This is a genomic window from Legionella sp. km772, from assembly GCF_003989735.1.
Classification (GTDB): Bacteria; Pseudomonadota; Gammaproteobacteria; order Legionellales; family Legionellaceae; genus Legionella.
Map to the genome: position 1 here is coordinate 1 of NZ_RZGQ01000004.1, position 53009 is coordinate 53009.

Below are 53009 nucleotides of genomic sequence, written 5' to 3' on the forward strand. Positions count from 1 at the left end.
AAACTCATTTAAATCACTTTGCTATTAAGTACAAATTGATTCTTAGAGCGAACCAGATTGCTTGGCAGGAGCTTAAAAATATGGCAGCTTAAAATTGACCGTGCGTAACATGAGTTATTATTAGGAGTGAGAGTTACATGTAAGCTGCTAAGACTCGCAGGAGCTCCGGTTACATTTAAACTTACAGTATTTTGCGCTACTTGCACACATTGAAAGCTAAGTTTAGTGCTTGGAGCGGTAGTGGCTGCGGTTAATTGGGTTGGGTTAAAAGTAGGGTTACAGTTATAGCCATTATATGAAATTGCCCCTGTGGAGAATTTATAGCTGCTACCTACTTTTAATTGCGATACAGTGGTTGTGCTATTCCAGCTTAGCGATTGAGATATGGAGGAGCCAGATTGATTATCGCTTACTACAACAGTGGGTTGAGAGGTGTAACCTACAAGCTCATTAGGTAAGTTCTGCAAATTAATGGCAACTTTTCCGGTTTGTTGTACTACAGCATAACTTATGGTGGCATTGGATTGGTGCTTTGCGGTCACTGTAACTGTTGTGGGAGTCGCTGTACCTTGGTAGCTTCCACCAGAGTTATTGGTTATAGTATCTGCCGCTAAATTATAAGTTCCTGGAGCTAAACTATTAAGAGTAGTACTGCTATTCCAAGGTAATTGCACGTCATTAATTTTTTGACCATTCATTGTTACATGTACTAAAGCGTAATTTTGAGTGACATCCGAAGGTTTTGGGGTGGCATTTTTTAAAACGATGGAGCCAGTTGTATCAATGGGTGCATTCACATAAACACTGGTTGTTCCCTCTATATGGGTATCACTATTGACGCCATATTTAATCTGAATCGATTTTCCTATCGGTAATTTAGTACTCACGCCTTGGTTAGTTGGAAAATGCATGGTGAGAGTAGCTAGATAAGTACCATCACCTTGTTGTTGAGAGCTGATATTCAAATTATTATCTGGATAAGGTAAGGGTGAAAACTCCCCCCAAAAAGTGGTATTCAATGCAGCTTTATTTTTAAAACTTAAGCTCGTATTTTCAAAATCAACAGGTACTGTACAATTATTAGTTAATTTAAGGGTTATATTTTTCCAATATTGATCCCCACTAGCACTAAATTGAGGGGTGATGCAGGTAGTGGGTTGCACAGTAGAGGCTGATTGGGCAGTTATACTTGAAGTAAATAAAATAATAGAGCTCAGGGCCAGGAGAGACGATCTCATAATCACGGTTCCTTATTAGTTAACGTGGTTCCACAAACTAGTTATCTAGATAACAACTATTGATTAAAAAATGGTTACAATGCTAAAGTTTTCAAAAATAATGACGATTAATAAAGCAACTACCTGTTGAATAATTATATAATTAAAGCAAAAAATACCTATTTTAGCAAAAAAAATTATCAAATAGGACAAGGGTAGAGGAGACGATTAATAGCAAAAATGTTATTAATTAATTAAAAAACAAGATCATAGCGGCAATAAATTAAAACAATTAATAGTTAAAAATTTAATAATAAATGAGTGGAACGTTAGCAAAAAGAGAGGCAAAACATAATAAGGTGTTATACCAACGTTCTATGAGTTCGCCCAGTCGTGCGTTTATGCCTATTATTACCAGGACCGTAGGTTGGGCCGTTCGGCTCAACAATGGTATTGCAAGTCCCCAATCATAAACATGGATGATTAAGGCCTGTTGAGCCGAACGGCCTAATGGCACTACCTTAAGCAGTTGAAGCTAAGAAATACTATACAAGACATTGAAAAACAAAAGAAATCAGTTTCCTTTTTAGATATGATTGTTTTGCGAAGAACCATCACCCTAAGACAAGGAAACTGATAATGCAGTGTAAACAAAACAAAATCACAGTTCAAATAAAAACACTTAAAACACAGCTACAGACAAGTAAAGGAAGCCATTTTTTAACCACCATTCTAAATCTAGAATGTTGCCAAGCCCTAATACAATCCAGTGGAGCAATTCGAGAGCGGATTTATACTCCTTTTCAGGTACTACGTAGTTTTTTAAAACAAGTTCTTGCCCCGGACCATTCCTGTAGCAATGCAGTGATGAGCCTTGCTGCAGAACGACTTAATAATGGTAATAAGGCCATTAGCATCAATACAGGACCGTATGTGAAGGCAAGAAAAAGGTTGTCTGAAGAACTGCCTCATGAGTTAGTCAAAACGCTTGGAAATAAATCATTGAAACAGATGAGTAATGCATGGAAGCCCTTTAAGCGTGAAGTCAAACTGGTGGATGGCACGACAGTTCAAATGCCTGATCCAAAAGCTAACAACAAGACATTTCCAAAGCATGCCAATAAAAAGAAGGGCATTGGCTTTCCCTTGGCTCGAATCGTAGCTGTTTTATCGCTGACTACAGGTGCAGTAATGGATTATGCCATAGCAGCTTATAAAGGGAAAGGAACAGGAGAGATTACCTTATTAAAAACAATATTAGGATGTATATCCAAGCAAATGATCTCCTGATAGCCGATCGCTTATACTGTAATTTTTTCTTAGTCTATGACCTTATGCGCCAACAGGCTGATTTGGTTGTTCCGGGGCACAACCAACGCCGATATGACTTTCGCAAAGGCCATCGCCTAAGTAAAAAGGAACATATTGTTACATGGATAAAGCCAAGAAAACCTTTAGGAATGTCTCAGAAAATCAAAGAGCTTTTATCACTCTATTAAAGGCGATGGGAGGCAGAAATACATTTACACTCGATTAAAACCATTATGGGAATGGATAAACTCTCTTGTAAATCACCCGATATGGTAAGAAAAGAAATCGGAGTTTATTTTTTGGCTTATACCATCATTCGTTATGTGATGGCTGATGCAGCAAGACACCATCAAGTATCCCCCAGATATATTAGTTTTAAAGGAGCCCTTCAATTGAACAATGAATTTATGCCTTATTTAGCAGCTTGTTCCAGTCAAACGAAATGGCTAAGGCTTTATAATCAGCTGTTAGGTCTCATTGTCGCCAAAAAAATAGGTAATAGGCCGGGGAGGTGTGAGCCTAGAGCGATAAGGCTTCAACCAAAATCTTATCCCATTCTAAGAGCGTCTCGAAAAATGGAACAGCTTAAGTTACGAAGAAAACAAGCAAGAAAAAATAAGCGGCTCGAAAATGAATATCTTGCCGCTTAAGGTAGTGCCATTAGGCCCAACGGCCCAACCTACAAAATGGCGCAGTATACATCAGTAGGTGAACCTTTGTGAGGAATAAGTAGGTCCCAGAAAGTAAGCTGAACGGGTTGGATTTGAGTGTAGGTTGGACAAATTATCCTGTCGAAAAAGCGCAGCATACATCAGTATGTGAGCATTTTGAGGCAGAATAATTTGTCCAAGATGCACCAAAGACAACACGTTCAGAAAAAAAATCCCGGAACAAGCCCGGGACTCAGGTAGAGGAGACAGCTAATTAATCGCGGCCAGAAAATGCACTTAAAATATTTAAGAGGCTTACGAATAAATTATAAATCGACACATACAAACCAACTGTTGCACTAATGTAGTTAGTCTCACCGCCATGGATAATTTCACTTGTTTGGAATAGAATTAATCCCGATGAAATTAAAATAAAGGCAGCTGAAATTGCTAATTGAAGCGCAGGAATTTGGAAAAAGATCCCCGCTATCATCGCGAGTACAGCTAACATGGTGCCTACAAATAAGAAGCCGCCTAAGAAACTAAAGTCCTTTCTGCTAGTCAGGGCATAACCAGACAAGCCAAAGAAAATCATACCAGTACCGCCTAAAGCAGTGGCCACGATTTGATGTCCATTAGCAAAACCTGTTATGTAATAATTTAAAACAGGGCCTAAGGTATAGCCTAAAAAGCCAGTAAAAGCAAAAGTACTTACTAAGCCCCAAATACTATTTCTAGTAGCTTGGGTTAGAAACATTAAACCATAGACACCCACAATCATTAATAATGGGTTCATTGGTCTAGCACCCGTTGCAAAGGCTACATAAGCCATAAGGGTACTAAATAAAAAGGTTAAACCTAGTAGTAAATAAGTATTTCTTAATACTCTGTTTGTAGAAATCACAGAATCACTACGGCGAGTAATAATGTTCACTTCGTTTCGGTTCATTGTCTTAGAACTCCATATTGTTTAATATTATATTAGCATATATGTAGACAAGTTGCTCATATTTCAAGTATGTCTACTAATTATATTTTTTATAAGTGCGAACTTGTATTTATGCCTAGCTTAAGGATACCAGCAACTCTTATTATTAGGAAGAAAGGATGATATTGTCAATTTTGTTTTGGGCTTCGCAATCGCTCTGTAGTATGATTATTATCATCAACTTAAGGACTTGGATATGCAAAAAGTAGGACTAATACAAATGACTTCCTCTACAAAGGTTGAGGAAAATTTAGCGTTTGTTGAAAAAATGATGATGCAAGCTCATCAAGAATCACTGTCTCTAGTATCTTTACCCGAAAATTTTGCATGTATGGGAATTAATGATGATAAGTTTCGAGTGGCTGAAACTTACGGTCAAGGCCCTATTCAAGAAAAAATGAGCCAATTTGCCAAACGTTTCAATTTGTGGATCATTGCCGGCACTGTTCCTATAAAAACCTCGGGAAGAAAAGTACGCTCAACCAGTATTGTCTTTGACAATAAAGGGCAGCATGTAACACGGTATGACAAAATTCATTTATTTGATGTTCGCGTTTCTGATAGAGAAGCCCATAAAGAATCCAATGATATTGAGCCCGGAAAAGATGTGGTGGTTGTTGATACCCCTGTTGGAAAAATAGGGTTAACTGTATGCTATGATCTGCGCTTTGCTGAACTTTATCAAAAGTTATTATTTAAAGGTGCTGAGATATTTTCAGTACCTTCTGCGTTTACAGCAATTACAGGACACGCACACTGGGAGCTTTTACTCAGAGCTAGAGCTGTTGAGAATTTAAGTTTCGTTTTAGCTGCTAATCAATGCGGCCACCATGAAAATGGTCGCGATACTTATGGTCATAGTATGGTGGTTGAACCTTGGGGTAAGATTGTGGCGCAGAAAAAAACAGGAATAGGTTTGATAACTGCAGATATCGATTTACAAAGGCTTAAACAGTTAAGAGAACAATTCCCTTGCATTGAGCACCATGTTTTAAAATAAGCATTTTTTGCTGCTAAAATAACACTAATAATAATGAATTTTATTTATAAAGGTATTTAAATGAGCCAATCCCTTACCATTGCCAAACAAATGTTACTAGAACCCAACTCTTTAGATGAGCAGAGTATAGAAAAACTATTTAAAACAATGATGAACCATCACATTGATGATGCTGATTTATATTTTCAAAGCTGTAATTATGAATCCTGGTATTTAGAAGACTCAGAAGTAAAAAGCGGTAGTTATTCTTTGGATAAGGGGGTAGGGATACGTGCCGTAAGTGGTGATAAGACAGGCTTTGCTTATTGTGACGATATTGTTTTGCCCTCCATGCTACGGGCAGCAGATGCAGCTCGTTCTATAGCCTTAGTGGGTTCGAAAACGACAAAACCCATCCATGTTTCTACCTCGCCTACGCAACGTTATCAAGGTCTAAATCCTATTGAAACAATGAATAAGCAAGAAAAAATTGCTTTACTAGAAGCTATCGACAAAGAAGCTAGAAGACTTGATCCTCGTGTTATTCAAGTAAATGCTTCTTTAAGTGGTTGTTATGAAGTAGTAATGGTTGCGGCAATGAATGGACAGATGGTTGCTGATGTAAGACCCTTAGTCAGTGTAAATGTAAGTGTAATTGTTGAAGATAAAAATGGGAGAAGAGAATCCGCGCGCACCGGCGGTGGTGGACGGGTTGCTTATTCTTATTTTTTACAAAAAGAACATGCCTTATTGTATGCCAGGGAAGCGGTGCGTGAAGCCCTAATTAACTTAGAAGCACAACCAGCACCTGCAGGAACTATGCCTGTGGTTTTGGGCCCTGGTTGGCCAGGGGTTTTATTACATGAGGCAGTAGGCCACGGTTTAGAAGGGGACTTTAATCGTAAGGGCTTATCTGCCTTTTCGGGGCGAATGGGGCAACAAGTAGCAGCTCCAGGAGTAACCGTAGTTGACGATGGTACTTTGGCGGATCGCCGGGGTTCCTTGACTATTGATGATGAAGGTACTCCATCCCAATGTACCACCCTAATTGATAATGGCGTTCTAGTAAATTACATGCAAGATAAGCTCAATGCTAAATTAATGGGTATGAAATCTACCGGAAATTGCCGTCGTGAATCCTATGCTCATATCCCAATGCCCCGCATGACCAATACTTATATGTTGGCTGGAAACCATGATCCTGAAGAGATTATAAAATCAGTAAAAAACGGTTTATATGCGGTTAATTTTGGCGGCGGTCAAGTGGATATCACTTCAGGTCAATTTGTCTTTTCTGCCAGTGAGGCTTATTTAATTGAAAATGGTAAAGTCACTAAACCGGTTAAAGGAGCTACTTTAATTGGTAATGGTCCGGAGGTGATGAAGAAAATATCCATGATTGGCAATGACTTAGCTTTAGATAGGGGAATTGGCGTGTGTGGAAAAGATGGGCAATCTGTACCTGTGGGTGTGGGACAGCCTACTTTAAAAATTGATGCCTTGACCGTCGGTGGAACCAATTAAACGAATAAACTATCGCCTCCCTAGTTTCCAATTTTTCGAGGTGCCCATGGTATACCATCGGCACCTCGCATAAGCTAACTATCAATTTACCCCACTTGCTGAATCTTCACTACCATTCCCACATAGGGATTATCAAGGTAATAGATTTTCCCCTCCTCAATACGTTGTTTTTGAGAGACAGTAAATGCAGCGCTTGGATCACTCGGAGGTGAAAATTGTAACCTTGCATCGAATGAATAATAACTTCCTTGCTCTACTTGTATGGTGCCCTGCATGAGCCAACCTTTATTGTTGGTTCGCGGAAGAGCCACTTTTTCTTGTTTTTTTGCGCTTTGTCGCCAGCTGTATTGGGCAAGTACCCTAAATTGTGATTTGCGGTTTAACAAATAATATTCGTCGTGCAAGCTTGATTGGGACGGTGGCAGAAGGGTATAAAGCTTCGCTGTTTTTATGGTGCTAGAAGTTAAGGTTAGAGCTTTTTTATCTATAGGTAAGAAAGGTAGATGCAGATCCTGAAGTTCATTCGTATTTTGGGGGTGGGCAAATAAGATTAAGTCAATTTGGTAGGTGCCTTTAGCGAGGCTTAAACCACAATAAATAAGAGTAATAAGGGCTAAAATAACTCGATACATAATCATCGCTTCTTGTGTTTTTTAGTGCATTATACTTATCTCTTTTTAATAAGCCAAAATAATTAAAGAGGAAACTATAGCGGCATCAGCAGTGATGAAGGGATGAAATCGTTATTAAAATTTGCTAAGAAATAATAGGTGCTCATTAAACCGCATACATTTGGACCAGAGCAAGCTACCTCAAAGCCTTAATTTTTATAGGTCTGGTATAGTGTTTTCCAGGCCATAGGCTCTCTAGTTGCTTCATAGGCGGCTTTAATTTCTTGGGCAGTTTTTGCAATTGATAAATGGGTATTATCAATGGAAAAATCATAGATCATATTTTCATGAGTCATTATGGCACTCGTACGATTCCACCCCCCTGGGCGTCCATTACCAACTATATCATCGCTCCCTGCATTACTGCTTCGTTGTAATTCCCGGCGCACTCCTTCTTCATCGGAAACAAACATTCCAACATAAAAGACGTGATAGGGAATAAAAACATCTAAAGCGCTGCGGAACCATTTAGAAGACCAAAAAAGTTGATCAGAAACGACATTAATTCCAGCGTCTAAATAAGCACTAATAGAGCGATAAGAGGTAAAAATAACCTTATCTAGCAAAGGGCCTGTTGCAATGTCATAATATTCTAAACCTTCTTGAATGTATTTTCGAGCCGTAAAATAACTGGGCTCAATCGTAGACATATTATTTTGTTTAGGAGGGGTAGCTTGAGAATAGACATCCAGTCCTAATAAAATAAATTGCTCTTCAAATAAATCTTGCAGCGCCCGACAGGTACTGGTTTTTCCGCAACTGGACGAACCATTTAAAATAATTAATTTTCCGGTTTTCATTTGAATTACCTATATAGTTCTAGTTTTTTAAATACTGCTAGGGCTTCTTCTCGAATATCCGCAAAAATTGCTTCTACGGATTTAATTTCATGAACTAAACCTACACTTTGCCCGGCATAAAGCGCCATGGCCTCAAGCTCACCTTCCATTGTCGCAGTAGGTAGGACATAGCTGTAACGAGGAAATTCTTTACTTGATGTTTTCGCAATGATTTCATGTTCACCCGGCCTTTTCCCTGCAGGCGCCTTACCTGTCTTTTGCCAGTTTTCATAGGTAGAATTACGTAGAGTACGCATCCACGAGTTAGGCCAACCAATATTGAATAAATTATTATAAACGGTATCTGTTTCACGTGAGTTAAGAAGTTTTTCTTTATAATACTGGTGCACACCCGCTTCTGTACTAGCTAATAATCGAGTCCCAATAACAACGCCAGAAGCCCCTAAAGCCAGAGCGGCGGCTAAGCCACGGCCATCCGCAATACCGCCAGCGGCTATTACTGGGGTGGAACCTACTACATCAACTACGGCTGGTATAAGTGGTAAACTAGCTACTTCCCCCCACAAATGCCCACCAGCTTCCCAACCTTGAGCCACAATCACATCAACTCCAGCGTCAACGGATCTCTTTGCCTCTTCGGCAGAACCTACCGTATGAATTACTTTGGCTCCAGCTGCGTGAATTTGTTGGACGAAAGGAGAGGGGTCTCCCCAAAAGAACCAAATATTTTTTATTCCATAATCGAGACTAATCGCTAACCGCTCTTTTTGCTCCCATTCTAATACTAAATTGACTCCTAAGGCGTTGTTAGTTAAGGCTTGCGTGCCTTTAATCATGGCATGGATTTCCTCACTCGACCTGACACCCAAAGGTAGAGTACCTAAACCGCCTGCATTAGCTACCGCTGCAGCAAATGCCGGACTTGCCGCACCACCCATAGGACCTTGAAAGATAGGGAGTTTAATATTCAACAGATCGCAGATCGGCGTATGGAGCGGCATGATAAATTCCTTTTCATTTAAAATTACCTTTATTGTAGTTCATTAGTAAAAACATAAGAAATCAATTTCATTATTTTGCTGTTTTTTTAATCATATATTGATAAAATAATTCTAACTTTAGAACTTCTATAGAATTAATAAAATTTGGTATGTTTTGATTTATCTTGAAAGAATAAAGGCAACATTTAATTCCTAAATAATCCTTTGTAGGATTTTAAAAATACATAATAAAAAACTACCGCTATAATTAGAAAAAATAATATAAATGGAAATAAACAATGTTCAATCATTTCATCGATGCCTTCTTACTCGCAGTAAAAAATTACCCCCATAAAACGGCTATTTATTTTGGAGAGGAGCAATTTACCTATGAGTCGGTGCATAAATATTCTGATACCTTAGCTCATGCTATTTCTAAATTAGGCCTTCCGAAAGAAGCCATTATTCCTTTAGTTCTGGAAAGAACACCTAATATTATCATCACCATGTTAGGAATATTAAAGGCCGGGTGCGCATTTTTACCTATTAGCCCTTCTTCACCTTGCTCTCGCATTGAATACATCTTAGAGGAAACTAAGGCTAAACTTGCTTTTTGCGATAGTTCTATTCGATTTAAAATACCAGAAGGGCTTACTCTAATTAATCCTGCCGATCTCGAGATAAGTTCAAGAGACTATCTACGCCCCAATTTGACAGGAGAAAATCTGGCTTATGTGATGTATACCTCAGGTTCTACTGGAAATCCTAAAGGTGTGTTAATTGAACATCATTCAATGATGAACTTATTTTTTTCACTAATCGAAACACTGACTTTATCAGAAAAAGATTTATTTTTAGCCCTTACGGACTATACCTTCGATATTTCTTTAATTGAACTATTAATGCCACTGACTTTAGGCGCAGGCTTAGTTTTAACGGAGCACGGAGTTGTTGCTGACGGCAAGAAAATAAAACACTATATCAATCAATTTAATGTGACCCTCATGCAGGCAACCCCTTTGACCTGGGAAATTTTATTAAAAAATGGATGGGTCAACGATGGGGCTGCACAGATATTAGTAGGTGGTGAACAATTTAAATCGAGTCTTGCTGCAAAACTTAATTATGAAAAGGGTAATATTTGGAATGTTTACGGTCCAACAGAAACTTCTATGTGGTCAATGATTTATAACCTTCGGTCACCTCTATCCTTTGAATCTGTACCTTTGGGGGAGACTGTTGCAAACACCAGTATTAAGTTAGTAGACATGGAGGAGCCTGGCCAGACTGAACTTTATATAGGTGGCAAAGGTGTAGCACGAGGATACCTTAATGCGCCTGAACTGACTGCCAAAAAATTTGTAACCAATGAAGAGGGAGAGCGTTTTTACAAAACCGGAGATTTAGTCACTAAAACAGAAGATGGAGCACTTTGTTATCTGGGAAGAGCAGATGATCAATTAAAGTTTGGTGGTATTCGTATTGAGGCTGGCGAAATAGAGGCTACTATTGAGAATGAAGTTTTTGTAAAAAAAGCGGTGGTAAAAATTCATGAGCATAACGACTACTACAAAACCTTAGCTGCTTATGTAGAAATGGATGAAGAAGCTTTATTTGCCCACGGTAATCAAATAATTAGCGAAGACTCCTCGTCCTACATAGAAGCTATTTATGACGAAGTTTATACCCATGCTAAAGAGTTTGAATATGAAGAGCTCAATACCTGTGGTTGGCAAAATTCTTTTACTGGTCAAATTTTTAACTCAGAAGAGCTCTCTGAATCCTATACCACGATTCGAGATTACATTCAGAATGCCGATCTGACTCATGTTATGGAAGTTGGTTGTGGCACAGGCGGCTTACTTTTAAGTTATCTCCCCCAAGCTCAACAGGTAACCTTAGTAGAAGTTTCAAATAATGCCCTCGATTACGTGCGCACTATTATTCCGAACGAATTTAAAGATAAAGTGTCGTATAAATTAGAATCCATGATTAATATTCATGAATCATATCAGTTCAGTTGCGTTATTATAAACTCTGTCCTTCAGTACATGCCTAGTGTAAAATCAATTGTTGATTCATTAAAACAACTTATTAAAGCAATAAAGCCCGGCGGTACTCTACTTATCGGTGATGTTCGTTCGCTTGAGTTATTAGATGTTTTCTTGGCAATGAAATACTTTCATCATCATCCTGATGCAAATGAGATAAATCCTGCCCATTTGTACTATAAATCAAGAGAAACGGAGATTGTCCTTTCCCCGTTATTTTTCTATGCGCTAAGAGAGCAATTTAAACGCATAAGTTGGGTAGATATAAATGTGAAGCAGGGGAACTATTTTAATGAACTTAATTATTTTCGCTACGATGTTGTACTGCATATAGAAAAAGATATAGAGCACATGGAATGCTACCATGTTGGATTTAATGAATTTCAAGAAAAAGAGTTAATCACTAGAGCTCCTCAACCTGTTAAAATTAGCAATGTACCTTATGATTACCTTTCTCGACTTTGCACCCATTTATCCCTGCAGGAAAAAAGCGCATTGCAAAATATGTTAAAGAGTTCTTCGCTCTTGGTTGAAGAAAAAAATAACCGTAGCGCCTCTTTAATCAATCAAAGGTTTCCTGGATATCAAACCTTTATTCATTATCAACAAAACGCTCCCTTGCATTATCTGCAATTACTCTTAGTCCCTATCTCTTCTTCCAATAAACTTATTCGACCTATAGACAAAGAAAAAATTGATTCTTTTCATCCTCATTGTCGCGAACCGTTTAGCCCCTGGTTACAAAAATTTTGTTTTGACCATATCAAAATGAATGTTAAAAAACATGTGATGGCTTGGGTTAATCCCTCAATTTATCTATGGGTAGAAAAATGGCCCCAAACTATTAATGGTAAATTGGATAAAAAGAAACTGGTCCTCCCTAATTCCTCGGAGGTAGAACAAGATAACGGCTCTATATTATCGCAGTTGAAACAACTCTGGCTTAATATTACCGGCAATCATGCGCTAATCACTGAAGAATTTTGGACTCATGGTGTTTCGTCTTTGTCGATGTATTATTTTTTAGCTACTATTAATGAAACATTTCATTTACATATGACCTATCATGAATTTCATCAATACAATACTATGGAGAAAGTGGCTAACTATATAGAGTTATTACTTGCCTCATCATTTAATGAGGAAAGGGATAAGGATTTTTAATGATCAAAAAAAAATCTAAGAGGGATAGATCCCAAACGCTGGGTAATTCGTCTGCGCAAAATAATGATCAGCAATTTGTTTTTATTGTTGATTCTAATTACCAAATTAAAGAGATGGTGCTAAATAGCCAGCAAGAGATTTTTTCCTCGCTTTATTCCTACAAGAATAAATCAATTTTTGATGCCATGGAGTTTTTAAATCTAGATAAAGAGTACGTTTCAGCTCTGCTAGAGCAAGCAAAAAAGCACTTATTTCAACACACGCGCTTAGCTGACCTCTATTCAAATTACCAATATAGTCTATCGCTTACTTATGTAGACCCGAACTTCTGTCTTATCTTTAATTTAGCGGAAAATTCTAACGACAGTTTACACTCTTATTTTAACTCGATTATTAATTCGCTTCCTGGCGCCATTTATTGGAAAGATCGCGAGGGTCATTATCTGGGCTGTAATCAATTTGTTGCTCAAATGGCTGGTTTTGACAAACCCGAACAGATAATCGGCAAAACCGATTTTGATTTATGCTGGAGCGAATTTGCAACGGATTGGCGTATTCTCGATTTACAAGTAATGCGTGATGGAAAACCTATTAAAAAAGAAGAAATTGCTAAACTTGCTGATGGACGATTGATTACAGAGTTGACGATAAAACATCCTTTGTATAATCAACAAAATGAAATTGTTGGTATCATCGGAACCTCTATGGATATCAGTGAGCAAAAAAAATTGCAAAAAGACCTGATGGAAGCCCATCAACAGGCTGAGGCCGCCAATCAAGCTAAAACCGAATTTTTAGAAAACATGAGTCATGATATTCGTACTCCTGTAACTGGAGTAATTGGCTTATCAGAAATACTTGAAAAAGCTTTGGTTGACCCTATCCATAAGGAGGATGCACATTTATTGTATGAAAGCGGCAATCAGCTGTTAAATATGTTGAATGAAATTTTAGATGATGTGCAGGCCGGTAATTCTAATCAACTTGATATTCAAGAGGAAACTTTTGATCTTCGCCAATGTTTGGATAATTTAATTAAGTTAGAAGCGCCTACTGTGACGGCAAAAAATTTAAGCCTAAAGGCTCAAGTGGATCCTGCTGTTCCCACTTTAATAGTGAATGATCGCAAAAAAATCCATCACATTTTGTTAAATCTTTTAGGTAATGCTATTAAATTTACTAATCAGGGTGGCATTACGCTTCAGGTTCGAAATTTAAAAACCAAGGGATTAGAGACTACTTTAGAGTTTACAGTTAGTGATACCGGTATTGGCATACCTGAAGATCAACAAGCTAAGGTCTTTGAGCGTTTTTTTCGGGCTAATCCCTCTTCTAAAGGTGTATATAAAGGCTATGGACTTGGTCTTCACATAGTACAGTCTTATATTGCTCTCTTAGGTGGAACTATTCGTTTAAAAAGTAAAGAAGGGATTGGGACATCCATTTCTTTTGATCTGGTTTGTAAAATAGGCAAGCAAGAAGATCTTCCTAGGGTTGTGATAAAGGAAAGCTCTGCTAAAAATCTTAAATCCTCTCCTAAGGAGGAGAGCCTTCATTTTTTACTTGTTGAAGACAATGTAATTGCTCTAAAAGTACTGGAGTCCATGCTTGAAAACCAAGGTCATCGCTTTATCTCGGCCACGAGCGGCGAGGAGGCTTTAGAACTCGTTAAATTAAATTGTTTTGATTTAATCATTACTGATATTGGTTTGCCGGGTATGTCGGGTACAGAGTTAGCAAACCATATCCGTCATGAGGAGAGGAGTCGTAACTGCAGGCCAACCCCTATTGTTGGTTTAACCGGACATGCGCCAGAGTCAGCAAGACCCGAATGTCTTAATTCTGGAATGAATGAAGTGTTCAGAAAACCTATTAATTCAAATAGTTTACAAGTAATGATTGAACAATATGCCCTTATAAATAAACTAAAATTGCCAGCAAAAACTCAAATTGGCGAGTCAGGAGCGCAGGAAGATAGATTACCCGAGCTCGATAGTTTTGAGCTTTTTGATCCTCAAGATGGGCTTAAATACACCAATGATTTAATCTTATTGGCCTCCGTATTAAATACTTATTTATCCCCTGTTGTACAGGATGATGTCCAAAAAATGGTTGAGTTCTATGAGCTGGAAAAATGGGATAAAATAGATCAATTAGCGCATCGAATAAAAGCAGGCGTTGCCTGTCTTGGTACAATACGTTTACAAAAAGCTTGTGCATATATTGAGCATTATTACAAAACAAAACAAAAAGACTTGCTAGAAGCATCCTATCATCAATTCCTTAGTGTGAATAAGGCAACGATAGCCGCGGTAATTCATTGGCTGCAAGAGTCATTGAAGCATTAATGGTATAGCCAATAATGCTTCCCTCTTAGTCTTCAGCTAATAATTCCTAAGCTACGCTTGGTCTGCAAGTGCCACTAATCTTACCTATACATAAATTCCTGGGGTCAGTCGACAAAGCAATGATGATATCTCTAGTTATCCCTCGATAAAGCCTCTCTAAGTATGGAGGCTATGAGTTAGGCTTATAAATCAGCGCCATGTTATTCGACAACTACTCTTGGAAATTTATCTGCATAATTAATGGGTTTCTGGGCAAGTTCTATAGCACTTTTTAAGGCTGTTTTGATAAAGGGTTTTGCTATTTCTTGGTCCATTTGACTAGCAATAGGTGTACCCTTGTCGCATTGCTTGCGTATATTGCTATTTAAAGGAAGTTGGCCAAGTAAAACCGAATGATGATTTTGGCATAAACCCTGGGCGCCTCCTTCACCAAAAATGGTTTCTTCATGTCCACAATTACTGCATAAATGGGTAGACATATTTTCAATGACACCTAATACATCAATACCGGTCTTTTCAAACATGGTTAAAGCTTTCTGCGCATCAAGCGTCGCTACATTTTGGGGTGTGGTTACTACTATTGCTGCAGTCAGGGGAATTTTTTGCACTAAAGTTAGCTGAATATCTCCCGTACCAGGTGGTAAATCGATAAACAAATAATCCAGTTCATTCCAACCGGTGCCATCAAGCATTTGAATTAGGGATTTGGCAAGCATTGGGCCACGCCAGATTAGAGCATGCTCCATATTGGTTAAATAGGCAATCGACATAGTTTGGATACCATAGGCTTCAATAGGTAAATAGAAGTCATCAGCAATTTCTACAGGACCTTGGGTGCCCAACATCAAGGGTATACTTGGGCCATAAATATCTGCATCTAAGATTCCTACTCGGGCGCCTAATTTTGCCAGCGCTGCTGCCAGGTTGACTGTGACTGTTGATTTACCTACGCCACCTTTACCCGAGGCTACTGCTATAGTATTTTTCACCCCGCGCAAACCTTTTCCCACGAATTGAGTTTTATGAGCGCGAATAAATTGTTTAATAACAACACTACATTGATGAGTTGGAAATTGCTTTTTTAACGCGCTTTCGACAATATTTTTGTAACTTTCTTCTAATAAGAGAGAAGGAAATCCAGCCGTAATACTCAGTTGAAGGCGATTATTATCCATCTCTAGGGTATATTTTAAGCCCATGTCCTTACCAGTTAGTTCGAGGAAGGGATCAACAAGGGAATCTACTAGAGAAATAATAATCGCTTCAGCGCTCATGAATTTACCTTTAAGTAAAAAGTCTAATCATACCTCAGGCAGGGTTACTTTTTCTACTCCTTAATCTTTCGTTAGGAGGTGAATTCAGGTTCATAATGCCAATGTTGCCAGTGATTACTGGCTAAATAATACAGACCACATTGAATAGGAAGCAGGGAGTGCTGTGCTAAATATTGAGCATATTCCTGAAGTTGCTGTTGGTATTTAGCGTCGCTTATTTTGTCTTCTTTGCCAGTTTTAAAATCAATAATCCATAATGAGTGTTGATCTTCAAAGGTACGATCAATAATCCGTGTAACTAGACTGTTATCTTTTTCCAGCAACAATTCATATTCATTATGTTCATTATGATGTGGTGCAATGATCCATTGTCCAATGGGATCTTGAAATAAGCGTATCATTTGATCAGTAATGGAGGATAATGCAGCGGTTTTAGTTTCCTTATCTAGCCCTAATTGGGTTAGTTCTTGTTCTATTAAATCCCACGGCAAGTCCTTAACAGTTTGAGGATGATTGTCACAAATCCATTGTAAAAGACGATGAGTGACGACGCCTAGTAAGCGAGGAATAGCTAACTGTAAAGCCGGGATTGGGTTTAATGGTCTTGGATTACTTTGAGGAGGGCTAAGATAAAAGTCTATGGGCAATCGACTTAACTGAGGTAGGGTAGTTCCTAATTCTCCATCCAGTTGCTGGGGCTCATATATGGTGAACTCTTGTTGTTTTAATAGACCGCGGAAGGACTTTTTTGCTGTTTTTCCAGTGCCATCTAAAAGATAAAGACGTTTTTTCGCTCGAGTAACTGCTACATAAAAAAGACGTTGTGCTTCATAGTGGGCTTTCTCTTCATCTAGGGTATTTAAATAATCATATAAAAGGCATTGCTCTTGATGAGCTCCTTTGATGGGCGAAACAAGAAAAATATCCTCCTGGGTACTCGGTAATTTCAACCACCGTAGTAAAGGGGCATCGCTCCGGCTTGGTTGGGCGCCTAAGCTTGGGAGAAAAACCGTATCAAACTCTAATCCTTTAGATTTATGTATCGTCATTATTTGTAAACGAGAGACCGAGCTTTGTTGTGAATAGAGATTAACTAACTCATTATAAAACTCATTTATATTGCTTAGCCGGCCCTCTTCATCATAGCGATCTAACAATGACCAAAATTGTTCTAGATCATTGAGCTCGTCTTGATTAAGGATGATTTCTAGATGTAGTTTTTTAAGGGTATTACCCACCCATTCTGATAAATGAACCTGGCCTCGTAGTGATAAGGCTTCTTGCATTACTTGCATAAAAAATCGAGCACGCAAACGACCTTCATCACTTAATTCCGAGATCTTATCTATTTGCACTAGATTGCTATAAATAGAACCGGAGGTATTAAATTGTGCAATAGAGTGCAAATCATTTAAAAGTAAGCCACAATAAGGACTACGCAAACAAGCAAGCCAAGATAGGCGATTAGCGGGCATCAATAACGCCTGAGTAATAGACCAGACATCGCGCAAATGCGGCAAATGCGCTAAGCGAGCGATGTCAGTACCTTGATAGGGGATTTGATGTTCACGAAGCAAATTAATAATGGTTGATAATTGGCTTCTTGAGCGTACTAAAATAGCGAGACTTTGTTCTTTATCAGCGGCTAACTCTTCACGAATTCGTGCAATTAAATAATTTGCTTCTTGTTCACGATTGCTGCATTCAATAGCATGAATAGCACTTAAATGAGTATCTTCAACTACGTGCACTGAAGGATGGAAGGGTACTGCACCTGACTCAATATCTATTTCCTTGGGAAAGACATGGATAAACTGCTGATTAATCCAATTAACTATAGTGTTGGTAGAGCGAAAATTACATTGTAATTGTAAAAAGTTAAGCTGTACTGGACCAATGCCTTGGGTTTTAGCACGAAAAAATAAGCCGACTTCCGCCTGCCTAAAACGGTAAATAGACTGCATCGGATCGCCTACGATAAATAGAGTTTTGCCATCTCCAGGTTGCCAGCCTTGCAGTAAGCGGGTTATTAATTCAAATTGGCTTATAGAGGTATCTTGAAATTCATCAATTAAAAGATGATGAATAGCATTGTCTAAATATAAGGCTAAATCGGTGGGGTTGCTCTCATTACCCAGTGCTGTTAAAGCTTGTTGGGAAATGGTGGTGAAATCAAGTTCATTATGTTCAATGAATAAAAGATGTAAATGGCTAACAAGAATAGGTAATAAATGAAATAGTGCTTGTAATACTTCCCATTGCTCAAGATCATATTCTGGTTTAGGAAGCTGGCTTACTTGAAGTAAGGCTGCGTGAAATTCTGGATAATCTTGTAAGTTCAGTAATAATTCTTTGCTGTTTTCTTTCAGTTGTTTGTATTGAGCAGGTGGGCAAGATCCGCTTTTTAATCCTACATGGTGGTCGAAGCTTTTGCGGATATTTTGGTCACTACCCAAAATTAGTTGGCATAAGGCTTTGGCGAGCTCAGGGGTTATTTCATTAAAATTGTTCCAATTATTGAGGGGGTAACGAGGAGATTCAGGATTATTTTCAATCTGCACCAGCTCTTTAGAGAGCATTACTAATTGATAGGCTAATTCTAATGGTAGGCTTTTTTTCAAACGCGCTAATTCATGTTGTTCAATAAATTGTAAGGCTTGTTCAAATGTTGTTTTATCTTGGATACGCGCTTGAAAAAGAGGAGATAGCCATTGATCTCGCTGTATTAATAAATCTTTGAATAAACTAAGTAAGAGTTCTTGTTTATTGTCTACATGGAGTAGTAAAGTTTTGATTGATGAATGATAGTCGGGATGATCTATAGCAAATTGGATACATTGTCTACCAGCATTGAGATAGTGACGTTCTGGTTTATCCGTAATTTGTGCATAAGCGATTTGCTGCTCTAATAAGGGAATGGCGTGATTTATACTGTTGCATAAGGAATCAATGGTAATGATTTTTAAGCGATTAGCATGATCTAATAAATTCCATTCACAACGTGCATCTTGTTCCAGGGCTTGCTGGGCAAAATTTAAAGTAACTTGATGATGAGCTGATTTTGCTGTTTTTTTTGCAGACGCTTGTTGTAGTGCGAGTATAATCCGCTCTCGCATTTCACTGGCCGCTTTACGAGTAAAAGTGAGGGCAATAATCTGCTCTGGAGCACTGACTGTACTCAACAAACGCAAATAGCGCTGCGTCAAAATTTCGGTTTTTCCTGACCCTGCAGGAGCCTGTACAATAAAAGAACAGTTTGGATCGGTTGCCCGTGCCCTTTGTTCTCCATCAATGAGTGTCATAATTCTACCCACACCTTATTCTGCTAAACGATTGGTTTGATCTTTATCTCACAATGCAGGTCGAGCCTTATTAGACAGCTAGCTCGACCTACTGAATAAATCGGATAAGTATTTAATCGAAAGCTATCTCTTCTGCAGCAGGCCTTAGATTATAATTAGAACTCATGCAATGACCATAGGCTCCAGTATTGGCAATTAATAAAATATCCCCCTCTTTAGTAATTGGCAACAACCGGTCATAACCTAAAGTATCTCCCGACTCACAAATAGGACCAACGATATGAGAAAAGACGGCTTTTTCTTCATAAAGACGCGATAGATTAACAATTTCATGATAAGCGCCGTATAAGGATGGCCGGATTAGCGAATTCATCCCCGTTTCAATACCAATAAACTTCACTTTTCCTTTCTCTTTGCATTGAGTTACTTTGGCAAGAATAACGCCACTTTCAGAGACAAAAAAACGCCCGGGCTCGAGCCAAATTTGTAAATGGGGGTGTTGGGTTTTGACTGCTAATAATGAAGCGTCTAAGGCAGCAAAATCAAGCGGAAGTTGACCTGGTTTTTCAACAACACCTAACCCGCCGCCTAAATTAATTGAACGCACCTCAGGAAATTGTTTAGCTAATTCAGCAAGCATTAGAGCCGTTTCTTGCCATAATTCAATGGTTAGGATGCCGCTACCTGAATGGGCATGTAAGCCAATTACCTTTATATGATGCTTTTTGGTCAACTCTAAAACTTTATTAATATCATTTTGAGTAATACCAAATTTCGATTCATTACCACCAGTGGAGACGTGCTTATGATGACCAGCTCCCGTGCCGGGATCAAGACGAACAATGACTTCTTTATTGGCGAATAATTCAGGCCAGTGCTCTAAAGGGTAGAGGCTATCAATAGTAACATAACAGCCTATTTGTAAGGCATATTCATATTCCAATTTCGGCGCAAAATTAGGAGTAAATAAAATACGTTCTTTACTGATATTAGGAAAAAGTTCTAAAACCAGTTCTAATTCTTGAATCGACACGCACTCAAAATTAATGTTTTCTTTTTCTAAGGTTTGTAGAACTGACGAGTGAGGGTTCGCTTTAATAGCATAAAATATTTGATCCACAGATTTTAAAGCCAATAACTGTTGAGCACGATGGGTCTGAGTTGGATTATGATAAACATAACAGGGCGAATGCATCGAGCCTACAGTAAGCAGGCGATCGCGCTCCGTTTCCCACCAAGGCGTAGGCCGTACATGGGGTTTGCCAAATTCTTCATGCCAACTTTTTGAGTAATAAAATACTTGGGGATTATTTTCGATCAATAAATGATGCAGCTTCTGGCATAATTTATCCGCTTGGGATTCATCTACTACAAAGGTTAGATTTAAGTCATTTGATGCTAAGGACATCAGATAAACTTGTTTGGCATCGAACACTTCTAAAGCTGGGCCAAGATGAGGAAGGACCGTGCGAATGTGATGGCCTACTAAACTTACGGCGCTACAAGGCTCAATAAGCTTTGCTTTACCAAATTGATTTAAATCTGCGAGCAGTTCATTAATAGCCGGCCTATCGCGTAATTTTGCAGTGGTATCTAAAGAAAGGGTAACATTAAATTCCGAGGATGAAAGGAGATCTACGGAAAAACCGTGCCTTTTAAAAGCAGAAAAAACATCAGCTAAAAACCCTACTTGTTGCCACATATTTAACGTGTCGATCGAGATTAATAAAATACTGTGCTTTACCTGAATCGATTTAATCAGGGGGGCTGATTCATCAATATCTTTGGTGATTAGGGTGCCGGAGTGCTCTGGCATTTGCGTAAATTTAACTGCCATAGGAATATTCGCTTTCCGAACTGGGGGAATACAATTGGGATGCAAAACTTTAGCGCCCATGGATGCAATTTCCTGGGTTTCATCATAATTAAGTTGTTTTAATAAACGAGCATGAGGAAGTTGATGGGGGTTGGCGGTGTAGATGCCAGGAACATCGGTCCAAATCTCACACATTGATGCTTGTAATTTTCCTGCTAATAACGCAGCCGAGGTATCGGAGCCTCCCCGTCCTAATAATACCGTCTCCCCTTCGGCATTTGCGGCAAAGAAGCCTTGAGTGATTATTGCTTGTGCACCACTTGCGAGAAACTTTTCCACTAAGTGAGAATCATAGTCACTTTCACAACGCGCGGACAAATAATTAATTAAGTCCCCGCCTAAGGAGGGAGTACTTGTTAACAGTTCACGAGCATCATACCATTGCGTATTAATCCCTTGGTTTTTTAAAAAAGCCACGCCTAGACGGGTCATCATTAATTCGCCTAAACTCAAAATTTGAGCTTGAGTTTTTGCGGGCGCTTGCTTTAATAAGGCAACTCCAGTTAGCCACTGCTTTAATTGGTGTAATTCATTAGTGATAAGTTCCCGACTTACCTCTAAATCATTGGCTAAATTGAAATGACTGGTTTCAATATCATTATAGATGCTCTGGTGCTCATCTAACAGTGCAGCATCAATGGCTTTTTCGAGTTTATTAGAAATTTGAGTTAATGCAGAGCATACAATAACAGGCTGTTTCCCTGCTTTGATATGTTTTTGAGTGATTGCTGCAATATTGTTCCATGTGGCTCGGCTAGATACACTAGTGCCCCCAAATTTCGTAACGATTTGTTCCATAGGTATTCCGCTCAAAATTAATACAGGTTAGCATGGACTAAAGGCCTTGTACAAGAGTATTTAGAGTGAATTTTTAATTTAATTCTAGCGCAGTTGGAGCGATGGGATTAAATTGTTTCATACAATTTTTGATGTCATCTAGTAAAGCGGCACTGTCTGTTTTTGCTTTAAAAAAACGCCAATCGCGATTGATAGAAGTATTAAGACCAAAACTTAGGATAACGACGACTAAGTTCAGGATGTCTAAGAGGATTTGTTTATAACCTCGATGCTTAGCAAGAATAACGCTTGCTTCATCGATAGAGAGAAGCATGGATTTAATAATAGGCGTCCGTTTCATAATAATCTGTTCTGTATGTGCAGACAATGTTCGTTGGAGCTCGAAGGCGACTTTCGCACTTGCTGCATAATCAGGATTAGTTTTGCTGTTCATTGCGTGAGTAAATGCCTTAATTTTGAGCCGTTCTATTGCGGCTATTAATTTAGCTTTTGGGTTTTGGGTTTGGGCAGCTTTTTGCTCCATCTCCATTTGTTTAAAGAGAACATTTTTAAACCAGCGTTCACGTTCTTGACTGCTTAGTTTGGGATGATGTAGGGCACTATTAAAAGAAACAAATTCCTGGCTTTGTGAAAGAATATAATGAAGCTGACGAGAGGTGACCCAAGTTCTATGTTGAATTGCGCCATTGAAATTGGGTTTTGCCAATAAAATATCCGCGATTTCTGCGCTTAGGTCATCGCGTCCTAACAATTGATTAATCTGCTTCGCAGAGAGATTTTTCTGACTTAGTTTTTTTAACGCTTCTTTACTTAAGTGCGGTAGTTTAATTAACTCATCCAGTTCTAATTCACTTTTAGCCGTGTCAATCATTTTAAATAAAGGTAAGGCATCGAGCACTGAATGATCACAAAGGGGTAATATTTTTAAACCAAAGGAAGGACTAATAGGATTTAGGGTTTTCAATGGGGGTATTATTTCTTTAGAAAAATTATGTTGTTTAGCCAGACTCAAAATAAAGAATAATAATTCTTCAATTTCAGGTTGTAAGGGTGAATGACGGTGTTGCTCAATCAAAAATAGGGTTATTTGTTTTAATTTGTTAACACCGAGCAAGATAGAGTTTTGAACGATGAGGCTTTTTAACAAGGGAAGAGAGCATAGAGGCTTAGTTAATAAATCAGTTGTTAAGCTATCATCGGTATTGATATGGCTAAGTAGTGCCAGCCAAATTTGGGTATTGTTTGAAAAATCTCTTGCAAGGCATTGTAAGATCTCAATATTAATAAATTCATCTAAGGAATTTAATATAAATAGAATTTCCTCCTCATCCATTGTGGGACAAGAGTTTAAGATTGCAAGGAGGGAGTTGGAACTTTTTAATGGATGATTATAAAGACCCTTCCTCACTTCTTTATTTAACTTTGGATGCCCACAGATGGCTTCAAAAACTAAAGGAGTTAAATTCGGTTGGGCAAGAATTAGGAGCAAATGTTTACTGTTAATTTCCTTTTGCGCAAGAATTGAGCGGTATAATGATTCATTGAGATCTGTTCGTCTTAAAAAAAGGGATATTAATTCCTCGGTGTTACATTTTTTACTGAGTAATAATAAATCTTGTCTATCAAGGGGTTTTTCATGGAGCAGTAACAGAAGATTTTTTAATTCTTCGTTACCTGCAACATTAGTCATATCGCTTAAAGGAAAATTAACTTGTTTTAGATGGCGAGAATTAAAAATCTTAATCACTTTCAATCCTAATTTAGAACTAAGCCAGTTTTTTTGAATTAACTCTATCATTGACTCTACGGCGTCTATTTCGATTGAATGCTGAAAAAGCTCTAGCAAACAATCTTCCCACGCCTCTTTTTTTGTGCTTAAGCTAAGCTCTAAAAAGGCCTTTTGAGCCATAGTGGTTAATAAATTAGGGCTTATTGGTAACGATGCGTGTTCTAGAATTTTTAAAAAAAATTCAGGCGAAGCAAAGGAACTATCTAGTAAGGAGCACAGACTAAATTCCTTTATTTTAGGATGCGTAATAAGCTTCAATTGAATGACTTCACTCGTTGGGTAGAGTTGGCTTATTTTGTGTAAAGTAGTGGTATCAATTTCAAAATGACAATAGGGTAATAGATCAAGCATCTCCTCTTCATTCGGAGAGGTTTTACCCATAATAAAACTCAAGGTGCTACTTGAAAAATTAGGATTGATATAAACGGATTTTTTTACTGCAGCACTAGCTTGGGGGTGAATAAATGCAGCTTTAAGTACTCTATCACTAGTGCAGCTTTTAATAAGGGTTTGTACTTGTTCTTCCGAAAGGCTGGGTGTATTTAGCAGATTTAAGCTCAACTGCGTATTTAGATCGGGTCGCTTTATAAATAAATTGATTAATTCAACGGTGCTACATTTTTCATATAATCGTTCTAAATTTCCCCTCAGTAAGGGGCCGGTAAATTGATAATCGACAAGAAGTTTTAACTCATCAAGGCTTGCATAAGGAATGATGTATTCAAAAAGTAGCTTATGACTAATATCTCGTTTTAATATTTTAAGTATTTTAATAGCTAATTTAGGGTAAGGGATTAACTCAAAAGGATTGATTATAGAATAAATAGAAAAAAGGATAGGATTTTCATTTGGAGAATTGAGCTTCGTTTTGCTTTGAGTATAAATTGCCTCAAGACTTTGTAGAAAACAATTTTCCCACTCCTCTTTGTTAGAAGACGGGATGATTGCGCGCTTATATGCTTTTTTAACGATGGCTTGATGTATTTCCAATGCGATATTAGGGGCCTTAGCCTCAATTATTTTCTCGATAAAATGCGGGGTACAGAGAGAATGATTTAAAAGTTGTTCAATTATAGAAACATTCGCTGCAAGATGTTTAGTTGTTGCCACTAATAAAGGTTCTGTAGATAAGGGATTACTAACAATCGTGGATAAAATCTTTTCATCAATGGGGGCTTGGGGGTTGGCTAAAAGATTCAGAAGTTCATCGTCTATTAACAAGGGCTTGGCTTTTATAATCTCTAATAAAGTCGTCGCGCTTAGCTTGGGATGGGTAATAATGCTTTTTCTAATTGCTGAAGAGGTGCGAAACTGGTAGTAAATCTTTTCAAGAAGGAAGGAATCTTTTACTTTAGACAAGAGTTCTAAAATTTGCGGTTCATTAAGGTTTTTTTTGAGCAAGGAATCGATAGCCCTTGGTGTCAAAGGGTCTCTTTTTAAAATTAATTGTAGGTGATGTGCTTCTGTACATCGTCCTATTAATGAATCGTACATTTCCTCTGTAAATAAATCAGTCGGTAGTTGTAACAATTTATCGGTAAGTAAGGGATCTTTTTGGGGTAAATTGAGAATAGTAGACAATAGTTCTTTATTGAGATTTTTGCTTTCTATAAGTTTACAAAGGATTTCAATTGAAGAAGTAAATCTTGCAATTCTTTGGAAAGCCTTTATTAATCCCTCTTTATTTTGTATGGCTGGATGCGTATACAAATGCTCCATCATATCGATATAAGCATAGATTCTATTAGAATACTGCTTATAGAACTCAGCTAAGGGCTTGTTTAAATAATGTTCTAGCAATAATTGTTCATTTGGTGAAAGTAGCAGGGTGCCCAAATGTAAAGCAGATTTCCCCAAACTTTCTAATAAAGAGGAGAGCTTGGCCAGTTGCGCTAAATGTGTATTGATGTAAGGAAGACTTTTTAAAGGAAGACGAAACCTTTGTTGTAGATTGGTTAAGCTAGGAGGGGCTGTTTGCCAGTTGGCATGGATATCGGCAAAAGCAGCTGCTACTTTTTTATATTCCTCTGCTTGGCTAATACTGGCTTCAGGGAACAGAATGCTCCAATCGAGAAGACTGAGATCATCATAGGGATGCTCTGCAAGGTAAATGAAACCTTCCATATTCGCTTGACTTAAAAGGGCTTTAAACTCTTGGAATTTTTTTTCGCAACCTGGGCGATAGGGTAAAAGGTATTGTTCAAAAAAATCTAGCTTTTGCAAAGCGAGTTCGTTGAACCAGTCCGATTGCAACTCTGGATCTAAAAAGGAATTAAATTCTCCATTAAAAAAACGTGCTTGGTCACGAAGCATTTGATAATTGGTGCTATTCATCTCTCGAGGCTGAGTGCCGCAAAGTAGGGTGTCCTCGGTGGTTGCAACCCAACTGTCTGATGTTTTCTCAATCTGTTCTTTGAGCTGTTCAAAATCTTGAGGTGTAAGAATCATTGCATGAAGGAGGGATCCTTCTTTATGATACCAAATCAAGGATGCTGGTTTCATAAAGGCATCTAGATAGGTTTTTTGTTTGGTATAGGTCTGTGCGTAACTCTTGCTTACTCTAAGTTGCTGTGAAAATAAATCAAGTGGTGGTTTTGCAGGATCACATAAACTATTTACTAGTAGTGAGGTTTGATTTAAATCGTCTGGTTTTGAATATAGGGTGCTAAGGGAATAGCCTTTCCAGTTAACTGGTTTACTTTCCTCTAAACTGGGATCAAATAATTCATTAATGGTTGCTACTTGTACCTGGGTTGCTTTATGGACTTCCTTTTGGGTTTCTACTTCAATGGATAAGTCATTAATACTGCTGTCATATTCAGGTAGACAATGTATTAATGCCTTATTTATTAACTCATCTAATTGTAAGGAGCATTTTTTAATTTCTGCCTCAGATAAAAGTCCTTCTGTGGTCAATATACGAATACATGAATTTAAAAGTTGTTGTTTATATTGTTCCAGGATTTCTTTTGTTGCTTGTTTTTTGCTTAAAGCGCCATATAACTCAAACAGATCATTGGAGGGACTATGAACAAAAAAAGACTTAAACGCTTGTGCCATCGCCGCTTTAGTTTTGGCTAGGCCTGATGGGATGTTTTGAATGCGGTTAAGACAATGGCGGCGGATTAAATTAGCCATTTGTCCCTTCACTGCAAAGAAGTTATCCAGCAATAAGATATGTGAATCTGCTTTAGAGAATTTTTTTATAAGGACTGGGAGGGTTATCTCCCTTAATTGGCTGGGGACTATGAGCTCAATACTTTGTTTCTGTCTTAGACCACGCATACGCATGCTACCTTGAAGAAAGGCCTGCAAAGAAGTTTTTTCATCTACTAAAACAAGGCCATGAGCCTGCTCATCTTGGGCAAGGTCGGTACCTAAAGTACGGGCTTGATCATAATAGGTGAAACGCTCCGTGGGTGTGGAACCAAGAATGCGGTTAATTTCATTACTATCTGTAGTTTTAAGAAAGATGACCGAGTTAGGTTTATTAACATCAATAGCGCATAAAACTTGTTGTTCATTGAAATAAAGAACCTGTTTTAATGGCCTACTAAATTGTGATTGATGGTTGCGAATGTAAAAGGCGAGTTCCTGGGCAACGGTAAGATTTGGAATCCCTTGAAAAGCGGCTCTAATATCAATAATAGCCCGGCAATGTTGTAGCGATTGCGCATGAGTCAAAATGTTGTTTATAAAGAGGGGCAGGCTTTCATCATCTTGGGCTTTAATCGCCGTTTTCTTTTGGGTTAACAACTCAATAATGTAATCATCGGTTCCCAATGAAGAGGTTTTATCATAAGTAAGTCGTTGATGGTAAGTCGTGTGGTTGGATGGGGTTCCTGATACTGCTTGAACTGTGTGGTATAAATCTACATGATTAAAGGAGTCGCTATGAATAATACTGCCATCGCGTGGAATGAGTTTTAAGGTTTGTTGTTGCAATAGATCTAAAATTAAGGCCTTATTATTTTTTAGACGCTCATGAAGAGCAGTAATTTGCGCTTCATCATTTAACTTTATTTGGTTTAAGGTTAAACCTAAATCTGGCCATAATAATGCAAATCCTTGTGCTGTTGGGGTATCCTCGATACGAACTAATTGATTGTTTTTAAAAAGTTCTTGCAGGGCGATGGCCTGTAATTGAGCGAGATATTCTTTTAATAACTGTTTACTTACCCCCTGAATAAAAAGCATTTGGGCTGCGTAGTTCATAGCCTCAAGATTATTACCAAAACGACTGCGCTCATTAGGGACATTATTGGCCTCATAGGGGATAGGCAAGGTTTGCTCGATAGCGCTTAAATGAACTTTTTTAGAGGCACCATAATTTGTATTCAAACGACGAACAAGGGTGGCGGGTAAAAGGGTATTGATTTGTTGTTTAAAAAAAGCCAAAGCAGCTTTAGTTTCAGCGGGAGCTTTAGCGATTAGCGCACAAGGTTTAGCGGTATTGGTGAGATAATTAAAAAGTTCCTTAGCTGCGGTAGGGCTGTATTTTTTTTCTGCGAATTTAACAAAGCCATACAATGGGCTCGAAACTTCTGATAATAATTTTTGTGCTATTTCATGCTGGAACGGTGTCCAGTTATAATCTTCACTAAGCGAAGGTGCCGTTTTAATAAAGTGGGGATCAATGAATTGAAATAAGGCTATGGTATTTAGAGCGATATTGGGGTGAATGGGCTTTTGATCACCAAGAGCATAATTAAGTTTCTTTTTTACCCATAAACTTTGATGTACCTCATCAATAATGGCATCGCCATGCTGGTGGATAAGATTAACCAGCTTATCGCACCAATAAATTTGTTTTGTCCATTCCTCGTCATGGGGTTCTTCCTCAAGTAAGAGCTCTATATATTTTAATTCGAGTGACTGCATGGACTCGCCAGTAGTAATCATATAACTACGACTTGTCATTAGCTCTATAAATTTAGTGTATAATTCTTCTAAGCGTCTGGATGAACAATTACTCTCTCTATTAAATTCAAAACGATAAGGTGTTTTACCGAATAGACGTTGAGAGGTGCGATTGAGATCGACATAATTGGTGGCTAATAAAGCTTGCGGAACCTCGACAATGACTAAGTTGGTTCCTTGAACCTTTTGCTCGGCGACGATAGGAAGAATGACTTTTGATTTCCCACCGCCGGGAATTATTTTTTCTACAGTTTCTTTAAATTGTCCAGTTTTGGTCCGCTGCAATAAGGTTTTTAGGGCGGATACTTGACGAGCTCTTAGAATAATCCCTTCTTCATGTTGCAAGAGTACTAGCGCGGGTGATTCAAGACCGGGAACTGTTTCTTGGCTTAGTAAGTCCAAACCAGGAACTAAGTCTTGCGCATCGCCACTATGGATGGTTTTTTTTATGGCATCTTGAATTTTGCACAGTGATTGGTACTGGAGCCCCTTAACTAAGCTATCATGGATTAACGCATGTAGTTTTTGTGCCTTTTCTAGGCTTAAACCGGTCTTTGAACAGGTAAAATTTAGGTTGCCCTTAATATATAAACTATACAAATCAGCTTTGTTTAGCTGGAGACGTTTTTTTGCGGCTAACTCCATCTGCCATAAAGCTATTTTTTTAGGATCTTGCGGGCCTTCATTTGCTAGCTTTAAAACTTTTTTTTCTAAGTCTAAATAGGTTGAATGGACTTTAGGGGCAATAGAGTTTACTACCTCTTGAATTTGCGACCAAGCACCGGGGTCTTGCATTAATGTTTTGGCGAGCTTAATTTGTTGCTGTTCTAACAGAAGTTGGTTTTTACCGGCTTTAATTTCACCTAAGGCTAGCTCCTCTTCATCTGAATCAATTTTTTCAATCAACTGTGCGTGTATTGACTCATGTTTTTGTATTAATTCTTTATATTGCCCTACAAAAAATGCAAGTCTTGTGGTTTTTTCACTAGTTTGAAGAAGGGGCACATAGCTCGATATAAAAGCTTGCGGGGGCAGAATAGGATGTTTGGGAATGCGTTCTAAAATTTCTGGGGGAGTAGCTAAAATAGACTTATAGACATCACATACTTCGTAAACTGATAAAGGTGGAGGACTAAGTTTCTTAGCTTCCAAGGTTAATTGATGAAAGTTAGAAGGAGCTCTTGCACTGATTCGGACACTGTGAGTTGCAACGCGATATAAAATGTTGGCGAACAGTGCTTTGTTTGTTGATTGTTTTGCTATCGGAATATGGCGTTCTGCTATTAGAGTTCGGGTGCAAAAATTTAGGAGCGCATTTTTTTTATCGTTATTGCCACTGCTCATTATCTGCAGATAGACAGGAAAATAAGTAATTAGTTTGCCCTCACTAATCGATGATGAGAGTGCGGTTATCGCCTCATTTACCAATTCTTCTCGGGCAGGGTTACCAGGAAGATTATTGATCCAATCATTGAGCTTATTAATTTCAGTTTTGCTTAAATGAGCTTGCTTAATGTGGCAGTCCTCTGGCAAGCTAAGATCAATTTCATTGAGCTCTAAGGTGCTGGAGACCGCCATTACCGGATGCAAAGTAGCCAGCTGTGTCTCGATGTGTTTCAATCTTTCGGCGTCTGATTCTGAAAGTAGGCTACTGCTCTTAAGGCCTAATAAACTATGATGCTCTTGCTGCAAAGTCTCAAAATTAAGTAACATCCATTCATAACCTAAAGCACCTAGAGGCGCTTTTTTTGAGGGTTGCGCTTGTTGATAATGGTTTAATAAATGTTTTCGTTCGTTCGCTGATAAATTGTACGATTCAGCAAGATGACGTCGCATTGCTTGGAAACGCGTAAAACTATTATAAATCAATGATGGGAGGGAGTTTAAAAAGTTAATTTGCTCGTCATATTGTTTTTTTTCCCAAAAAAAATTAGCAGTATGGGGTTCGCTGTATGGCTCTGGAATTTTAAATTGATGCTCCTGTGACAATGAATCACATAATAAACTCAGTGCTTTTAATTTACAGGCAATATAAGGCGGTGTTTTACGCAGTGACTTTTTGGTTTCTTTCTCTTTACCAATCAATACCTGTGGTAGCTCATTACAAATCCAAGAAAGGTATTTTAGCTCATCAGAGGAACCCGTTAACCCTCCTAAACGTGTTCGGCAATCTTCCAAAACTGTCCACGCTTTTTCCGTTTGATGAGTTGCAAGGTAGATATAAGCTAAATAAAGAGCGTCTGCGGAACTGTCAGCAACAGGTTCATTATCCTTTAATTGGAAACTGACATAGTCTTGGCTGTTGTGATAATTCCATAGCGGTTTCTTTTGTAGATGGGTTAGATTTTTATCTATATAATTTTGGGCGATTGTATTATCAGTATCATGAATTACAGGATAGAGAGCACTTGGCTCAGCTCCAGTAGATGAGGCGTAAAATTGAGCTATCGGGATGACTAGTCTTTGATGGCTTTCTTTCTGTAACACCAGGCCTGCGACACAGGGGTGGATTGGCGAGGGGCAGTTAAGAACGACCTCCTTCGTCTCATTAAGCATTAAGGTATTATGGTTGCGATGAAAGCGAAGCTTAAACCGTGGTAAATCAACATAAGCCTTATCACTACTTTGATGATGTAATAAAAACTGCGGGCTTTCGAAACGGGTTAATAACTCGGCCCAGGGATTGCGAAGCGGTTTTAATAAAAATGGGGTAGAGTTACCCTGGCCGTCTAAAAGGCGAATGATATCGCCGTTAATTTTATAAACAGCCTTGTTATTTTGTACTAATAAACCCTCGTGGGCTAGATTTAGTTTACGCCAATAATCGCAACTTCCATCCAAAAGGATACGCGGTAGACCATTAATGATAGATTGAATAGATTTATTAGCATAGGCTGATAAATGGTGAGGGCTTAAGGCTTGGAGCTCATAAAGGAGTTCTGTATCATCACAAGTCCAATATTGTTGCACAGTTAAGTTATTATTTTGATGGTAGATTTTTGCTTTCTTCTTATCTTGGATTAGGAAAAAATAACTTTCATCAGCAGCGCTCAAACATTGCTGCGGAGTGGTTAGCTTCAGGTGCTGAAGTAAAGGATGATTTTTAAGCTGTAATGGAAGACCGCTATGGCTTAAATTATTTTCAAATAATTTACCTAACATTAAGTTAAAGGTGTAGAGGGTTTTACCGCTAAGATTAACTAAATTATAAATGGGGAAATCACCACTTAGGGTAAATTCGCTCACTAAACTATTATTAGCTGCCAGTAGTTTTTGGGCGGTAGCCATCAGATAATGACTATTCTTCTGATTTTGCTTATATAAAATGCTTTGGAAATTGGCAATTGCACAATCAAAAGCATTCTTATCCGCATCTGTCTCTTCTAAAAGATTCGATTGGGTGTGGCTTTGAACATAAAGATAGGCATTTAAAGCACCTTCAAAATCCTCTTTAGTAGGAGGCTGCATCAAGTGCATTTTTGCTGTTGTCGTAAGAAAAAGATAATAATTCAAACCATAAATGAGATCGGGATTAGATTGTGAGCTTAGTTGTTTCTGAATTTCTTGTTGGAGTGTTTGCAAACGGCTAATCCCTTCAGACTCTCCTGTTAAAGCGAGGTACTGACTAACAAGAAAATTTAATTTTATAAAAAATAAAGATTCTGCAAGGTGGGATTCATGGTGGGTAAAATAACGCCGGCCCGTATGCAGAAAAGTATCAAATTGATTAAAAAACCCCGCTTTTTTTACAGCAGCTATCAAAAGACCCGGTTGAAATAAATTGGCTTCTAAATAAATGCGATTAGAGCGATCTGCCAGTTTAGCTATATTGCGTTTAAAATAATCCAAAGTAAGTGGAATCTGTATCATGGGAACCGCGCGCAAATGAAAATAATCCCGAGCAATAATATCCTCCGAGGTCATGGCGCGTGATAAGAATTGGCTTTCAACGGGTTCAGGATAGAGTTGAATGTGGTTTGCCGTGCGCGCTTCAATAGCTTTTGTATAACTAGATTGTGTGGGAACATCGCTTAATAACGCTTTCTTGATAGCGGAGGAAGTTAATTCTATATGTGGTTTGCTAAGCTGTTGGTTGAGCTTTTCATAAGGAATGAATGTTGGGAATAAGGGGGTGGATACTCGGAAGGCATTAAACATTATTTCTGGGGTGATGTAAGGTTCTTCTTTGTAGGGCGTGGTGAAAAAAGGATTAACATAGGTTCTTAGCTTTCCTTCATAAGTAATATGGGCCTTAATTTTTGCAAGCAGCGGATTAAAACGCGCATCGAGAATTTTGGTTCCAGCAAGGTGTAAAGACAACATATATAATGATTCTAACTGATGATGTCTTAAGCAGTTGAATAGTTCGGCAATATTACTCCCAAAATCCTTAGTAAATTGTTGCTTTAATTCTTCATTAAGTAGAGGCTCAGTTTTAAGTAGTTCATTAAAATAGGCATAAAACTCATTATCAAAGCTTAATTTTTGCTTAGCGTATTTTTTTTGTAATTTTAAAAAACGTTCATCTAATTGGGGGTTATGGGTAGCCCAAAATGGATTTCGTTTTTGATTGCCAATAATGGATTGCAAGGTTTGATTAGTGAAGCTTTGAAATGAGGGAAGTTTTTTTTGCTTAGCAAGTGCATTTTGAATATCGGTTTGTAAAGAAAGGGCGCTAAGCACTAACACATTTAATTTGCTGATTTGTGTCTCTTTAAGCCAATTTTTTTGTACGGAGTGAAGTAATTTTTGTACTTGCTCAATTTGGTGGTAAAAGCGTTCAAGATCTTCAATAGAACTCACATCTGTATAAAACTCATCCTCGATATGAATGGGCAAGGCAAGGAGTAAACGCTCTAAATGAAGATACTGCAAAGCAAGGTTATCAATACGAGCGATCTGGGTAGTGTATTCTATTAATTGGGTTAAGAATTTTTCCTTGCTAAAATGTATCGGAAGGGACAAAGGCGGAGTATATCGATAAGCCCGATCGTTTATAATAAATGAAGCGAGCTTTTGTTCGTACAATGAATAGTAAACATAGCGTTCTTTAGTGCTTGTTTTAAGTTTACTTGGCAAGGGAAGGGCGTTAATTCTTTTTTTTAACTCTTCTAATTCCGTGAAAAAGCTCCTCGTTTGTTCATCACTAAATAGTTCAGAACTACTTAAGATCTTTAAATTATTTTCAATGGCTAAATAGATTTGTTCGGCAACGGCTGAATTAAAAGGCTCTGTCCCAGAGCAGCAACGCTCACAATAATCTTTTAAGGCATAGAGTTTAAATTTAAAAATAAAAGCTTGATATTCTACAAGGGAAGTGGAGTTAATTTTTAGCATTTGGTGAAGTACACGCTGTGAGCAGGTACCGGAAAATTGCCCTGCTGTATAAGCAAAAGGTGCGACTATGGAATTAGTTTCCTCCCCCCCCGCATAAATAATTGAAGGAAAAACTTCCTGGTAAAGTTTTTTGGCGGTCATGGAGGTTTGAATGTCATCAGTTTTTAAGCGTGCCTTTAATAAACGGCCAATAAATAATTTAATTTCCTCTGGTCGTTCTTTGCTGCTCGTTAAAGGAATAGTCCAGCGTTTTGTTGGATTATATAACTCCCTATCTGGAGTGGATTTTTTCGCATGGTAGCCAATACCGTCGCCAGAATTATAGACAATAAAATAATAACCCTCTGCATGACGAATGAACTCGTAAACCATCGAGTGTCCGCCTTCTTCGTCAAGCCAGCCTCCTGGCAGTAACAGTCTTTTTCCAGGACTAAGATGCTCCATATCTTTATGGATAGTAGTGGCTAGGCGATCAATATGTTCGTTTAGCTTATCGGGTGTAACTGATGCTTGCACAGAGTTTTCAATATTTACTAAATAAGTCATGTCTTCTAGAAGTTGCAGGTATTTAGGAGTTACAACAGCTTCAGCGTGACCGAGGCTTGCTAAATAATTTTTTAAATAATTTGCGGTCTTACTGAGTAGATGCGCTTCCAATTTATAGGTTCCTGATAAGAAAGCATCATTTTGAATATGGCCAAAGAGAGAGGCATTGATTGACATGAATAGGGCCTATTTCGAACATTCCTTGTTAAAAGCAACATTAAGTAGATTTAGCAAGTGATGTCAAGAAAAATGATGGGGGGTGATTTGTAAATATTACCCATGGTGCTCCTTATTGCCTCATGTTGATTTTTAATTTGTTATTTATTGAATTTATTAAAGAAATAATTTTATTTAGCATTTGAAAACCAATTAATTTCATTTATTATCGAAGAGTTAATGACTAATGAAAGTACTTTTAATAAGGAGTGTGGGAGTGAATAACATGCACAAACCCCTAAGAACTATAGTTAGTACTGCAGTTTTAGGTATTTTAGCTGCTAGTGCTGCTCATGCAGGAAGTTTTGCTTTATATACAGAGAGTAGTCCTGCTGCGATCGGTAATTATGCTGCCGGTATTGCTGCTGAGGCTGCAGATGCCTCTATTGGTTGGTATAACCCTGCAGGGTTACCTTTACTGCGTGAACAACAAGTTACTTTTGGTGGAGTTGGCGTATTTCCTAGCACGAAACTAAGCGGTACTAGTACTTTCACCACGGTTACTGAAACCGGATTACCAGCACTATTTCCACCCTCAATTACCTCTATATATCCTCAAGCTTATTCAGGTATACAAGGTGCTGAAAATGGTTTTGTACCTTCTGTACACTATGCCTTACCACTAGGTGAAAGTGCGACATTCGGTTTCAGCGTGGTCTCTCCATTTGGTTTATCTACCGATTGGGGCCTTGCTTCTCCAGTGCGTTATCAAGCCACTAAAAGTGAACTCATTACAGCCAATTTCTCGCCTGAACTTGGTGCGAAAATAACCAATAACTTTTCTTTAGGTGCCGGTTTAGACCTCCAATATGCACGAGTTAAATTTAATAGAGTATTAGGCATTCCTACCTTTTTAAGTAGCGTGGGTGCCAATCCTTTTGCTGATGACAGCCTAAGCTATAACAAAGGTAAATCGTTTGGCGTTGGCTTCCATGTGGGTGCGATGGGGATGTTCAACGATAACCACACGCGTATTGGTTTAAATTATCAATCCAAAATGCGCCATAAATTTAATGGATATAGCCAATTATCTGGTCCTTTAGCTACTCCTGCTACTAATTTATTCTTAGAGCCTGTATCGCCACCATCGATTATATTAAATAATAATCTAAGCTCTAATTCTATAGAGTTTCCTGATGTATTGACTTTAAGTGCTTATCACGATCTGAATGAAAAAATCGCGCTTTTAGGGTCAGTCGTTTACACTGGTTGGAGTTGTTTCGACAGCATTCAATTGAATAATGTCGCCGCTCCTAATGTTAATGTTTCTATACCAACACAAACAGCTACGGTGTCGCAAGTTTCTGTAAGCTCGACTTCCTTGCAAAACTACAGAGATACTTGGCGAGCAGCTATTGGTGCTAATTACAAATTCAATGATATATGGATGCTTCGTGTTGGTGGCGGTTATGATCAAACTCCAACTAATAACGTTTATAGAGATATCCGCTTACCTGATGCTGATCGCTGGGCTCTTTCCGTTGGGGCACATTATCAGGCAAGGGCAAATGTTGGCATAGATGTTGGATATACCCATTTATTCGCAGTTAATGATCCAGTTGTTAATCGTACTGATCCTCTAGCCGCTGGTTCCACTTATAATGTAGATGCCATTGGTTCTGTAAGCGCTGATTTAGTGGGCGCACAAGTAGTATGGAAGATGGATCAACCTGCTGTTATGCCCATGCCTACGAAATAAGCTTTGCGTTATAATTTAAAAAAGCCACTTTAAGTGGCTTTTTTTATCGTTTTTAAAGTTAAGTTCAAAAACCTGCAATTATTATTGACTACCTCATAAAAAAAGCCGCTAAGCGGCTTTTTTTATGAGGTAGTGTTCATTTAGTCTTTATTAATTGTTGTCTCACCAAAACCATTGACGATAATGGTATATCCATTTGCAGATAGTCTTTTAGGGGTAATATCACCGCTTGCCAAATCCATGGTTAAAGTCCCTATGACAATGGGGTTTGCTGTATTGGTAGCCATTTTTACAACAGCAGCACAGGTATTATTTTTAGTATGACCATAGCAAGCCATTTTCACTAGGTTCCAATAAACCTGACGAGTGGAGTTTGCACTTGTTGCGTAAGGGGAGGGAACACCTGCAACAAACGCATTAGATTCTTCTGTTGTATTATTATGAGTAGTTAAATAGGTAGGAGTTGCAAACGCAGCAATAGCGCTTAGGCTTAAAGTGATTGCTGATAAACTTTTTAACATAAACTTCATTAAGATTTCTCCAAAGAATTCAATTTAAAATCGTGGACTACTATAGGGCTTTATCAGCTTGGAGGCAAGTTTATTAATAAAGTGCCAGGACAACTGCAGCGAAATAATGCACAGTTAAGCCTTGCTATATTGTTTACGTTCCGCGCTTTGACAAGCTCGCATCAGAATATAGACTGGATTACCTGCATAAAGCACGAAATGCAGGCTGTGCGTCCACTAACTTTACAATTAGATGCGTCTGCCCTGATAAAATGCTTAATAGGTAAACCATACTCATTAATGCCCCTTAAAGATAAATCCAAACACTATCCAAAATAAAATAATTTTGCTCTGTGTGTGTTATAATGGAGCAAATAATTTTCGATTCTATTAAAAACAGTATGCCTCATTCAACATCGAATTACGCTCACTTACTTGATTCCTTTTATACAAAGAAAGAAAAGATACAAAACGATAGCATTGTCATACGTGATTTGGTGATAAATCCTGTATTTCCTTTGTTTTCCCAAGGTGAAGCCGGCTTAAACATTAATCCTTACACCTTCGATATGCATTCACGATTTAATGATCATATCGAGTTTTTATTTGATTTGGCTAATGATTATCACCGGCAAGCTTATTGTCTTGAACTTGAAGGTAAATTTTATTTACAAGATCGCTATAAGAATACTATTACAAGGCTCTCATCCAATGAGATTTCTTTGTATGGCCAAGATTACTTAACCATGAAGGATTTTAGATTGCTCCTGCAAAAAATCGATGGCCTAGCAAAAAAATCCTCAGATAATGTTCATTTATGTTTAAGTTCTTTTCCTGTATTAGACAGTAATGGCCGAATACTCAATTGTACGCTTTATATCAAAGGGGGAAGAGATTCTTGTATAGAAACGGTAGTGAAAACTACAGTATCAACTATTGATTTAACCTATTCTGGTTTAAGTAATTTTTCCCAGGTTTATAGCCCTGATTCCGAAGCATCCTCTTTTGTGGGAACTACCCAAGAGCTTATTTCCAATAATAGCGTTTTCGAGTTAGAAACTAGTGGAGGCGCGCGCTATGTTCAAGCAATAGATATTTGTCTTGATCATAAATTTAAACGTGCTAAAAATTTGTTTATGCAGCAATTAGATCCAGGTTTTCCTATTGATAGTACTCATTTATTAATACCTAAACAGGTAGATCATATTGTAAGTTCAAATTCTATAAGGCTAGTGGATGATGCTAAAATTACCACCTCTGTGTTACATGTTGATGCTAATCCTTTAGATTTTCATGATAAGGAAAATAGGGAACGTCCACTGGAGACTAAACTCATCTATAGTCCGGCTAAAATTTTAGAAAAATGGGCGAAAAAATATGCTTTATTAGAGTTAAAGTTGAAGAGTTTGGGTCTGCAGATTACTAATCCTCCTTTTGGTTCGGATTTCGATTTAATGGTTTATCAAGAGCGAAAATTAGCGACCTACACCCCGGAAATTGCAGAACGCGTAAAAGAATTTAATCAAAAGATTTTAGCCAAAAAATTAGCCGATATAATTGATTTTAATCGAGACACTCCTTCAGATGCCAGCAGGACTACATTGCCGCCTGGCCTACCTCCATTAGATAGCATCCCCGAGCTTAGTCCCTTGGTTAGCCTGCCAGAGCTTGACCCTTTGGATCTTCTAGTGGCCTCTGAACCAGCAGCATTTAATGCACAAGAGTTTGAAAAAATGCTGGCTTCTTTAGGTAGTCTAGAGCAAATCTTATCAACTTCGGGTTCATTTTCTGATGAGCCCTCTCTATCGCAGGCTGTAGATCCATCACCTTTTCCTTCGATAGAACCCTCAAATATTGAGCTTATTAATAGTACTTCAATCTTAAATAAAAGTTCTGTACCAGCTCAATTACCTACCTTTTTTCAACCCCATAGTAAGAGCAACGAAGTAGATTTAGCTAGCCTGCCTGAGCTCGACCCTTTGGAACTCCTAATGACCTCTGAACCAGCAGCATTTAATGCACAAGAGTTTGAAAAAATGCTGGCTTCTTTAGGTAGTCTAGAGCAAATCTTATCAACTTCGGGCTCATTCTCCGCTGAGCACTCTCTACCGGAGGCTGTAGATGAATCACCCTTTCCTTGGATAGAACCCTCAAGTGGTGAGCTTAGCAATAGTACTTCAGTCTTAAATAAAAGTTCTGCACCTGCTCAATTCCCTTCCTTTTTTCAACCCCATGGTAAGAGGAAGGGAATAGATATGAAGAAGGACGATTTAGTTGAGCCTTCTTCTAAACGTAGAATTACCATTCCAGGATAGGGCGAATTAAAACTAGATTCATTCTTGCTAAATCAAGGTCTGTATATTTATATAGGCTAAACCTTATTTACTGTGTTTTTAGCAGTCGGGCAATATCTTTAGCAAAATAAGAAATAATAAAATCTGCTCCTGCTCTTTTTATGGCAATTAGACTTTCTAAAATAGCTTGCTCTTCATTAATAAGTTGATGTTGGGCAGCGCATTTTATCATGGAGTATTCACCGCTTACTTGATAGGCGCAAAGTGGAACCTCAGGAAAATTTTGCTTCATTTTAGCAATAACATCAAGGTAAAAACCTGCAGGTTTTACCATAATCATATCAGCACCTTCCTCTAAATCTAAGGCTGTTTCCCGCACTGCTTCTTCACTATTAGCGGGATCCATTTGATAGGCTTTGCGATCACCAAATTGCGGGGCACCTTGGGCTGCCTCCCTAAAAGGACCATACAGACAAGAGCAATATTTGGCGCTGTAACTAAGAATAGGTATGTTTTCATGGCCTTTACTGTCTAAAGCTTGGCGAATGGCAGCTACCATACCATCAGTCATCCCGCTGGGTGCAACCCAATCAGCTCCAGCTTGCGCATGACTTACAGCCTGCTGTCCAAGTAGTTCTAAGGTTTTATCGATATCAATAGATTGGTCTTTAAGTGCTCCACAATGGCCATGATCAGTGTATTCGCAAAAACATAGATCAGTGATAATTAATAATTCTTTATTGATGGACCGAATTTTTTGAATCGCTTTTTGAATAATGCCATTAGGATTAAAAGATTCACTACCACAACTGTCTTTATATTTTGGTATGCCAAATAATAAAACTGCTGGAATGCCTAAGGATGTTAAAGTCTCGATTTCTTTAGGTAGGCAGTTCAGGCTTAATTGAAATTGACCGGGCATTGCTTTAATGGCTTGGGCTTGATCTAAGCTTTCGCTAATAAATAAAGGAGCAATAAATTGTTGCGGATGCAAACGGGTTTCTCTAACAAGGGCGCGGGTCATTGCTGTTCTTCGTAAACGACTTAACCTTAAAGGGATGTTGTAGGAATTCATTATTAGTTATACCTATTTTTTACTCGAAGTATAGAGCACATCAATCCCACTACTGGAGCTACTGCTGCTTACTTGAATGCTAAAAAATTTATTGAGCAAATATTTTAAAGTAACCACATTGGGATCGGCCTGGGAAAGACCAACATTATAACTCAAACTAATCCGTTTGGAGAGCGATTTGCTGACTACAAAGGCGGTTTTATCGCTCACTGTATTAGTTAATAGATTGTAATTACTATTAGTTTCTACATTAAAGTCAACACCAAGATTTTGTTTTAATTGCTCTAAGAGTTGAGTGCCTTGCGAATTATTCCCTAAATTCATCGATGAAATCGCCGCTAAGAGTAATTGTGCTCCGGATTTATTAGCCTGACTTGCCGGGCGCCCTAAAACCATCATGGATAATATATCAGCTTGAGAGAGGATAGCTGGAGTAGAAAATAATTTGATTTCTGGATTAATGAGACGTCCCGTCACCTCCACACCAACGCTAATGTTTCCTCGCAAATTAGCATTTTGTAAATTATTGCTGTTAAAATCTAATAATTGATTAGCGGTGGAATTCGTATCCACGGACGCTTTAATTGTTTTGGAGGCGCGTAAATTAATACCAGGATTATCAATGGCGCCACCGGTAAAAAATAATTCGCCCTGGTCAATCGCTAAATTTTGACCATAAGCTTTATATTCCCCTTCTACGACATTCAGTTCTCCCGTCGCACTCATTGGGCTTTGGGGCGTTTGTTTTATATGGACAGTTCCAGCCAGAGTTGCATGCAAACCTTTAGCATTAAGCTCAACCTGATCTCCAGTGCTTACTTGAATGTCTATTTGGCTTTGAATAGGGGAGGAGGAGGGAGCCTTTTCTTTGTGTTCAAAGACCACATCGCTTGATAAGCCAATACTATTAGAAAACGATTGAATTTTTATATTGGCATAGGGTATTAAAATAGTACCTAGTACTTGCAGGAGATCTTGGTTGTATTTTATTTGTAATTTTGGGGAAACATTTATTTGGTATTCATTACTATTCATAATAGGGACATTAGCTCCCTCTAAGCTAATTTCTCCACTGGGTTGAGGGAAGAGCAAGCCTTTACCTTTTAAGGCTAAGGGTTGGTTTCCTGACAGTAAAGTTCCCTTTCCTTCCCAATGATCTTTTTTGCCTATCACCGTACAGGCTATTGAATGTAAATTTATTCCTAAATTAGGTAATTCAACACTGGCTTTATTCAGTACTAATTTCGTTTCTATACTTGGCTTTTTAAAGCTTCCTTTAGCATTTAACGAAAGGGTCAAAATACCTTGGGGATTTTTAAGCTCAGGTATTAAAGTCGATAAAAAATCTAATGAATTCACCGCCAATAACAATTGCGCTGAGAAAGTTTGTTTTTTCATGAAACCTTCTGCTAAATTAAAGTTTGGTAAGTTAAATTTCATAGTGAATTTTTTATTCGAATATAAATTAATTGAGCCTGCACCCTGCACACCTTGTTTAGATAATCTGGCTGTAATAATTCCTTCTTGAAAAGCCAAAGATTTTATACTGCTGTCAGCGGGTAATTGATAATGGCCGGGAGCAATTTTTATATTAAGGGCCGCTTGATAGGGATTGTTTAATTCGCCAGTTAAATCAAACTTAGTGTAAAGCCCTTCATTTTTTGATGATTTATCATTCGTCTGGTTCAGCTTTAAATGAGCTTTCCAGTCCCAGGGAAGCGTGCCTTGGATTTGGCCATTGATTTGCCATTGATCTTCCGGTGTTCTATTAATTCTAGAGCTTAGCTCGACTTTTAGGTCGGGTAAGCGACCGCTAATGACTATCCGCCCTTCTTTGCTTAAGATTTCGTCCTTGCTAGTGCTAGGCCAATGGATCAAATCGCGCCATTTTATTATTTGTTGTAATTGGTTGAGATCTTTAAGGGTACCTTGTAAAGAAATAGAGCCAAAGCCACTAAAATCACCAGACCAATGGATCAAATTAACATCACCAGCAATATTTAAAATCCCTTGTAAGGTCTTTATTTGTTCTAAGGCCCGAAGTCTAATGGTGCTAGTGAATGAATAAGGATATTGAGCTTTGAGCTGTAAATCACTTAGGATATTTATACCCAAGTAATTAAAACTTAAAGAGTGCACGGTAATATTCTCTTTATTTATTAAAGCGGAACCTTCCACATTCTGCAAAATAGTGAGTTGATCTTGTTGGGTAATTTCGATGACCTCAGCATGGAATTTCCTAATAGTGAGATCTTGTTTCCATAAGGAATTAATTTTCCAAGAGATATCAGCATTTTTTACTTTAATATGAATCTGCTCATACTGATAATTTAATTCTTTAATTTGCACATGATCGAGTAAGCGGCCTTCTAAATTTTGCATTTCTATAGATTGATTAAAATAAGCACTAGTAAAACGAATTAGGCTCTTTAATCCTGTACTGGTGTAGGTGAAAAAAATAAATGCAGCGGTGGCTATAATAAACAAGACTAGCATAAAACTAGCTATTCGCTTTAGCAATTTTTTCATAAATCCGGTCCCATGCTAATTACTAGTCGTGGATTGGTGCCTTCTCGTTGAAATGATTGATTGATTTCTTGAGCGAGCCCTAATTTAATTGGTCCAATAGGTGATACCCACATAACAGATAGCCCTGCATCATACAAGGTTGATTTTAGCGAGGGATTATAAACAGTTCCCGCATCATAAAAAGCAATAGCATACCAATTTTTAAACACCTCCTTTTGTAGTTCAAAGCCCCCATAGCTCACAATTTTTCCTGGGCCAATTGAGTTAAAGCTAAAGGCCTTCATATTGTCTGTGCCTCCCAATAATAAGGCTAATGATAAGGGTAATTGTGTTACATCATTGATTGCTGTTGCACCTTGAATAGTATGCGCATAAAGGCGCAGTTTGATGGCTTTAATCATATAAGCAACTTTTGCATCGATAGAACCTTGGGCAAAAGAATTATTAGATAATAAGGCTTTGCTTGCCCCTAGAGCAGTGAGCGATATGCTATAGCCACTGGGTGAAAACAATGGGCTGGTCGTCTTACTAAACGTCCATTTTGCTTTCGGGTAAAGCATAAACTCATAGCTGTTAGGCTGTTCTGCGTAATTGAAACTTTCATATAAAGCATTTAATGATAAGGAACGCTTATACCAATCCAAGTTATGTTGCTGTCCTAGGGATAAGAGGTAAGCATTACTGTAACCGCTGGTGTAATTTAAATTAGAAAAATTACCGGTGATGTTATATTGATCAGTCACAGGATTTTTGCCAGGAATGAGGTACTGGGCTTGTAAAGCGTTTTGGGTAAATGAACCTTGAGCAATGGCGTTGAATTTATGCCCTTGTTTGTTCACCGGGATGATGTATAAACCTGCACGCCCTCGTACACCGGTATCGGTTCCATAGCCTGCCCCTAAACTATAAGAATATTTAGGAACCGGCTCTAGCTGAACTTCAATAGGCACCGTAGTTTTATTATCACTCAGCTGCGGTTTAACCAATACCGAGCTAAAATAGCCACTGCTAGCCAAATCATTATTTAGCTTTAATACCAGATCAGTAGAATAAGTTTGTTGCTCTTTAAAAGGCACAAAACGATGTAATAATTGGGGACTGATATTAGTGGGGTTAAATTGTACCTGGCCGAAATAAAATAAAGGCCCGGTATTAAAAATCAAGCTTATTTGAGCTGTATTATTATGTTTGATTAAAATTTCCGCTTTGTTAAACGTCCCATGTAAATAACCTAAACTTTCAGCTGTATTAGCGATGCTTAATTTAGCTTTATTATATTCTGGCATTAACAAGGGAGCCCCGGCATGAAGGGTAATATCGTTTACCGTTTTTTGCAGAGTAGGGTTATTAGCACCATCCCCAGTTAGTTTGATATTCACTGAAGAGATATAAGTTAGAGGGCCGGGATTAATATTTATTATGGCTTTCTGTTCCCCTACAATGCGCACATTAATTTGGGCTTGAAAATAGCCGAAAGGCTGTAAAGCACTTAATAAATGTAAACGTAGTTCTTCTGGCGTCATTTTAGCTAGAGGCTTTTCTTGTTGTGCCTCATCCAAGCGCTTTTCAATATTTGTTAAAGCCTTATCGCTGACCCCATTAATAACAAATGTTGCTTTGGAATCGGCGAGGGCTTGCAAGGAAGTACATAATAATAAGCAGCAAATAAATTGTTTCATTAGGTTCTATTAAATAAAAAATTAACAAACCGCATCTGCATTCTCCAGCTTTTTTAATTTATAAAGTAAATCTAAAGCTTCTTTGGCACTTAAAGAATCAGGATCAATAGTGGCTAATAAATTAAGTATTGGAGAGGGTTGCGGATTCAGTACGGGCGTTGGGGTTTTAAAATCCCGCTGATCGTTTTGATTTAAGTGGTTTAAATGTTGATGGGCCAGTCTTAATACTTCTTTGGGGATACCCGCGAGTTCAGCAACTTCTAAACCATAACTCCGGCTTGCTGGCCCCTGCTCGACCTTATATAAAAAAGCAATCTGACCGGTATCGACAGAGGCTTGTAAATGAACATTGCGTATGCAAGGCCATTGATTAGGTAATTCAGTAAGTTCAAAATAATGAGTTGAAAATAAGGTATAGGCTTTAATTTTTGTCGCTAAATAAGCACAACTACCATAGGCAAGTGCCATGCCATCGTAGGTGCTGGTTCCTCTACCAATTTCATCGATTAATACGAGACTTTTTTCTGTCGCTTGCCGTAAAATTTGTGCTGTTTCCGTCATTTCAACCATAAAAGTGGAGCGTCCGGACGCTAAGTCATCGCTTGCACCTATGCGGGTAAAAATTCTATCTATTGGTCCAATTATAGCTTTTTTAGCAGGAACAAAACTCCCGATATGAGCCATCAGTACGATCAAGGCGGTTTGACGCATGTAGGTCGATTTTCCGCCCATATTGGGACCTGTTATAATCAAAATATGCTGTTGAGGATCTAAATGAAGATCATTAGCAATAAATTGTTCTTTGACTAATTGTTCAATTACCGGATGACGGCCTGATTGAATTAATAGGCCAGAAGTAGGACTTAGCTCTGGACAATTCCAATTAAACGTTTGGGCACGTTCAGCAAGATTAGCGAGCACATCTAATTCCGCTAAAGCACGAGCGAGATGGCTTAAAATGAGAATGTGCTCTTGTAGGGCTATTAATAAATTATCATAAAGCCATTTTTCCCGGGCCAGAGCCTTTGTTTGGGCAGAAAGAACTTTTTCTTCAAATAGTTTTAACTCAGGTGTAATGTAGCGCTCCACATTTTTTAAGGTTTGTTTTCTGTGGTAATGGCTCGGTGCTTTGTCTGCTTGAGTTTTAGACAGTTCGATATAGAAACCTTGGACATTATTAAAACCAAATTTCAAGGATGATAAACCAGTTTTTTGTTTTTCTTCATTTTCAAAGCTGGCAAGTTTTTGTTGAGCATTAGTACTTAACATGGATAACTCATCGAGCTCTTCATCAAAGCCAGGAGCAATAACACCGCCATCGCGAATAAGCATGGGAGGATTGTCTATAATCGCTTTTTCAAGGAGTTGTTGGATCAAAGGTAAAGGTTTTAGATGCTTTTTAAGTTGATTAATTAATGTTGTGGTATTTTCCTCTAAGAGGTCATTGAGGCCAGGTAGTAAAGCTAAAGTGGTGCGCAAAGCGACTAAATCGCGTGGACGCGCTGATTTTAATGCGATCCGAGAAACAATACGCTCTACATCATAACTTTGCCGTAGTAATTCATGAATCGCTTGGAGCTGTTGGCAATTGATAAGCTCCTGTATCGTTTGTTGGCGTTCTTGAATTTTAGATCTTTGCGTCAAAGGCTGGCTTAACCAACGTTTTAATAGGCGGCTCCCCATAGCGCTTGCCGTATTATCTAAAATGGCGGTCAAGCAGTTTTCTTTGCCGCCTTGAAGGGTTTCAAAAAGTTCTAAATGTTTCTGGGTTGCGGCATCCAATTGTAAATAGTCTTGAGAATGTTCAAGAGTTAATTCATTTAAATGGGGTAGGGCTTGTTTTTGCGTGGTTTGCAAATAGGCAAGCAAAGCGCCTGCGGCGGTAAAGGCGACTGGATACTCTTGATGGCCAAATGCGGAGAGATCGGCAACTGCGAATTGTTCTTTAATTAATTTTTGCGCTTGAGCGTCATTAAAATCCCAACCAGGTCTTAGTTTTATAGGATAATCACTACAATACTGATGTAGAGGTGAATTTTCTTGTATTAAAAGTTCTGCCGGTCTTAAGCGGGTTAATTCAGTACTTAATTGGGTTAAATCGTGTACTTCGAGCAAGTGAAAACGTCCGCCACTTAAGTCTACCCAAGCAAGCCCAATGGCTTTTTTATCCTGATGAAGCGTTAAAAGTAAGTTATCCCTTTTGGCATCCAGTAAGGCTTCGTCGGTTATGGTTCCTGGAGTAATGATACGGGTTACCTGGCGTTCCACGGGACCTTTGCTGGTAGCGGGATCACCAATTTGTTCGCAAATAGCCACTGATTCGCCTTTCTTAAGAAGACGGGCTAAATAATTTTCAACCGCATGATAAGGTACACCTGCCATAGGAATAGGTTTATTAGCTGATTGGCCCCGATGGGTTAAGGTTAAATCTAGTAGAGTGGCGGCCCGTTTGGCATCTTCAAAAAATAACTCATAAAAATCACCCATACGATACAATAAAAGCATGTCTGGATAGTCTGCTTTTATACGTAAATACTGTTGCATCATCGGTGTGTGAGTAGTCATAAATCATTTTTCAAAAATTCACGGTGCAGGAATCTTATCAAAATCGCGATACTAAGTCAGTAAAGGACAAAATCGATGTGTCTTATTTGTGCATAAAAGGAATAATTTATTTTATTTTTTATAGACTAAGAGATAAATCCTTCCCTTAATGCTATTATTTGCTAGAATTAAATTGATTTTAAATAAAAAATATAAAGGGAGATGATTATGACTCGTTTAATGATGGTAGCTGCTGCTAGCTTATTAACTTTAGTATTAACTGGTTGTGGTGAAGACAACAAGCCTGCTGAGCCTGCTGCTACAACAACTACTACTCCAGCTGCTCCTGCGGAAGCTACTAAGCCTGCTGATGAGCAAAAGCCAGCTGAGCAACACTAATTTTTTTGCTTTTTTAAAGAAAACCCCATCGAGTATGGGGTTTTCTTTATTTAGATAATTATTATGATTTCATTAATTGCCTTACTCCAGGAATTAGCCTCAGTCCTTAAAGATTTAAATTGGCAGCTTGTTACTGCTGAGTCTTGTACGGGAGGATTGATTGCTAGCTCGATCACTGATTTGCCAGGTAGTTCTGCGTGGTTTGAGCGCGGTTTTATTACTTATAGTAATTTAGCTAAGCAAGAAATGTTGGATGTATCGGAAGAGTTAATTATTCAGCATGGGGCAGTAAGCAAAGAAGTAGCGGGTGCTATGGTTACCGGCGCTTTACACCATAGTGTGGGTCAAATTGCCTTAGCGGTAACCGGAATAGCTGGCCCTGATGGTGGTAGTATAGAAAAACCCGTGGGGACGGTATGTTTTGCTTGGGCCATCCGGGATTTAGCACCGCAAATATTAAAAAAACGCTTTCAAGGAACACGCCAAGAAATTCGTCTAGCCGCAGCGTATGAGGCTTTAAATGGTGTTCTTACCTTAATAAAGAAAAGGAGCCGATAAGTCTCCCGCTCCTATTCTTGCCCTCATAAATACGTATAAATCTCCCCGAGCTCATAATAAGAATTAATTGCCGCTTCCTCACATCTGTGTGATAATTTTGTTTTGCATCTACTCTTGGAATCAATAATGGAAGACAATAAACAAAAAGCATTAGCAGCAGCATTATCTCAAATTGAGCGTCAATTCGGCAAAGGTTCAGTGATGCGTATGGGCGATAGCAATGTGGCTCGCGATATTGAAGCTATTTCTACAGGCTCTTTAGGCCTAGATATTGCATTAGGAATCGGTGGCTTACCAAAAGGGCGTATCGTTGAGATTTATGGCCCCGAATCATCTGGTAAAACCACATTAACGCTTCAAGTCATCGCTGAATGCCAAAAAGCCGGTGGAACGGCAGCGTTTATTGATGCTGAACATGCTTTAGATCCTAGTTATGCCCAAAAACTAGGCGTGAATGTGGATCAGTTATTAGTTTCACAGCCTGATACAGGAGAACAAGCATTAGAAATTACTGATATGCTGGTTCGCTCTGCTGCAGTGGATGTAATTATTATCGACTCCGTCGCCGCCTTAACACCAAAAGCTGAAATTGAAGGCGAAATGGGTGATTCGCACGTAGGATTACAAGCTCGATTGATGTCCCAAGCCTTACGTAAATTAACAGCAAATATTAAACGTTCTAATACTCTTGTAATCTTCATTAACCAAATTCGTATGAAAATTGGTGTAATGTTTGGTAGTCCAGAAACCACAACCGGCGGTAATGCCTTAAAATTCTACGCTTCTGTGCGTTTAGATATTCGTCGTATTGGTTCTATCAAAAAAGGTGAAGAGATTTTAGGAAGTGAAACGCGGGTGAAAGTGGTGAAGAATAAAGTAGCACCTCCCTTTAAACTTACTGAGTTTGATATTCTTTATAACGAAGGTATTTCTCGTGAAAGTGAAATTATTAACCTTGCCGTGCAATTGAATCTTATTGAAAAAGCAGGAGCTTGGTACAGTTATAAACAAGAAAAAATTGGGCAAGGTAAAGAGAACGTCCGTTTATATTTGAAAGACCACCCTCAAGTGGCTGAAGAGTTGGAAAAGCAAATTCGCACTGAATTATTAACCAATAATCTAGCGATGCTGTCGCCAGCTAGCGAAGATGCGTTTGAGACGATAGATGACTAAGGTTTTAGATTGTGCTTTACGCCTGTTGACTAGGCGTGAGCACAGCGCTAAAGAATTAAGTGAAAAACTAAAGCAGAAAGGGTTTAAGGCCGAGGAGATAGAAGATACCTTAGAATCCTGTCAACGTCTTAATCTACAAAGCGATCAACGCTTTGTTGAACTGTATATTCGTTCTCGAATTCGTCAAGGATATGGCCCATTAAAAATTACCCAGGAATTAAAGCAAAAAGGCGTTGATTCTGAACTTATTTATAAAGAGATAAAGCTAGAAGGGCCAAATTGGCTGAACTATGCCCTAACTGTATGGGAAAAAAAATGCAAAGGGCAAATTAATTTATCTTTTCAAGAAATTCAAAAACATCAACGTTTTTTACTTTACCGCGGTTTTGATATGGATATAATCTCTCAAGTAGTAAAAGAATGGACTTAATGGTTGCTGGGAGCGTATAGCTCGCCTATGGACCTATATTCCTCAAGATAGCTCCCTTTATAATTGCATTTTAACTAACAGGTAAGTAGTAGATAATGAAAAGTTCTGAAATTAGACAAGCCTTTTTGGATTATTTTAAACAGCATGGCCATCATTTAGTAGAGTCCAGTTCTTTGGTTCCAGGTAATGATCCAACCTTATTATTTACTAATGCGGGTATGGTGCAATTTAAAGATGTATTTTTAGGACTTGAACATCGTTCTTATCAGCGAGCCGTAAGTTCGCAACGCTGCGTGCGTGCTGGAGGCAAGCATAACGATTTAGAAAACGTAGGTTACACCGCTCGTCACCATACTTTTTTTGAAATGTTAGGAAATTTTAGCTTTGGTGATTATTTTAAACGCGAGGCTATTCAGTTTGCCTGGGATTTCTTAACAAAGGTACTTGGTTTGCCTGAAGAACGTTTATGGGTCACTGTATATAAAGAGGATCAAGAGGCAGAAGACATTTGGCTTAAGGAAATGAAAGTATCCGCGGAGCGTTTTTCTCGCTGTGGTGAAAAAGATAATTTTTGGTCAATGGGTGACACAGGCCCTTGTGGTCCTTGCACTGAGATTTTCTATGATCACGGCCCCGAAATTGCTGGTGGCCCGCCAGGAAGCCCTGATGAGGATGGTGATCGCTATATTGAAATTTGGAATCTGGTATTTATGCAGTTTAATAGGGATAAAGAGGGACAGCTTCATCCTTTACCTAAACCCTCTGTAGATACAGGGATGGGCCTAGAGCGTCTTGCAGCCGTAGTTCAAGGTGTTCACAGTAACTATGAAATCGATAGTTTCCAGTATTTAATTCAGGCCATAGCTAAACTAGGGGAGGATATTGATTTACATAATACTTCTTTAAAAGTTATTGCCGATCATATCCGCTCTTGTTCTTTCCTAATTACAGATGGGGTGATGCCAGGTAATGAAGGACGAGGTTATGTTTTAAGACGCATTATTCGTAGGGCTGTGCGTCATGGGAATAAATTGGGGTTAGCTACACCCTTTTTCTCTAAATTAGTACAACCGCTAATTGAGGTAATGGGAGATGCTTATCCTGAATTAGGCGCAGCCAAAGCCCAGGTAGAAAAGGTGTTAACGCAAGAAGAAAATCAGTTTGCCCGTACTTTAGAACAAGGTTTACGTCTTTTACAGGAGCACATTCAAACCTTAGATGGAAAAGAAATTCCTGGCCATATCGCATTTAAACTTTATGATACCTATGGTTTTCCTATCGATCTAACCGCCGATATCGCTCGGGAACAAGGTTTACAAGTAGATATGGATGGTTTTAATCAGTTCATGCAACAGCAAAGAGAACAATCTCAAGCAGCGAGTCAATTTACGACGGATTATCACGCCAGCTCTCAAATAGATCATTGTTCTGAATTTCATGGCTATGATAAGGAAAACATGGAGTCTATTGTCCTTGCTTTATTGCAAGATGGCAAAGAAGTTGAGGAATTAAATCAAGGCTCTAAAGGCGCTATTATTCTTGATCATACGCCATTTTATGCAGAAAGTGGGGGACAGATTGGCGACAGAGGTCTTATTGTCGCGAATGATCTGCAATTTAGAGTAGAGGATACCCAAAAAATTGGGCAAGCAGTGGTTCATTACGGTGAAGTAGTTGAAGGCCATCTTACTCTTAAACAGAACGTTCATGCTAAAATCGATAAAATACGCCGCGATGCAATACGCTTAAATCACACGGCAACTCATTTATTACATGCTGCCTTAAAGAAATTAATAGGCCCTCATGTGCAACAAAAAGGCTCTTTAGTAGATGCAGAACGGGCACGCTTTGACTTCTCACATTTTGAAGCCTTAAATGCTGAGCAAATTAAGCAGATTGAAACTTTAGTTAATGAACAAGTGAGAGCAAATTTTGAAGTTGAAACACAACTCATGGATATTGAGTCCGCTAAGAAAAGTGGCGCAGTAGCCCTATTCGGGGAGAAATATGCTGAAAAAGTTCGTGTCTTAACTATGGGGGATTTTTCTAAAGAGCTATGTGGTGGTACCCATGCTCGTCGAACTGGTGATATCGGTTTATTTAAAATCACCGCTGAATACGGTATTGCAAGTGGCGTACGGCGTATCGAAATGGTTACTGGGGCCCATGCTTTAGTATGGATCAATGAACAGCAAAATCTATTAAATGAGCTTGCGCTGTTATTAAAAACATCTATCCCTTTAATTAAAGAGAAAGTAACACAAGTTTTACAAGACAACAAAAACCAAGAAAAAGAAATTTCTCGCTTTTTACAAGAAAAAGCTAAACAATCCGGCGCTAATATGCTCAATGAAGTAGAACAAGTTAAGGGTATTAACTTAATAGTTAAGCGTATGGATGGGGTAGACAATCAAACAATGAGAAATACCTTAGATCAATTGAAAGATAAGTTAGAACCCATTGTTATTGTTTTATTCGCTATCGATCAACAAAAAATGAACGTGATTGCGGGAGTAAGTAAGAGCATCATTGGAAGAGCTCCGAGTGCAGCAGATTTAGTACGGCATCTTTGTGGCAAAGGTGGTGGGCGTGATGATATGGCGCAAGGCGGTGGTTTAGTGCCTAGTGATTTAGAAGCGCGTATTAACCAAATTAAAGGCATGATCACTGATTAGTCTGCAGTACTTGATCCACAATTTCTGTGGATAGGTCTGTATACAGGCTCTTGAGAAAATGGATAAGGTAAGTTGGGTAGAATCAACTTACCTTATTTTATTTCTGAATGGTTTAACCTGCTACCGTGGGCCGTGTCCCTAATTCCTCTTGTAATTTTTCCACCGCCTCTAGGGACTTAGTTTGTATAGGCTTAAACACAGTAGGGAAGTAGTTGATAGTCACTACGGCAATAACAGCATTGACGAGCCTTATAGCAAGATTAGTTAAATAATCGCCCCAGCCCAAATCTCTTTCCAATGTTGGCTTAGCTTGATTAATTGCTTTTTCACAGGCGTTAGCGAATATTTTTTGGGCGTGCTCCTTGTTCATTCCCAGCAAAAGATGCTTTTCATGATTTTGTCGGGCTTTTTGCAATTGAGCTAACAAGTCGGTAGCAACTTGATGAGCTTCGGCAGCATGATGTTGTTCTATTTTACCGATATTAGAGTTTAAACCGGTTAATGCACGGTCTATTTTTTGCAATATAGGTTCAATCTCAGCTTTCTTTAACGAGGTATTGAGATCGAGCTTGTGTTGATTATGAACTCATGTTACGCACGGTCAATTTTAAGCTGCCATATTTTTAAGCTCCTGCCAAGCAATCTGGTTCGCTCTAAGAATCAATTTGTACTTAATAGCAAAGTGATTTAAATGAGTTTTTATC

The 53009-nt window shown here is 38.4% G+C and carries 28 protein-coding genes; 13 read left to right on the plus strand and 15 right to left on the minus strand.

Annotation, left to right across the window (positions count from 1 at the left end):
- Window positions 1-8: 8 nt before the first annotated feature.
- Window positions 9-1238, minus strand: coding sequence for a hypothetical protein (locus ELY15_RS01075; RefSeq protein WP_127097809.1), 1230 nt, complete (start codon window positions 1236-1238; stop codon window positions 9-11).
- A gap of 618 nt (window positions 1239-1856) precedes the next feature.
- Between ELY15_RS01075 and ELY15_RS01080 the strand changes: the two genes are divergently transcribed.
- Window positions 1857-2507, plus strand: coding sequence for a hypothetical protein (locus tag ELY15_RS01080; protein ID WP_127097810.1), 651 nt, complete (start codon window positions 1857-1859; stop codon window positions 2505-2507).
- A gap of 260 nt (window positions 2508-2767) precedes the next feature.
- A complete protein-coding gene (locus ELY15_RS01085) occupies window positions 2768-3178 on the plus strand; it encodes a hypothetical protein (protein ID WP_127097811.1) in 411 nt (136 codons plus the stop codon).
- A gap of 274 nt (window positions 3179-3452) precedes the next feature.
- Here the strand turns inward: ELY15_RS01085 and ELY15_RS01090 are convergent, their stop codons facing one another.
- A complete protein-coding gene (locus tag ELY15_RS01090; protein ID WP_127097812.1) occupies window positions 3453-4127 on the minus strand; it encodes a Bax inhibitor-1/YccA family protein in 675 nt (224 codons plus the stop codon).
- 235 nt (window positions 4128-4362) lie between these two features.
- On the opposite strand from ELY15_RS01090, the gene ELY15_RS01095 reads away from it, so the two are divergent.
- Together ELY15_RS01095 and tldD are read left to right on the plus strand one after the other, a co-directional pair.
- On the plus strand, window positions 4363-5166 hold the full coding sequence (locus ELY15_RS01095; protein ID WP_127097813.1) for a carbon-nitrogen hydrolase family protein: 804 nt from the start codon (window positions 4363-4365) through the stop codon (window positions 5164-5166).
- A gap of 60 nt (window positions 5167-5226) precedes the next feature.
- The gene (gene tldD / locus ELY15_RS01100; RefSeq protein ID WP_127097814.1) at window positions 5227-6669 is read left to right on the plus strand and encodes a metalloprotease TldD; all 1443 of its coding nucleotides are present in this window, start codon (window positions 5227-5229) and stop codon (window positions 6667-6669) included.
- Between the two features lie 86 nt (window positions 6670-6755).
- Here tldD and ELY15_RS01105 read toward each other — a convergent pair whose 3' ends face one another.
- The 3 genes from ELY15_RS01105 to ELY15_RS01115 form a co-directional block, all read right to left on the minus strand.
- Window positions 6756-7301, minus strand: a complete 546-nt coding sequence (locus tag ELY15_RS01105; protein ID WP_127097815.1) for a CsiV family protein — start codon at window positions 7299-7301, stop codon at window positions 6756-6758.
- A gap of 188 nt (window positions 7302-7489) precedes the next feature.
- Window positions 7490-8140 carry a hypothetical protein gene (locus tag ELY15_RS01110; RefSeq protein ID WP_127097816.1) on the minus strand — a complete coding sequence of 217 codons (651 nt, stop codon included), beginning with the start codon at window positions 8138-8140 and terminating at the stop codon, window positions 7490-7492.
- Window positions 8141-8145: 5 nt separating this feature from the next.
- Complete coding sequence (locus ELY15_RS01115; RefSeq protein ID WP_127097817.1) at window positions 8146-9141, minus strand: nitronate monooxygenase family protein; 996 nt, start codon at window positions 9139-9141, stop codon at window positions 8146-8148.
- 278 nt (window positions 9142-9419) lie between these two features.
- Here ELY15_RS01115 and ELY15_RS01120 point away from each other — a divergent pair, with 278 nt between their 5' ends.
- Together ELY15_RS01120 and ELY15_RS01125 are read left to right on the plus strand one after the other, a co-directional pair.
- Window positions 9420-12335: an amino acid adenylation domain-containing protein gene (locus tag ELY15_RS01120; protein ID WP_127097818.1), complete on the plus strand. Its 2916-nt coding sequence runs from the start codon at window positions 9420-9422 to the stop codon at window positions 12333-12335.
- Entirely contained in the window at window positions 12335-14683 is a 2349-nt protein-coding gene (locus ELY15_RS01125; protein ID WP_127097819.1) for a PAS domain-containing sensor histidine kinase, read from the plus strand. The genes ELY15_RS01120 and ELY15_RS01125 overlap by 1 nt, the downstream gene beginning before the upstream one ends.
- Window positions 14684-14883: 200 nt before the next feature.
- On the opposite strand, the gene apbC is transcribed toward ELY15_RS01125, so the two are convergent.
- The 4 genes from apbC to ELY15_RS01145 form a co-directional block, all read right to left on the minus strand.
- Window positions 14884-15957, minus strand: a complete 1074-nt coding sequence (apbC, locus tag ELY15_RS01130) for an iron-sulfur cluster carrier protein ApbC (RefSeq protein ID WP_127097820.1) — start codon at window positions 15955-15957, stop codon at window positions 14884-14886.
- A 71-nt stretch (window positions 15958-16028) separates the two neighbouring features.
- Entirely contained in the window at window positions 16029-19259 is a 3231-nt protein-coding gene (locus ELY15_RS01135) for an exodeoxyribonuclease V subunit beta (protein WP_127097821.1), read from the minus strand.
- A gap of 112 nt (window positions 19260-19371) precedes the next feature.
- Entirely contained in the window at window positions 19372-21933 is a 2562-nt protein-coding gene (locus ELY15_RS01140; RefSeq protein WP_199744135.1) for a bifunctional aspartate kinase/diaminopimelate decarboxylase, read from the minus strand.
- Between the two features lie 73 nt (window positions 21934-22006).
- Complete coding sequence (locus ELY15_RS01145; protein WP_127097823.1) at window positions 22007-34702, minus strand: DUF3638 domain-containing protein; 12696 nt, start codon at window positions 34700-34702, stop codon at window positions 22007-22009.
- A gap of 265 nt (window positions 34703-34967) precedes the next feature.
- Here ELY15_RS01145 and ELY15_RS01150 point away from each other — a divergent pair, with 265 nt between their 5' ends.
- The gene (locus ELY15_RS01150; RefSeq protein WP_127097824.1) at window positions 34968-36440 is read left to right on the plus strand and encodes an OmpP1/FadL family transporter; all 1473 of its coding nucleotides are present in this window, start codon (window positions 34968-34970) and stop codon (window positions 36438-36440) included.
- A gap of 140 nt (window positions 36441-36580) precedes the next feature.
- Here ELY15_RS01150 and ELY15_RS01155 read toward each other — a convergent pair whose 3' ends face one another.
- Entirely contained in the window at window positions 36581-36970 is a 390-nt protein-coding gene (locus ELY15_RS01155; protein ID WP_127097825.1) for a hypothetical protein, read from the minus strand.
- 344 nt (window positions 36971-37314) lie between these two features.
- Here ELY15_RS01155 and ELY15_RS01160 point away from each other — a divergent pair, with 344 nt between their 5' ends.
- On the plus strand, window positions 37315-39264 hold the full coding sequence (locus tag ELY15_RS01160; protein ID WP_127097826.1) for a hypothetical protein: 1950 nt from the start codon (window positions 37315-37317) through the stop codon (window positions 39262-39264).
- A 67-nt stretch (window positions 39265-39331) separates the two neighbouring features.
- Here ELY15_RS01160 and hemB read toward each other — a convergent pair whose 3' ends face one another.
- The 4 genes from hemB to mutS are packed head-to-tail and all read right to left on the minus strand — an operon-like array spanning window position 39332 to window position 47091.
- Window positions 39332-40318 (minus strand): porphobilinogen synthase, encoded by a 987-nt coding sequence (hemB, locus tag ELY15_RS01165; RefSeq protein WP_127097827.1) that lies wholly within the window; start codon window positions 40316-40318, stop codon window positions 39332-39334.
- Window positions 40319-40330: 12 nt separating this feature from the next.
- A complete protein-coding gene (locus tag ELY15_RS01170) occupies window positions 40331-42847 on the minus strand; it encodes a translocation/assembly module TamB domain-containing protein (RefSeq protein ID WP_127097828.1) in 2517 nt (838 codons plus the stop codon).
- On the minus strand, window positions 42844-44526 hold the full coding sequence (locus ELY15_RS01175; protein ID WP_127097829.1) for an autotransporter assembly complex family protein: 1683 nt from the start codon (window positions 44524-44526) through the stop codon (window positions 42844-42846). Before ELY15_RS01175 ends, ELY15_RS01170 begins: the two co-directional genes overlap by 4 nt.
- Before the next feature lie 21 nt (window positions 44527-44547).
- Window positions 44548-47091 carry a DNA mismatch repair protein MutS gene (gene mutS / locus ELY15_RS01180; protein ID WP_127097830.1) on the minus strand — a complete coding sequence of 848 codons (2544 nt, stop codon included), beginning with the start codon at window positions 47089-47091 and terminating at the stop codon, window positions 44548-44550.
- Between the two features lie 207 nt (window positions 47092-47298).
- Between mutS and ELY15_RS16015 the strand changes: the two genes are divergently transcribed.
- From ELY15_RS16015 to alaS, 5 genes are all read left to right on the plus strand, one after another.
- On the plus strand, window positions 47299-47469 hold the full coding sequence (locus tag ELY15_RS16015; protein WP_158617392.1) for a hypothetical protein: 171 nt from the start codon (window positions 47299-47301) through the stop codon (window positions 47467-47469).
- Window positions 47470-47532: 63 nt separating this feature from the next.
- A complete protein-coding gene (locus ELY15_RS01185; protein ID WP_127097831.1) occupies window positions 47533-48027 on the plus strand; it encodes a CinA family protein in 495 nt (164 codons plus the stop codon).
- 126 nt (window positions 48028-48153) lie between these two features.
- Window positions 48154-49200 carry a recombinase RecA gene (recA, locus tag ELY15_RS01190; protein ID WP_127097832.1) on the plus strand — a complete coding sequence of 349 codons (1047 nt, stop codon included), beginning with the start codon at window positions 48154-48156 and terminating at the stop codon, window positions 49198-49200.
- Window positions 49193-49630: a recombination regulator RecX gene (gene recX / locus ELY15_RS01195; protein ID WP_127097833.1), complete on the plus strand. Its 438-nt coding sequence runs from the start codon at window positions 49193-49195 to the stop codon at window positions 49628-49630. Before recA ends, recX begins: the two co-directional genes overlap by 8 nt.
- Before the next feature lie 95 nt (window positions 49631-49725).
- Complete coding sequence (gene alaS, locus ELY15_RS01200) at window positions 49726-52305, plus strand: alanine--tRNA ligase (protein WP_127097834.1); 2580 nt, start codon at window positions 49726-49728, stop codon at window positions 52303-52305.
- Window positions 52306-52417: 112 nt separating this feature from the next.
- Here the strand turns inward: alaS and ELY15_RS01205 are convergent, their stop codons facing one another.
- Entirely contained in the window at window positions 52418-52828 is a 411-nt protein-coding gene (locus tag ELY15_RS01205; protein WP_127097835.1) for a hypothetical protein, read from the minus strand.
- Between the last annotated feature and the right edge of the window lie 181 nt (window positions 52829-53009).

Bases quoted from the DNA above. Each gene is read 5' to 3' on its own strand.
- ELY15_RS01075 (WP_127097809.1), bottom strand. From the start codon at position 1,238: ATGAGATCGTCTCTCCTGGCCCTGAGCTCTATTATTTTATTTACTTCA.
- ELY15_RS01080 (WP_127097810.1), top strand. From the start codon at position 1,857: ATGCAGTGTAAACAAAACAAAATCACAGTTCAAATAAAAACACTTAAA.
- ELY15_RS01085 (WP_127097811.1), top strand. From the start codon at position 2,768: ATGGATAAACTCTCTTGTAAATCACCCGATATGGTAAGAAAAGAAATC.
- ELY15_RS01090 (WP_127097812.1), bottom strand. From the start codon at position 4,127: ATGAACCGAAACGAAGTGAACATTATTACTCGCCGTAGTGATTCTGTG.
- ELY15_RS01095 (WP_127097813.1), top strand. From the start codon at position 4,363: ATGCAAAAAGTAGGACTAATACAAATGACTTCCTCTACAAAGGTTGAG.
- tldD (WP_127097814.1), top strand. From the start codon at position 5,227: ATGAGCCAATCCCTTACCATTGCCAAACAAATGTTACTAGAACCCAAC.
- ELY15_RS01105 (WP_127097815.1), bottom strand. From the start codon at position 7,301: ATGTATCGAGTTATTTTAGCCCTTATTACTCTTATTTATTGTGGTTTA.
- ELY15_RS01110 (WP_127097816.1), bottom strand. From the start codon at position 8,140: ATGAAAACCGGAAAATTAATTATTTTAAATGGTTCGTCCAGTTGCGGA.
- ELY15_RS01115 (WP_127097817.1), bottom strand. From the start codon at position 9,141: ATGCCGCTCCATACGCCGATCTGCGATCTGTTGAATATTAAACTCCCT.
- ELY15_RS01120 (WP_127097818.1), top strand. From the start codon at position 9,420: ATGTTCAATCATTTCATCGATGCCTTCTTACTCGCAGTAAAAAATTAC.
- ELY15_RS01125 (WP_127097819.1), top strand. From the start codon at position 12,335: ATGATCAAAAAAAAATCTAAGAGGGATAGATCCCAAACGCTGGGTAAT.
- apbC (WP_127097820.1), bottom strand. From the start codon at position 15,957: ATGAGCGCTGAAGCGATTATTATTTCTCTAGTAGATTCCCTTGTTGAT.
- ELY15_RS01135 (WP_127097821.1), bottom strand. From the start codon at position 19,259: ATGACACTCATTGATGGAGAACAAAGGGCACGGGCAACCGATCCAAAC.
- ELY15_RS01140 (WP_199744135.1), bottom strand. From the start codon at position 21,933: ATGGAACAAATCGTTACGAAATTTGGGGGCACTAGTGTATCTAGCCGA.
- ELY15_RS01145 (WP_127097823.1), bottom strand. From the start codon at position 34,702: ATGTCAATCAATGCCTCTCTCTTTGGCCATATTCAAAATGATGCTTTC.
- ELY15_RS01150 (WP_127097824.1), top strand. From the start codon at position 34,968: ATGCACAAACCCCTAAGAACTATAGTTAGTACTGCAGTTTTAGGTATT.
- ELY15_RS01155 (WP_127097825.1), bottom strand. From the start codon at position 36,970: ATGAAGTTTATGTTAAAAAGTTTATCAGCAATCACTTTAAGCCTAAGC.
- ELY15_RS01160 (WP_127097826.1), top strand. From the start codon at position 37,315: ATGGAGCAAATAATTTTCGATTCTATTAAAAACAGTATGCCTCATTCA.
- hemB (WP_127097827.1), bottom strand. From the start codon at position 40,318: ATGAATTCCTACAACATCCCTTTAAGGTTAAGTCGTTTACGAAGAACA.
- ELY15_RS01170 (WP_127097828.1), bottom strand. From the start codon at position 42,847: ATGAAAAAATTGCTAAAGCGAATAGCTAGTTTTATGCTAGTCTTGTTT.
- ELY15_RS01175 (WP_127097829.1), bottom strand. From the start codon at position 44,526: ATGAAACAATTTATTTGCTGCTTATTATTATGTACTTCCTTGCAAGCC.
- mutS (WP_127097830.1), bottom strand. From the start codon at position 47,091: ATGACTACTCACACACCGATGATGCAACAGTATTTACGTATAAAAGCA.
- ELY15_RS16015 (WP_158617392.1), top strand. From the start codon at position 47,299: ATGACTCGTTTAATGATGGTAGCTGCTGCTAGCTTATTAACTTTAGTA.
- ELY15_RS01185 (WP_127097831.1), top strand. From the start codon at position 47,533: ATGATTTCATTAATTGCCTTACTCCAGGAATTAGCCTCAGTCCTTAAA.
- recA (WP_127097832.1), top strand. From the start codon at position 48,154: ATGGAAGACAATAAACAAAAAGCATTAGCAGCAGCATTATCTCAAATT.
- recX (WP_127097833.1), top strand. From the start codon at position 49,193: ATGACTAAGGTTTTAGATTGTGCTTTACGCCTGTTGACTAGGCGTGAG.
- alaS (WP_127097834.1), top strand. From the start codon at position 49,726: ATGAAAAGTTCTGAAATTAGACAAGCCTTTTTGGATTATTTTAAACAG.